This window comes from Heyndrickxia vini (genome assembly GCF_016772275.1).
Lineage (GTDB): Bacteria > Bacillota > Bacilli > Bacillales > Bacillaceae_C > Heyndrickxia > Heyndrickxia vini.
Genome location: NZ_CP065425.1, coordinates 2,190,760 through 2,248,430 on the forward strand (window position 1 = coordinate 2,190,760; position 57,671 = coordinate 2,248,430).

Annotated in this window: 50 protein-coding genes, 3 pseudogenes and 1 other annotated feature (2 of these 54 only partly in view); of the genes and pseudogenes, 9 read left to right on the forward strand and 44 right to left on the reverse strand. The window is 34.6% G+C overall.

Going from position 1 to position 57,671, the window contains the following annotated elements; all coding sequences use genetic code 11:
- The 10 genes and pseudogenes from I5776_RS11060 to I5776_RS11100 all read right to left on the reverse strand — a co-directional run.
- Positions 1-68: the beginning of a hypothetical protein gene (locus tag I5776_RS11060; protein ID WP_213085681.1), read on the reverse strand. 229 nt of this gene lie to the left of the window's left edge; the window shows 68 of its 297 coding nt (coding positions 1-68); the start codon lies at positions 66-68; the stop codon falls past the left edge of the window.
- Positions 69-377: 309 nt separating this feature from the next.
- Positions 378-851 (reverse strand): DinB family protein, encoded by a 474-nt coding sequence (locus I5776_RS11065; protein ID WP_202776474.1) that lies wholly within the window; start codon positions 849-851, stop codon positions 378-380.
- 4 nt (positions 852-855) lie between these two features.
- Positions 856-1,136, reverse strand: a pseudogene (locus tag I5776_RS21800) (NUDIX hydrolase); the annotation flags it as partial.
- 160 nt (positions 1,137-1,296) lie between these two features.
- A pseudogene (locus I5776_RS11070) lies at positions 1,297-1,613 on the reverse strand (SDR family NAD(P)-dependent oxidoreductase); the annotation flags it as partial.
- Between the two features lie 10 nt (positions 1,614-1,623).
- On the reverse strand, positions 1,624-2,325 hold the full coding sequence (locus I5776_RS11075) for a GDSL-type esterase/lipase family protein (protein WP_202776475.1): 702 nt from the start codon (positions 2,323-2,325) through the stop codon (positions 1,624-1,626).
- Positions 2,326-2,327: 2 nt separating this feature from the next.
- Positions 2,328-2,921: a TetR/AcrR family transcriptional regulator gene (locus tag I5776_RS11080; protein ID WP_202776476.1), complete on the reverse strand. Its 594-nt coding sequence runs from the start codon at positions 2,919-2,921 to the stop codon at positions 2,328-2,330.
- 442 nt (positions 2,922-3,363) lie between these two features.
- Positions 3,364-3,885 carry a GNAT family N-acetyltransferase gene (locus tag I5776_RS11085; protein ID WP_425490260.1) on the reverse strand — a complete coding sequence of 174 codons (522 nt, stop codon included), beginning with the start codon at positions 3,883-3,885 and terminating at the stop codon, positions 3,364-3,366.
- A 319-nt stretch (positions 3,886-4,204) separates the two neighbouring features.
- Positions 4,205-4,999, reverse strand: coding sequence for an SDR family NAD(P)-dependent oxidoreductase (locus I5776_RS11090; RefSeq protein WP_202776478.1), 795 nt, complete (start codon positions 4,997-4,999; stop codon positions 4,205-4,207).
- A gap of 17 nt (positions 5,000-5,016) precedes the next feature.
- Positions 5,017-6,033: an AraC family transcriptional regulator gene (locus I5776_RS11095; RefSeq protein WP_202776479.1), complete on the reverse strand. Its 1,017-nt coding sequence runs from the start codon at positions 6,031-6,033 to the stop codon at positions 5,017-5,019.
- Between the two features lie 368 nt (positions 6,034-6,401).
- Positions 6,402-6,983, reverse strand: a complete 582-nt coding sequence (locus tag I5776_RS11100) for an LOG family protein (RefSeq protein WP_202776480.1) — start codon at positions 6,981-6,983, stop codon at positions 6,402-6,404.
- Positions 6,984-7,079: 96 nt separating this feature from the next.
- On the opposite strand from I5776_RS11100, the gene I5776_RS11105 reads away from it, so the two are divergent.
- Complete coding sequence (locus I5776_RS11105) at positions 7,080-7,400, forward strand: MazG nucleotide pyrophosphohydrolase domain-containing protein (RefSeq protein ID WP_202776481.1); 321 nt, start codon at positions 7,080-7,082, stop codon at positions 7,398-7,400.
- A 191-nt stretch (positions 7,401-7,591) separates the two neighbouring features.
- On the opposite strand, the gene I5776_RS11110 is transcribed toward I5776_RS11105, so the two are convergent.
- The 3 genes from I5776_RS11110 to I5776_RS11120 all read right to left on the reverse strand — a co-directional run bounded on the left by I5776_RS11110 (position 7,592) and on the right by I5776_RS11120 (position 10,310).
- Positions 7,592-8,119: a GNAT family N-acetyltransferase gene (locus tag I5776_RS11110; RefSeq protein WP_202776482.1), complete on the reverse strand. Its 528-nt coding sequence runs from the start codon at positions 8,117-8,119 to the stop codon at positions 7,592-7,594.
- A gap of 103 nt (positions 8,120-8,222) precedes the next feature.
- On the reverse strand, positions 8,223-8,762 hold the full coding sequence (locus tag I5776_RS11115; RefSeq protein WP_202776483.1) for a DJ-1/PfpI family protein: 540 nt from the start codon (positions 8,760-8,762) through the stop codon (positions 8,223-8,225).
- 906 nt (positions 8,763-9,668) lie between these two features.
- A complete protein-coding gene (locus tag I5776_RS11120) occupies positions 9,669-10,310 on the reverse strand; it encodes an alpha/beta hydrolase (RefSeq protein WP_202776484.1) in 642 nt (213 codons plus the stop codon).
- Between the two features lie 198 nt (positions 10,311-10,508).
- On the opposite strand from I5776_RS11120, the gene I5776_RS11125 reads away from it, so the two are divergent.
- On the forward strand, positions 10,509-10,985 hold the full coding sequence (locus tag I5776_RS11125) for a GNAT family N-acetyltransferase (RefSeq protein WP_202776485.1): 477 nt from the start codon (positions 10,509-10,511) through the stop codon (positions 10,983-10,985).
- Positions 10,986-11,073: 88 nt separating this feature from the next.
- Here the strand turns inward: I5776_RS11125 and I5776_RS11130 are convergent, their stop codons facing one another.
- Complete coding sequence (locus I5776_RS11130; RefSeq protein ID WP_202776486.1) at positions 11,074-11,643, reverse strand: TetR/AcrR family transcriptional regulator; 570 nt, start codon at positions 11,641-11,643, stop codon at positions 11,074-11,076.
- 3 nt (positions 11,644-11,646) lie between these two features.
- A complete protein-coding gene (locus I5776_RS11135) occupies positions 11,647-12,363 on the reverse strand; it encodes an MBL fold metallo-hydrolase (protein ID WP_202776487.1) in 717 nt (238 codons plus the stop codon).
- A 290-nt stretch (positions 12,364-12,653) separates the two neighbouring features.
- Between I5776_RS11135 and I5776_RS11140 the strand changes: the two genes are divergently transcribed.
- On the forward strand, positions 12,654-13,187 hold the full coding sequence (locus I5776_RS11140; RefSeq protein WP_202776488.1) for a dihydrofolate reductase family protein: 534 nt from the start codon (positions 12,654-12,656) through the stop codon (positions 13,185-13,187).
- A gap of 468 nt (positions 13,188-13,655) precedes the next feature.
- Here I5776_RS11140 and I5776_RS11145 read toward each other — a convergent pair whose 3' ends face one another.
- On the reverse strand, positions 13,656-14,102 hold the full coding sequence (locus tag I5776_RS11145) for a VOC family protein (protein ID WP_202776489.1): 447 nt from the start codon (positions 14,100-14,102) through the stop codon (positions 13,656-13,658).
- A gap of 189 nt (positions 14,103-14,291) precedes the next feature.
- On the opposite strand from I5776_RS11145, the gene I5776_RS11150 reads away from it, so the two are divergent.
- Both I5776_RS11150 and I5776_RS11155 read left to right on the forward strand, forming a co-directional pair.
- The gene (locus I5776_RS11150) at positions 14,292-14,906 is read left to right on the forward strand and encodes a TetR/AcrR family transcriptional regulator (RefSeq protein WP_202780775.1); all 615 of its coding nucleotides are present in this window, start codon (positions 14,292-14,294) and stop codon (positions 14,904-14,906) included.
- Positions 14,907-15,148: 242 nt separating this feature from the next.
- Positions 15,149-15,697 (forward strand): GNAT family N-acetyltransferase, encoded by a 549-nt coding sequence (locus I5776_RS11155; RefSeq protein ID WP_202776490.1) that lies wholly within the window; start codon positions 15,149-15,151, stop codon positions 15,695-15,697.
- A gap of 47 nt (positions 15,698-15,744) precedes the next feature.
- Here the strand turns inward: I5776_RS11155 and I5776_RS11160 are convergent, their stop codons facing one another.
- Positions 15,745-16,299: a histidine phosphatase family protein gene (locus tag I5776_RS11160; RefSeq protein ID WP_202776491.1), complete on the reverse strand. Its 555-nt coding sequence runs from the start codon at positions 16,297-16,299 to the stop codon at positions 15,745-15,747.
- A gap of 15 nt (positions 16,300-16,314) precedes the next feature.
- Complete coding sequence (locus I5776_RS11165) at positions 16,315-17,100, reverse strand: ABC transporter substrate-binding protein (protein ID WP_246483773.1); 786 nt, start codon at positions 17,098-17,100, stop codon at positions 16,315-16,317.
- A 167-nt stretch (positions 17,101-17,267) separates the two neighbouring features.
- Here I5776_RS11165 and I5776_RS11170 point away from each other — a divergent pair, with 167 nt between their 5' ends.
- On the forward strand, positions 17,268-18,173 hold the full coding sequence (locus I5776_RS11170) for a DMT family transporter (RefSeq protein ID WP_202776492.1): 906 nt from the start codon (positions 17,268-17,270) through the stop codon (positions 18,171-18,173).
- Between the two features lie 203 nt (positions 18,174-18,376).
- Positions 18,377-18,589: a hypothetical protein gene (locus I5776_RS11175; RefSeq protein ID WP_202776493.1), complete on the forward strand. Its 213-nt coding sequence runs from the start codon at positions 18,377-18,379 to the stop codon at positions 18,587-18,589.
- Positions 18,590-19,298: 709 nt separating this feature from the next.
- On the opposite strand, the gene sstT is transcribed toward I5776_RS11175, so the two are convergent.
- The 8 genes from sstT to I5776_RS11215 all read right to left on the reverse strand — a co-directional run bounded on the left by sstT (position 19,299) and on the right by I5776_RS11215 (position 31,349).
- Entirely contained in the window at positions 19,299-20,537 is a 1,239-nt protein-coding gene (gene sstT, locus I5776_RS11180) for a serine/threonine transporter SstT (protein ID WP_202776494.1), read from the reverse strand.
- A 256-nt stretch (positions 20,538-20,793) separates the two neighbouring features.
- The gene (locus tag I5776_RS11185) at positions 20,794-21,876 is read right to left on the reverse strand and encodes a DUF1646 family protein (RefSeq protein ID WP_202776495.1); all 1,083 of its coding nucleotides are present in this window, start codon (positions 21,874-21,876) and stop codon (positions 20,794-20,796) included.
- A gap of 250 nt (positions 21,877-22,126) precedes the next feature.
- Positions 22,127-23,917, reverse strand: coding sequence for a BlaR1 family beta-lactam sensor/signal transducer (locus I5776_RS11190; RefSeq protein WP_202776496.1), 1,791 nt, complete (start codon positions 23,915-23,917; stop codon positions 22,127-22,129).
- Complete coding sequence (locus I5776_RS11195; RefSeq protein WP_202776497.1) at positions 23,917-24,306, reverse strand: BlaI/MecI/CopY family transcriptional regulator; 390 nt, start codon at positions 24,304-24,306, stop codon at positions 23,917-23,919. Before I5776_RS11195 ends, I5776_RS11190 begins: the two co-directional genes overlap by 1 nt.
- Before the next feature lie 76 nt (positions 24,307-24,382).
- Positions 24,383-26,410, reverse strand: a complete 2,028-nt coding sequence (pbp4, locus tag I5776_RS11200) for a penicillin-binding protein PBP4(5) (RefSeq protein ID WP_202776498.1) — start codon at positions 26,408-26,410, stop codon at positions 24,383-24,385.
- Positions 26,411-26,497: 87 nt separating this feature from the next.
- The gene (locus I5776_RS11205) at positions 26,498-28,633 is read right to left on the reverse strand and encodes a peptidoglycan D,D-transpeptidase FtsI family protein (RefSeq protein ID WP_202776499.1); all 2,136 of its coding nucleotides are present in this window, start codon (positions 28,631-28,633) and stop codon (positions 26,498-26,500) included.
- A 393-nt stretch (positions 28,634-29,026) separates the two neighbouring features.
- Positions 29,027-30,418, reverse strand: a complete 1,392-nt coding sequence (asnS, locus tag I5776_RS11210; RefSeq protein ID WP_202776500.1) for an asparagine--tRNA ligase — start codon at positions 30,416-30,418, stop codon at positions 29,027-29,029.
- Between the two features lie 54 nt (positions 30,419-30,472).
- Positions 30,473-30,710, reverse strand: a binding site (T-box leader).
- A 501-nt stretch (positions 30,711-31,211) separates the two neighbouring features.
- On the reverse strand, positions 31,212-31,349 hold the full coding sequence (locus tag I5776_RS11215) for a hypothetical protein (protein WP_202776501.1): 138 nt from the start codon (positions 31,347-31,349) through the stop codon (positions 31,212-31,214).
- A gap of 292 nt (positions 31,350-31,641) precedes the next feature.
- On the opposite strand from I5776_RS11215, the gene I5776_RS11220 reads away from it, so the two are divergent.
- Positions 31,642-32,877 (forward strand): multidrug effflux MFS transporter, encoded by a 1,236-nt coding sequence (locus I5776_RS11220; RefSeq protein ID WP_202776502.1) that lies wholly within the window; start codon positions 31,642-31,644, stop codon positions 32,875-32,877.
- Between the two features lie 115 nt (positions 32,878-32,992).
- Here I5776_RS11220 and I5776_RS11225 read toward each other — a convergent pair whose 3' ends face one another.
- From I5776_RS11225 to I5776_RS11280, 13 genes and pseudogenes are all read right to left on the reverse strand, one after another.
- On the reverse strand, positions 32,993-34,036 hold the full coding sequence (locus tag I5776_RS11225; RefSeq protein WP_202776503.1) for an SDR family oxidoreductase: 1,044 nt from the start codon (positions 34,034-34,036) through the stop codon (positions 32,993-32,995).
- A 197-nt stretch (positions 34,037-34,233) separates the two neighbouring features.
- Positions 34,234-34,650, reverse strand: a complete 417-nt coding sequence (locus tag I5776_RS11230; RefSeq protein WP_202776504.1) for a VOC family protein — start codon at positions 34,648-34,650, stop codon at positions 34,234-34,236.
- A gap of 354 nt (positions 34,651-35,004) precedes the next feature.
- Positions 35,005-35,382 (reverse strand): PH domain-containing protein, encoded by a 378-nt coding sequence (locus tag I5776_RS11235; RefSeq protein WP_202776505.1) that lies wholly within the window; start codon positions 35,380-35,382, stop codon positions 35,005-35,007.
- 444 nt (positions 35,383-35,826) lie between these two features.
- On the reverse strand, positions 35,827-36,648 hold the full coding sequence (locus tag I5776_RS11240) for an MBL fold metallo-hydrolase (RefSeq protein ID WP_202776506.1): 822 nt from the start codon (positions 36,646-36,648) through the stop codon (positions 35,827-35,829).
- Positions 36,649-37,362: 714 nt separating this feature from the next.
- Positions 37,363-40,514: pseudogene (locus tag I5776_RS11245) on the reverse strand (DEAD/DEAH box helicase).
- A gap of 814 nt (positions 40,515-41,328) precedes the next feature.
- On the reverse strand, positions 41,329-41,454 hold the full coding sequence (locus I5776_RS21625) for a hypothetical protein (RefSeq protein WP_281397216.1): 126 nt from the start codon (positions 41,452-41,454) through the stop codon (positions 41,329-41,331).
- 245 nt (positions 41,455-41,699) lie between these two features.
- Positions 41,700-42,383, reverse strand: a complete 684-nt coding sequence (locus tag I5776_RS11250; RefSeq protein ID WP_202776507.1) for a DUF2726 domain-containing protein — start codon at positions 42,381-42,383, stop codon at positions 41,700-41,702.
- A gap of 27 nt (positions 42,384-42,410) precedes the next feature.
- Complete coding sequence (locus I5776_RS11255; protein WP_202776508.1) at positions 42,411-43,409, reverse strand: HNH endonuclease; 999 nt, start codon at positions 43,407-43,409, stop codon at positions 42,411-42,413.
- A 17-nt stretch (positions 43,410-43,426) separates the two neighbouring features.
- Positions 43,427-43,747 carry a nucleoside triphosphate pyrophosphohydrolase gene (locus I5776_RS11260; protein ID WP_202776509.1) on the reverse strand — a complete coding sequence of 107 codons (321 nt, stop codon included), beginning with the start codon at positions 43,745-43,747 and terminating at the stop codon, positions 43,427-43,429.
- 327 nt (positions 43,748-44,074) lie between these two features.
- On the reverse strand, positions 44,075-44,602 hold the full coding sequence (locus tag I5776_RS11265) for a hypothetical protein (RefSeq protein ID WP_202776510.1): 528 nt from the start codon (positions 44,600-44,602) through the stop codon (positions 44,075-44,077).
- Positions 44,603-44,636: 34 nt separating this feature from the next.
- The gene (locus I5776_RS11270; RefSeq protein WP_202776511.1) at positions 44,637-44,939 is read right to left on the reverse strand and encodes a PDDEXK family nuclease; all 303 of its coding nucleotides are present in this window, start codon (positions 44,937-44,939) and stop codon (positions 44,637-44,639) included.
- Positions 44,940-45,509: 570 nt separating this feature from the next.
- Positions 45,510-45,791 (reverse strand): hypothetical protein, encoded by a 282-nt coding sequence (locus tag I5776_RS11275; RefSeq protein ID WP_202776512.1) that lies wholly within the window; start codon positions 45,789-45,791, stop codon positions 45,510-45,512.
- Positions 45,792-45,884: 93 nt separating this feature from the next.
- Positions 45,885-47,606 (reverse strand): hypothetical protein, encoded by a 1,722-nt coding sequence (locus tag I5776_RS11280; protein WP_202776513.1) that lies wholly within the window; start codon positions 47,604-47,606, stop codon positions 45,885-45,887.
- Positions 47,607-47,745: 139 nt separating this feature from the next.
- Here I5776_RS11280 and I5776_RS11285 point away from each other — a divergent pair, with 139 nt between their 5' ends.
- Positions 47,746-48,993: a DNA cytosine methyltransferase gene (locus I5776_RS11285; RefSeq protein ID WP_202776514.1), complete on the forward strand. Its 1,248-nt coding sequence runs from the start codon at positions 47,746-47,748 to the stop codon at positions 48,991-48,993.
- 459 nt (positions 48,994-49,452) lie between these two features.
- Here I5776_RS11285 and drmB read toward each other — a convergent pair whose 3' ends face one another.
- From drmB to I5776_RS11310, 5 genes are all read right to left on the reverse strand, one after another.
- Complete coding sequence (gene drmB, locus I5776_RS11290) at positions 49,453-51,357, reverse strand: DUF1998 domain-containing protein (RefSeq protein WP_202776515.1); 1,905 nt, start codon at positions 51,355-51,357, stop codon at positions 49,453-49,455.
- Positions 51,358-54,921, reverse strand: coding sequence for a helicase-related protein (locus I5776_RS11295; RefSeq protein ID WP_202776516.1), 3,564 nt, complete (start codon positions 54,919-54,921; stop codon positions 51,358-51,360).
- 10 nt (positions 54,922-54,931) lie between these two features.
- Positions 54,932-56,443 (reverse strand): DISARM anti-phage system protein DrmE domain-containing protein, encoded by a 1,512-nt coding sequence (locus I5776_RS11300; RefSeq protein WP_202776517.1) that lies wholly within the window; start codon positions 56,441-56,443, stop codon positions 54,932-54,934.
- The gene (locus tag I5776_RS11305; RefSeq protein ID WP_202776518.1) at positions 56,433-57,386 is read right to left on the reverse strand and encodes a hypothetical protein; all 954 of its coding nucleotides are present in this window, start codon (positions 57,384-57,386) and stop codon (positions 56,433-56,435) included. The genes I5776_RS11300 and I5776_RS11305 overlap by 11 nt, the downstream gene beginning before the upstream one ends.
- A gap of 277 nt (positions 57,387-57,663) precedes the next feature.
- Positions 57,664-57,671, reverse strand: the final stretch of a protein-coding gene (locus I5776_RS11310; RefSeq protein ID WP_202776519.1) for a competence protein ComK. Its footprint extends 538 nt past the window's final position; only the last 8 of its 546 coding nucleotides appear in the window; its start codon lies beyond the right edge, outside the window — the gene reads right to left on this strand; its stop codon occupies positions 57,664-57,666.

Below are 57,671 nucleotides of genomic sequence, written 5' to 3' on the forward strand. Positions count from 1 at the left end.
AAAACTGGACTACGATTGTTTAATATCAACGCTGCAATTCCCAGTACAGCAAGGACAAAAGGAAACACGAAGATAGTTTTAATCGAGCGGATCTTCCGGGTTTTCTGTTTTATTCAAAGAATTAATACCAAAATAAGTAAATCTGCAAATATATAGCTTGACACAGAATATCTCCTTCTGATGGTTTATTCCGATTGAAGCATAACACGTATTCAATTACTGTGCCCTTCTTGTTCTAATGTCGTAGCATTTTCCATACTTTTTATCCTTATAAGTGAACTTACTAGGTAGAGATGCCGTGAAAACCGCAATAGGATAAGTACCCGTTTGCGGAAGATCAATATACGTTATCTTGGTTTAAATAATATGACAAATCATTAAGGTTCAAGGAGGTCCGTATCCGGCGGGATATATCCGAGTTGTCTTCCTATTTTTACAATTTGTCCTTTATGGTGAAACTCGTGGGTGCTGGTGTGCGTAAAAAGCCATAATGTTGTATATTCCGCGCTACCACCATCTTTAAAGGATACTTGTACAGAGTGATCCCATTTGCCTCTAAATTCATTTAAAAACTCATGAACCAGGGCATCCGTTTTCCTAAAAACCTCCCGCATTTCCTGTACGTTGTTAACGGACTCCGGTTTTATTACGGGAAGTGATTTTCCTAGAGCACGATTCCCCAACCATACCCGATAACAATCGGCAACATGAACATGTAGACTGCGAATAGAGTCTCCACCAAAGGTTTCAAGATCTTTAACATAATCTGTGGGTGTCAAGGAGTCGCAATAACGAAATAATGAGTCCCTTGTACGTTTAATCCAATCATACTGTCTTTCGAATATATCCATCTTCTCACTCTCCTTGGTTAAGTCTTTCAGGTACTTGATTTATACTAAAAAACTTGGGCATCGTTGTTTCGTACCAACTGCTTTTAAAATTCCGCCATGAATCTTAAGATATTGTAACAGGATAAAATTCATCGCCATTAGGTAATATTACATAATGCTGGTTCCCAGAAAAAACACCAACTAAATCGAGTTTACCAATCTCAATACCTATTACTCTAATATTTCTCTTCTACCAGCTTCCTCAGTAGATTCGCATAATTCGATCAATCCCCCAGGCCCCCCAAAATTCATTAGTTTAACAACTTTTTTAAGTCTATTCTTGTATACGCTTTATTATAAGTAGTCCCATTCTGATTATAAAAAATCGCGGATTTTAAATACGGTTCTGAAATAGCCTCGTAACCATGCTTTTTAATTAGCTTTATCATTTTCGGATTTTCTAATAAATTTTGTTCCTATGGATCCCACGTAAAGTAATTTTAGCTAGTTTTTCGGGAGACGTCTCTTTTGCCTCTTTAATTGTTGGATAATTACTGTCTTATTGATATTGATTGCTTTCGCTGCTTCAAAAATAGGGGTATCATCAAACGTGGGACAAAGTGCACTTACTTTAATACCGAATACTTCTGCTTCATAATGAAGCGAGGGAGTTAAGCCCACAACTGCATGTTTCGTAGTGGCATATGCTGAGGATACCGGAGAAGGTCCTAAACCCGCTGCTGATGCTGTATTTACAATATGGTCGAATCCCTGTTTTTTCATGAGGTTATCGTCATTGAATTGCGTCACGGTTTTTGTATGTCAAAAAACGCTCGATTTCAGATGCATAAGTCTCTGCAACAATTTGTGCACCAGCACTATTTAGATGTATACCATCTAATGTAAGATGAAGACCGCGTTCTTTTGATAGCCTATCAATTCTTGAAGGCTTCCTATAAAAGAGAACATCCATCATTACTCTCATTACTTTTGTGCTGATATAATCCGAACTGCTAACTTTCGAAAGATGGCTTAAAAAAACTGATTGGATATCTAGAAAACTGACATTTGTTTGTTTACTGATGATGGATTGGATAAGATCATTCAATTCCGTGATTTCATTATTAGGAGCATTATCCGTATTTTCGCCAACTAATGCCGGAGTAACTGCAACGACTTTCTTTGATGACCCAAGAACTAGCCCTAAGACTTTCTCGTAACAGTCTTTGAACTCATCATGATCTTTTGCTACTGGCTGTGCTTGAACACTAAGAAGTTTTGAATAAACATCATTTACGCCAATCCAAAGGAAAGATAGATCATAATCTATATCTAACTTTGTTTTTATAAGTCTAGTATATAAACTTTTAACTGACTCTCCCGGTTTGCCAAGGTTAACGAACGTAATGTCCGGAAACTTCTTTTTTAGAATGTTAAAGAAAGAAACACCCGGTCGGCCTTCAGTTAAACTGTCACCAATTAATGCTATTTTCATTTCTATTTCCTCCTCTTAATGGACGCTAAAAAGATGGTAATAGCTTGTTTAAAGAGATGTTCAAGCGTACTCAATTCCTGTGTGTTCGTTAACTGACATAACCCCCCTAACCATGTTCCAACAAGCAAGGTCCACTCATCAATATTTCCACATTCAAATTCACCCTTTTCCACCCCTTCTTGAAGAATGGAACGATAAGAATCCATAGGTATAACCGCTAACTCGTATAATGCGTTAACAGATTCTAAACTTGACGCGGGATTTGAAGCTAGTTCTTGCCCTCCTTTTAATAAAGGAGTTTGGTAATTATAAAGGACATGCATTGCCATGCCATAAAGTTTCTGTGTTGCTGTGGTATAGGATGATTCTTTTGCCATCCATTTTGTATACCAATCTTGCATCGTGTTTTGTGCTAGTAAAACAAACAGCTTTTCTTTGTTTTGAAAATGATAGTAAATGTGTCCTTTGCTATATCCGGAGGCTTTTGAGATGTCTTGTACCGAAGTTTGATTGTAGCCTTTTTGAGAAAATATCAAGGTTGCTTTTTCCATAATGTCACGCTTAGCTTTTTCACTGTTATAACGTCTTTTATCCAAATTCAACTAAAACCCCTTTCTAAGAATTGAACGATCGTTCTAATTTATTATATACCTTTTTCCTACGAAAGGATACATTTGGTAACCCATGTTCATAATATTGCCATTTTTCAACCACTTATTTATGACTGTCAATACAAATAAGCACGCTAATTGCGTGCTTTTAGTTGGTATTATATATGAAATGTATTTACTGTATGATTCGCACTTGAATTTCTCCTTGCTTTCCGAAGAAAATAGCTCTTGGTGTAGCTTTAAAATTTCTTAAGACCACAATCATAGAAAGTCAAAAAAATAAAGGGTGATACATATTAGTCATGTATAATATGTATCACCCTTTTACTTTTTGCCCAACAACCGAGTCCTATTCTGGAATAATTAACTCAGGCAATTCTGGTAAATTACTATATATAGGATCTCTCATTTTCTTATAATCTATGGTTTATTCTTCGCCTAATTCCAATCTCCAATCATTACATCGTATGGGAGTCCCGATGGGGTATTCAAAATCACACTCACCCATAAACAAGAAACCGAGCTTGCGGCAAATAGTATTCGAAGCGGGGTTGATGACTTTAGGGTAAGCATGAATGAATCGATGTTTCTTTTCAGAAGCGGCAGAAGCGATAGCTTTCGCTGTTGCTGCTGTTGCTATCCCTCTTCCTTGAAATGCCGGCAAAACACTCCATCCTGTCTCAAAAACATCTTCTCCTTGCCAAACCATATCCCAATAGCCAACACTGCCAACGACTTCGTTGTTCGGAAGCAAAAGAATCTTAAACATACGACCGGTTCCTTGCCCGGCAATCTCACAATACGTTTTATGGCGAGCAAGGAGTTTTTCCTCAGTCTCAGGACCGCCAAAGTGTACGGTCATTTCCGGCGCATTGAGAAGACGAAGCAAATCAAGGTCATCCTCGTCCCAAGGTACAATCCGTACTTGCGGCGCATTCATTTGTTCCATAACGCTTTCCTCCCCATAGTTTATATGTCCGATCTTTGCCTAGGTTAGGCATCACCATAAATAAAATTGGTAGTTTAATTATATAAAAACACACATTCCTCTACAAACCACGTATTAAAATCCGTTAAAACATTACAACCTGAAGAATATCTTTTCATAAACATCACCCATTTTAGTTTCACATTAACGAAAATGAGTTATTCAATTATATGGCCCGATTGCTGAACAAACAGGGATGGGGATCACCGTTTTACCACAAACTATCGAGCAAGACACTGCTTATAGGTCCGCCTTTTCCAGACGTTACCCCCTTTATAGTCTAAAAAATAGTTGGTACCATCCCCCCATCCATACGGATTGGAGAACCTTTAAATGCCGATGCATAAGGACTACAAACAAATGCAGTTAATCTTCCTATTTCAATTGGCCTAATAAATCGCTGTATTTCAGATTGGGGTAGGTTGGTAGTCATAAATTTCTTCTCTTTTTCTGAAAAAGTAATCTCTTCATTAGGGTACATTCCATCAATTATTTGATGTACATTTTCTGAGAGTGTTGGTCCCGGCATGATCGTGTTAACCGTAACCTCTGTTCCTTTTGTTAATTTAGATAAGCTTTTTGATAATGATAACAGCATTGATTTTGTCATACAATACTGTGGCATTTGTTCCGAAGGCATAATGGCTTCTTCACTCGCGATAAAGATAATCCGTCCAAAACCATTTTTTAACATTTTATGTAAATAAAATTTAGATAATCCGTTTGCCGCAAGAACATTCGTACGGAAGTATTTTTCCCATACTTCATCGTCAACATCGTCATATTGCATAATTTCATAGATACCCATATTGTTAACTAATATATCGATAGTGGGGTATTTTTCAAATAAAGCCTCTCTTTGTTCTTTATTGACTATATCGGCAGTAGCATTCTGGGGAGAAGTATCTGGAAACCCTGCTTTCATTTCATTTACTATTTGTTCTACTTCATTATAATTTCTTCCATTAATTAGAACATTCACGCCTTCCTTGGCAAGTTCTATCGCAATTGCTTTTCCAATACCTTTCGTAGATCCGGTAACTAATGCTGTTTTATTTTTTAACTCCATATCCATCCTACAATTCTCCTATTCTATTCATTTATCAAATTCGCCCCTACATGCTTAGTGCGCCAATTTGAAGGACTCTCCCCCTCCCATATGCGAAAGGCACGATAGAACGAATTTTGGTCTTCATAGCCAACCAGAAAGGCAACTTCTTTAATCTCGAGCGAGGGGTTTGTCAAGTACTCAAGTGCCTGTTCATGGCGGGATTGTGCCAATATGTGATTGAAGCTCGTGCCTTCATCAGTAAGGCGCCGCTGTAAGGTACGATTGCTCATCCCTAACTCACTCGCAACATTCTTAATGTCAGGGCGTCCTCCCGTTAAACTTCGTTTTATAATCCACTTAACCTTTCTGATGAGTGATGTGCTACATTTCTGATCATCCAAAGATTGCTCCAATGCGGGTGTCAGAATCTCTAGTAACTCCGCGTTGTACGTGACAAATGGTAAGTCCAGATCTTTTCGGTATAGTGTCAAACGGTTACCATTCGCACCAATTTTAATATGGCATCCGAAATAAGCTTCGAGTATTTGCACGTCTCCCATCGATTGCGAAAATTCGACGAGACTCGCCGTCAATTGTTGACCTGTGCCCCTGCGGCCAAGCTCTAAAAGAAATGATAGCGTGATTCCAACCAATATCGGAGGAATGGGTTCTTCGGAATCTTGCCATTTCAGTTCGATAATACATTGTTCGCCTTTCTCGGTAATATGTAAGCCTTCAGGTGGGCACAATTGTTTGTATCGTGCCATTCGGTATAGTGCATCTCGGTAGTCACGCGCATGATAAGTCGCTAATACGGAGGGCGGATACTGAGCAGTTTCAAAGATTTTCGGAAGCATGGTAATTCCTTTGGCAATGTCCCCGATGAGATCAGAATATGCATGCCAAATTGCGAAATATTGGGCAGTCGTTACAATTGGTTCATTAATAATGGTAAGTGGCAGTCGTGCTTTCCGAACCACTTCGTAGGAGGCAATCCCTAATTGATCTAATCCTGCCCAAAATCCAACAGGCATTTTAATACGGGTTTGAGAAGTCATTCAATTTGTTCCTCCTTTTGCAATCTACACATTCACTATTTTTGGGCGTTACCTGGGTTCTGCCTTTTTGATGGGACAGCTATTACATTATATCTACCCATCGTTTCTATGTAACTAGCAAAAGGTGACACTTTACTTGCGATTTGCGCCAATTACAGGCAACATCATGATAATCGCCAAACGTTAATTTTTATTAATCAAGTCAATAATATATATTTAATAAAAAATGGGATAGTTGGATTATCGTGTAGAATACACTCCACCAAAATTAATAATTATATATAATGGAAATTCCAAATGAAGAAGTTTAGCTGAAATAACAACAGACCAAGGGCTTGTGACCTTGGTCTGATTATTGGCTTTAAATTTTAAATCTGTTTCTCATTAATGTAGGTTTTTATAGTTGGTGGTTCATACGTTTTAAATTTTTCTAGCAACTGATTCGGTTCAACCTCTACAAGTGCCATTGTACGGTATTTTTCATGTAAAAATTGTTCCTTTACCATATGATTAAACAGTTCAACAAGTGGATCGAAGTAATGATTGATATTTAAAAGGCCACAAGGTTTTTGATGAAGTCCTAATTGAGCCCATGTAAAAATCTCAAAGAATTCTTCTAATGTTCCCGGTCCACCTGGTAACGCGATAAACCCATCTGCAAGCTCTGCCATTTTAGCCTTTCTTTCATGCATAGAATCGACAACGATCAGTTCTGATAATCCTTTATGAGATATTTCCCTCTGTTCTAAAAATCTAGGCATAATTCCAATGACTTGACCACCTTCATCCAATACAGCATCGGCAACTGCTCCCATAACACCAACACTTGCGCCACCATAAACAAGCGAAATATTCCGTTTTGCTAGTTCTTTACCAAGTTTTTTAGCATTTTCGATATAAGTATTTGACGCTCCATTACTGGAACCACAAAATACTGCTATTTTTTTCATTATGACCATCCCCCTAACAAATTCAGCGTTTATATTATACAAAAGTCTGAAAGATTTGTTAAACTTTATGATAGTGAATTGAAGGAGTGAGAAAAAATGGATGTAAGTGAATTTCAACAGTGGGTAAATGATTATTATGAGAATAGAGGTTGGTCCGAGCTAGACATTTTTATTCGGATCGGCTTTTTAGCGGAGGAAACTGGAGAAGTAGCACGGGCAATAAGAGCCCTTGAAATTGGGCGGGATAGACCGGACGAAGTTGCAGAATCGTTTACGAACAATAGAAAGGCTTTAATAGAAGAATTAGGAGATGTATTGGGTAACGTAATTGTAATTGCGAATAAATATAACATTTCTTTAGAAGAAGTGTTTAATTCTCATAAGGAGAAACTCTCAAAGCGTTACTCTCATGAATAAATATAAATTCTACACTTTTTCCGATGATCTTGGAAACTTTCGTCCTCTAGAATATATCTTGGGGACGAAAGTTATAGCTTTTCTGGTTAAGCATTAAATGGCTAAGGAGACTGTGAGGTTGAAATAGTAAATTCATTTTAAGACTGTGAATTTAATCCTCTCATTCAAATAAGCAATAGTTTTATTATAGATTATACCAATTTATACATTAGAATATCATCTACATATAAATCCTTACTAAACTTCACTTCTTTAATTTTGCGACCCTCCTCTATAAATCCTACACTTTTATACAAAGCTATTGCTCTTTGATTAGTTGATAAAACTCCTAAACTTACTTTTTCAATATAAGGATTCTGTTGCGCCCATTTTAAAAGTTTATTAATAAGAAGTTTTCCAATCCCCATATCTCGAAAATCCTTTTTTATCATCGTTGTAAAATAGCCGGTATGGGCAAGTCTTTTCGTATTCTTTGAACGAAATACAATCAAACCAATTACTTCCCCTTCAATTTCCGCCACAATGATTGTTTCTCTCTCATTCTCTAAAATTTTCCGTATCCAATTTCTTTGTTGCTCAGTTGTCTCATCAAATTCCTCTAAAACAGAAATCATAAATTCGTTTTCTGATACGACTTCCTTTTGTATTGTTAAAATGGATTCTGCATCATCTAAATGACCAGTTCTTAAGGAGACTTGGTTATTATTTTTTTTCAACATTTTTGGCCCCTTTATCTATTATATTAGTAATTCAACACGTGGTACTTGATTTCCATTTTAACCAAACTACCTATATAATTTGTATTTAATAAAAACATTAGAATCATTCATGATACCATCCTTCATCGAATTCAAGGTTTAATGCTTTTCCTAAATAAATTCCAAACCGAATAAATCCTCTTCCTCTTGCCGTAATTATATTACCATCTATTACTACAATGTCTTTACAATAATTCTCTTTTTCAAAAACGCCTAACTTATCCATAGCTTCCTCTGTCAGCCCAACAGTAAACTTTTTACCCCTTAAAACACCTGCTTTTGCTAAAAGAAACGGAGAGCTGGAGATACTTGCAATGACAATTTCTTTTGCAGCCATTTGATTAATAAATTCAAACAGTTCATGTTTGTCTATAAGCGTCATAATATCCATACAACCCGGTAACAAAAGACTATCAATTTCTTCGGGATTAACTTCATTGATAGTAGTGTCGGGTACGCAAGATAACCCTGCTTCACCTTTAATAGTTTGTTTGTTCAAGCCAATAGTGACAATTGGTTTATTTGCTTGCATTAAAATAGATAGTGCTACACTTAACTCATATTCACTAAAATGTGGATACAATAAAACAGCTGTTTTTTTCATCATGTCTACACTTCTTTCAATAAATTTTCTGTTGCTTAAAAAGAAATGCTTTTTTGTTAAATCGGGCTATTGCTTTACACTGCAGGTGCTCTATGGATTCTTTCGGTATTGGCGCCTGTCTAGCTCCAGCTCAGAGTAACTAGCGGACTTCCGGTCGGGTTCCCTTCGATATTCATCATTGATTCACCCTTCAAGGCTCATCGTAATTCCTTTAACTCAGTCGTTGCCCTTTAGGTAAATTTGAACTCCAATTTTCATTCTATATTACGCCGGTTTTGATTTTGATAATTGATTGGTCTCTCGCTTTATCTATATCATACACCGGTTTTGATATTGATATTTGACTGGTCTCCTGCTTTATCTATATCATACGCCGGTTTTGATATTGATAATTGATTGGTCTCTCGCTTTATCTATATCATACGCCGGTTTTGATATTGATATTTGACTGGTCTCTTGTTTTATCTATATCATACGCTGGTTTTGATATTGATAATTGATTGGTCTCTCGCTTTATCTATATCATACGCCGGTTTTGATATTGATATTTGACTGATCTCTTGTTTTATCTATATCATACGCCGGTTTTGATATTGATATTTGACTGATCTCTTGTTTTATCTATATCATACGCTGGTTTTGATATTGATATTTGACTGGTCTCCTGCTTTATCTATATCATACGCCGGTTTTGATATTGATATTTGACTGGTCTCCTGCTTTATCTATATCATACGCCGGTTTTGATATTGATATTTGACTGGTCTCCTGCTTTATCTATATCATACGCCGGTTTTGATTTTGATATTTGACTGATCTCTTGTTTTATCAATATCATACGCTGGTTTTGATATAGTTGGGATCAGTCTCTTTAGAATACCATTCGTTTTGTTTCTGGAAATTGCTTTACCAATATACTACTTCCTGAAGCTTTTCCATTACATTCGATAAAGCTACAATCGAATTTGTTGTCTCAAATTCGCCAATATCTAAGGAATGATTTGCGTTTGGGACAACCTCTACCTTTAAGTTTGAGTTTTTTAATTGTTTCATTTGATTCAAATCGAAATGTGGATCTTTATCCCCAATAACTAAGAGGCCTTGATGATCGCTTTTCAAAATTGATTCAAAAATCAAATTGAATTTTAACAGTGGGGTAAATAGAATCATTTTTGACTTTAGAAATTCATCTTTTTTCATGAAGAAATTAGCAATTGGGATGGTTCCAAGTGATTTTCCTAAAAAAATCGTCTCATTGTATTGACCATATTTTAGGACATCCGAAATTACAGGGCTAATATCTTTCATCATAGTTTTAGAGATTTCATCAAGAGGTTGCTTCCATAAATCTCCTCCATAAGAGTAATGGAGATGAACAATATCAATCTTGTTTTGAATCATGGTCATAGTCGAATAATAAAATAAGGGCTTATCATAGGTGTATCCTGAACCTGAAAACATAAAACAAATCGTTTTGCCTCCTAATTCTATATGTGTATAGTTCGTAGTTTGATCATTCGCTTGTACATTCTTTTTAGTCACTTTCATGTTTTCTCCTCCGAACTTTTTATAATATTCTAACACAACTAACCGATCCTACTATAAAAAATCATCCACTCATTAATAGATTGTTATATTAGAAATGAATTTTTAGGGCTGGCATCTGTCAATGAATGACGTGTAATATATATGTAGAGATAGAATCTTGCACAATCTTTAATAAGACCTAATCGAAGGAGAAAGTATATGATTATTCGAGAAATGAAAAAAGAAGATAATGCAAAAATAAAGGAAATAATACAAAATTCATTAGAATCACTTGGGTTAGCGATTCCCGGAACAGCGTATTTTGACCCTCAACTTAACGACCTTCATCACTATTATACGAATGTAAAACATGCGAACTATTGGGTAGTAGAAATGGAAGGTGAAGTCGTTGGCGGAATTGGTATCGCTCCGTTTAACGAACATGACAAAATTTGCGAATTGCAAAAGCTATACTTAAGTCCAAAGACACAAGGTTTAGGCTATGGAAAGAAGCTAATGGAAACAGCTTTGTCATTTGCTTCCAAACATTATGCAAAGTGCTACTTAGAAACACAGCATGAATTAAAAACTGCATGTATTTTATATGAAAAATTCGGATTTACCCTTTTAAAAGAACCGTTATCAGGTTCTGAACATTCTGCTATGGATGCTTGGTATATAAAAGATTTGAATTAATTTCTTGAAATACATACGTAATCTCCCTCCATAACCAAAGAAAATTCCAAACATGGAGGGAAGATTTTTTTAAAACTTTATAAACCATTCATTTTGATTCATTTAACTTTTTTAACCCCGCTATATACGTATCAATTAAAAATTGAAAGCTTTCATTTAAATCTAAATCCATGGCAAAACCGCCTTTTTGCTCAATGGACGCAAAACCATGTAAAATACTGCGAAACCCACGTGTGGCATGAATTGCCTCTACTTCATTTAGCCCATAATGATCTAGTACCCTGACAACTATTTGTACTACATCACTTGATGCACTTTGTATATCATCTGCATCTAAAGAAAGAAAAGTTGCTTCATAAAGACCTGGATTGTTCCGAACAAATGTAATATACGCTTCACCCATTTCTCGAATGGCGTCATCTCCCGCCCTGCCAACTGCTGCACGAGATAAACAGTTTTTTAATTCTTCAATTCCATAAATCGTTAGCTGTTTGCGAAGTCCCGCTAATCCATCGATATGATTATATAAGGATGGTGGGCGAATGGTTAGTTTCTTTGCTAACGTTGCCAATGTAACTGCTTCTAGACCTTCTGCATCGGCAATTTCAATTGCTGCTTGTAAAATTGTTTTCAAATCGAGTCCTATTCTTGGTGACATCTTCTAGATTCCTTTCCCTAGTTTGATTTGTGCTCGTTTAATGGCTTGAGATATTATTTTCTCTGGATTTACAATCATTTTCCCATGTCCAACCGCTAATAAGCTTGGTGAATAGTCTAGTATTTTTATTGCACTCTCAAGAGCAACTTCATGGCTCCATGTTGCAAATGCCGGAAACGGAAAAAATGGTCGAAATTGTCCGGAAACAGCGATACCACCTCTTGTCTGAAGGGCATCACCAACGATTATTGCTTGATTCCTTGTATCTAAAAATGAAAATGAACCTGGTGTGTGACCGGGAGTAGCAATAGAAAGTAATGATCCTATATGATCCCCTTCCTTCAATAACACATCTGCTTTCGTTTTTAACGATTTAGGAACTCCACCTTTAATCGGTTTATCGCCTTCTCCTTCATCTAAACTTCGATCTCCTCGCATTAACCGCTCATCCCTTTCGGAAATATAAACTTTTGCTTCTGGAAGTACTTCTTTTAAAGAATCTAATGCTCCAACATGATCATCATGTGCATGCGTCAAAACAATTCGCGTAATCGGTTTTCCAATCTCCTTCGCAACCTGCAAGATCCCTTTAGCACTAAATGGCAAGGCAGCATCTATAAGGGTTAAACTGCCCTCTTCTTCAACGAAATAACAATTAACAGGAAAGATATTCGGTAAAAAGCTAAGTTGATAAATCGATTTTTCCTTTAAAATTCTCAAGTTGCCATCCCCTTTTTTTAAAACTAATACCGTTAGTTTTATTTTAACTAATGGCATTAGTTTTTGACAAGAGTTTTTTTAATAATGTCTGTATTAAAGATAAATGTTGATATTTGATAGCTATCCAAATCCTGATATAATGAATACAAGAACAAACATTCGGGGTCTAAATTGAGCAAAGAATTGAGTGAACTGTTAAAAGACATTTAAAAAATACAAAACATATTAATGAGTATCTTTAAAATCGTTTACATCCGCCAAAAATTCTTTATTAATTAGAGGAGGATTTTATGAGTAAAAAACGAAAAGTAGTATTATTTATTTCAACAAGTTTAGATGGATATATAGCCACAAAAGAGGAATCTCTTGATTGGCTATTTAAAGTTGAAGGTGATGGAGATAACGGTTATTCTGAATTTTATGAAACAATAGATACTATTTTATTCGGTAAAAAGACTTACGATTGGGTAATGAAACAAGGTATAAAAGAACTTCCATATAAAAACAAAGAATGCTATGTGTTTACAAGGTCTCCTAATGATGATAAAGAAGATGTAAAATTTATTAATGAAGATGCAGTAAATTTCACCAAAAAACTTAAAAATCAAGAAGGTAAAAACATTTGGATTGTTGGAGGAGGAGAATTATTACATTCCTTTTTACGGGAAAAGTTAGTTGATGAACTCATAATAAAAATTGCCCCAACTATACTCGGTAAGGGGATTCCGTTATTTAGAGAAGGAGATTATCAATTAAACCTCACATTAAAAAAAATGCGGAACTTCAATCAATTTGTTGAACTTCACTATGAAATTGAAAAGTAAAGGCACACCGAGGGGTCCTTAGGAACATTCGGATAATCAACGTTAAGTAAATTACAATATTAAAAAGCCTAAATTCTCAGCATCCAAGTGAGAATTTAGGCTTTTTCTTCGTTAAAGCGCCCCGTTGTTGAAGACCATTTTTCATTGATACTGATTAAAAATGAAGATTTACAGCGTTAATAAATTGGCTATATACATGTTTTTATTCAAATAGCACAACTGTAACGTCCTGTAATATCTTGAAAAGTCTTATCGTAGCTATGTTCATATACTAGCCTGTATATGATTGGAACAACAGAAAACAATTTAAACATTGATATGACAACAATTTGATTTTTTCATGTGTTATCAAGCTTTTTTTGGGGGAACGTTATTAATATAAATACAATGATAAAGCAATTTTTCAGTGATAAGGTACATTGGACTTTATTTACGAAATAAAATAGCTGCCAATATTCTCAACAAATACTATTTAGATAGGTCTTTACCTACAATTTGGATTTCAAGTCCCCATGGACTCGTAATATAGAAGAAGCCGATTGGACTAAATACTCTAACTGTTACACCGGGAATATTTTCAAAATAAGTATAGGCTTTTTTTAGGTCCGTTACTGAAATTGCTAAATGAGCTGTACCAATATCTGCTGGTTTTGCTCCAGCGTTTTGTTCAGGGTCAGTCCATTGAACAAGCTCTATTTTCTTTCCACCATATTGGAGAAATGCTGCGCCTTCTACAAATGCTTTTTCATGAACACCGAAGCTTTGTTTTAAACGATCGTCCTCAAACTTCATAGGTGGAGTTTTAAATAATACTTCGAAATTTAAAACTTCAGTAAAAAATGTAACTGCTTCACTAAGATTTGGTACTACGATTCCAGTGTGATCAATCGTTCCTTGGAAAATTTCATTTTTCATTTTTTATTCCCCATTTCTTTAGATTAAATTCATTTACTAAGTTTTGTTATAATTAATAAACAACATGTTGGTTATAACGGAATTATATAGTCGTATGTTTTTCTTTTCTATAATCAAAAATAATCGATGTGTTGGTTACAGGACAGTTTTTCAAAATGTGTTGGGTAAAAATTAAGGAGATATAGGATGGTGAAAGATAACTATACGGATTTACGAATTATCCGAACAAAAGAATCCATTCGAGAAGCACTAGTGGAATTAATAGAGGAAAAAGGGTTTGAAGCAATTACAGTTAAAGATATAACAACAAGAGCAAGAATAAATCGTGGCACATTTTATGCACACTACGAAAATAAATTTGATTTAATAACGAAATTGGAAGATGAGTTTATGCACAATATTGCTCAAATCACAAAACAAAATATTAAAAATGATAGCGATACGGTTGAAGTAGATTTACCGATAATCCTAGAGACTGCAGTTTTTGAATATCTAAATGAAAGGAGCGATTTTCTGAATGCTATATTAGGTCCTAAAGGAAATTTAACATTCCAAACAAGATTGAGAGACTTTATGTTGAAAATCATGTTTGGAGAACAAAGTCCCCTTATAAAAGAAGAGGAACTGCTTGTTTCCAAACACTATTTAGCTGCATATGTTGCATCTGCACATATAGGAGTAATTCAAAAATGGTTAGAAACAGGAAGGAGAGAATCTCCTCAAGAAATAGCACAATTCCTAGCAAATATAACTGTTAATGGTACTTTTAATGCAGCAGGCTTAAATAGCAAGGTTAAAAAATAGGCACTAACATTAATTAAATTAATTTACTCTTTAGGTAACATTTATTATTCACTTTATAACAAATAAAATAATCCAGTTGAGCAGTAGGTGCCGCAAATGGGGAAATTTGAAAAATCGTTTATTTATGTAGTTTATTTCCTAAATACCCTTCTTTGATACGGTATAAGCAAAATGATAGAGTAACAAGGTTTTTCGTAATATTTGTAGAATACCTATTTAATATAAATAAAGGGGGCGCACAAATGGGATATGTTCGTGAGAAATTAATGATTACGACAGATCGACTCGTTCTTAGATTATTTCATCCATCCGATGCGGCAATAGTTGCGACACTTTGCAATAACTATAATATTTATAAAAATACTTTATACTTACCTTATCCCTATCGTTTAAATGATGCATTATCGTGGATAGAACGACATAATGAAAATTTCATGACGGATAAAAATTATGAATTTGCGGTAACAGACAAGGAAACTGGTAAATTATTTGGAGCCATTGCGTTATCAAATAATAAACTTTTTAACCAAGGTGAATTAGCCTACTGGATTGGCGAACAATATTGGGGAAATGGGTATGCGACAGAGTCAGCGCAATCGATTTTACAATTTGCTTTTGAAGAAAAGAAATTGCATAAAGTGTTTGCACGATATTTCTCATCAAACCCTGCCTCAGGAAAAGTGATGGATAAGATTGGGATGAAAAAAGAAGGTATTTTGCGGGAACATGTCATAAAAGACGGGAAGTATCAGGATTTAGTCTATTACGGGATAATTAATGAAAATAATTAATAAAAATCGTAAAACGAAGCGTACTCGAGTTTCACTTCGGATACGCTTCATTTCCATATTTGTTTAATACCTTTAAGTTCCTTTCCAAAAAAAGAGAGCCGATAAATATCTGGCATCGAAAGTTCCTTCCAAAAATTGAAACCATATGACGAATCAAAATAATTAAGGATTAATACCATTAAATTTCCATGTGTGCCAATGACAATATTTTTCCCCTTATATTTTTCTAAAACATTTAATGTTGCCTTCACACCCCTATTTTGGGCGATACGATTCGATTCTCCTCCCTCCCAGTGAAAATCAATATCTTTCCACACCTTCTGTATTGCATCGTCAAAATCATTGACAGGTTTTTCGGACAAAAAACGTTCCTTAAAAGCATCCACTATTTCTATCTCGTTATCAATACAGTTTGCAATCCCTTCAACTGTTTGAATTGCACGTTTATACGGACTTGAAATGACATGATGGATGTCTGCGGTTTTAAGCAATTGAGTTACATGAGATGCATCGCAAAAGCCCCGTTCTGACAGTGGTCTTCCTAACTCGTCAAGTGTAAAAACTGAGTGCGCATGTCTAACAAAATAAAGGTTCGTTACCACAAATATCCCACCTAATTAATTGATAGTTCCAAAAATATTCTTAAAATACCTTGTGGCCTCAAGCATTCTCGGACCATACCAAAACATTTCACCGTCAACTAAAATGGATGGAATGTTTGGAAGAAATTCTGCAAACTCCATTTGATGCTTTTCCTGGAATGGAAAAGGTTCAGAAGCTAGTAATACATAATCTAACTTTGCATGTTGGAAATCTTCGATACTCACACTTGGATATCTTCCGTTATAAGCGGTAAACGGGTTAATAAAGCCCATTCTTTCTAATAGCGAATTAATGTATGTATTTTTTCCGACAACCATATACGGTTTTCTCCAAATAACATAAGCCGCTCGTTTTCCTTTGGCATTTGGAAGGGATTGAAATTGAGATCTTATTGTATTTTCCAATCGGTCGGCTATTTCTGCACGATCGGTAACTGCCCCCACATCATGAATCATCCGATAAGCCTCATTTACTGATTGCACTTCCGCGACAAAAACAGGAAAATGCTTTTCCAATTCTTCAACCATTTCCTTCGTATTTTCTTCCTTTTCGGCAAAAATGAGATCTGGTTTCAACTCATGAATAACATCTAGTTTAACTTTTTTCGTTCCACCTATAATTGCAGCATTCATTACCTGTTCCTTAGGATATAAGCAATATTTTGTCCTTCCGACAATTTCCGTTTCGAGCCGTAATGAATACAACGTATCTGTAATACCTGGACAAAGTGAAATTATTCGTTTTGGCGGATACTCATAATCAATCAATCTATCAAGATGATCTTTCGTTGTTTTTATCAAAATAATATCCCCTTCCTGTTTTGTTGAATACCGTTTATTCTCTTAAGTTATTTTATTAAAAAATTACTTAATTTTCAAAACAAATGAGTTTTCAAGCATGATAGTAGTCAGCCCACCGCTAACGGCGTATAATTTCTATGTATGTAAAAATGCAGGAGGAATTCATCATGGGTGAACTTTCAAAGACGAGATCCGTTCTTTTAATCACATTTCTGGTTTTAGTTTGGGGGTTATGCTGGCCAATTTATAAAATTGCGCTAAATTACACCCCACCTATTCTGTTTTCAGGAATGCGTACTTTATTAGGTGGCTTGCTGCTTCTTCTTATTACCTTTCCTAGATATAAACAAATTCATTTCAAAGAAAATTGGCATATTTATTTAATTTCAACGATTTTTAATGTCATATTATTTTTCGGATTACAGACGGTAGGATTGCAGTATTTACCATCTGGATTATTTTCCGTTATAGTTTATTTCCAACCTGTTTTAGTCGGTTTCCTTGCATGGGTATGGCTAGGTGAAAAAATGTCTGGATTAAAAATCAGCGGCCTTGTTTTAGGTTTTCTTGGTGTAGTAGTCATAAGCTTTAAGAGCTTTAGTGCCCAATTATCAATTGTTGGTGTTGTTTTAGCTCTTATTACGGCAATCAGCTGGGCAATTGGTACGGTATTTTTGAAAAAAGCGGGGACGAAAGTGGATGCTCTTTGGCTAGTAACGATTCAGTGTGTTATAGGTGGTCTGGTCATGACAGGCGTAGGTATAGAACAAGAAAGCTTTGCAGCGATCCAATGGTCAGTACCTTATTTATCAGGACTAGTATACGGAGCCATATTCGGTATTCCTTTAGCGTGGCTAACTTATTTTACCCTTGTACGGTCCGGAGAAGCGAGCAAGGTGGCAACATATACTTTTCTTGTTCCACTTATCGCACTTGTGGTTGGAACCATTTTTCTACACGAGCCAGTTACAATTTATTTGATTATTGGTCTGATCCTAATTGTCTTAAGTATTTATTGTGTGAATCATACACCAAAGGTACAGCATGTTCAAAGCGTTAGTAAAAATATGTAGAAGGAATTTCTATGATTTTAGTGGACACGAGTTCCGTTGATATTCACTATAAAATGGGCAATTTCCTTATGTACGTGGACATAGGTTCCTTTATTTCAATGAAAATCAGTGATTTCCGTGTGTTTTTTTGTAAATAACGTATCTTGTGTCCTCACACCCCTTAAATTTAATAGAAATAAAGGATTCACTGTCCTCTTTCGATTGTGGTAAAATCAAACAATCGATTATATGAGGTGATCCGTTTGGTTGTAAATGTCGTTATCATCCTAATTTTGGCTTTAGCTGTTTTCGCTTCAATTGCTGCGTGGATAAATACGCATACTATTTTAAAAGATTTATCGGAAATAAAGGATCAGTTAGGTATTCAAGAAAAACGGAAACCTTCCTTTTTAGATAATGATCTGGATAATGACTAAATAAATATATCTATTAAGCCTGAAATCCTTAAAGTGTAGAAAGACCTCAATAATGGAGGATAGTGAACGCTTCCATTATTGAGGTCTCAATTTCCTACTTTCTTTTTATCCTTATCCTGCCTTCTAAGACGTTTAAACCACTGGTGATCTAAAGGAATAAGTTATTAATGTAACTCGAATAGAATTACGATATTTGGGGAAAGATCGAATAGATGTGAGAAATCATAGACGGAGAATTTCCGGCTAATGTGTATAGAGCAGGCTTAAGAAGCAGAAATAAACGGAGGTATTCCGGTTAACTTCTTTAAATAAGACAAAATCCAATGAATTTTATAAAATAACCGGAAAAGCTTCCCTTATTTTTAAGGAAATATGGGTATTTCCCAACTTAATCGGAATTCCTCCGCTTATTTTCAAACAAAGTGAAATCAACATTCAGTTTTAACAACCAAACTGATAATCCGTTACATTGATAGGGAAATGACAATTTCAGCATAGTAATTACATCTATTTAAGCAATTCAATTATTAGATAGAGAAATCCATTCGCAAGTTCTGATTTATTGTGCGATTCTAAATGCTAATTCTTTCAAAACATTTATACAGCAATAAAAATAGGGTGCGAAAAATCACTTCGATTTCGTACCCTATTTACATTATTCTTTATTGTTTTGCGTCTATAAAGAAAACCTGTTATTTTAGTTTGTCTTTTATGATACCTTTTGAACGTGCATTTCATTACCTTCTAAACGATTCTTCCTCATTTCAGCTGTGGCCGTGAAAAGAACATCTGTTGATGAGTTAAGTGCTGTTTCACAAGAATCTTGTAAAACCCCGACAATAAAGCCTACACCAACAACCGTCATAGCTACATCATTAGGGATTCCAAAAAGACTGCAAGCGAGTGGAATTAATAATAATGAACCACCAGCTACACCTGATGCACCACAAGCACAAACAGCAGATAGAACACTAAGAATAATAGCTGTCGGAATGTCGACTTGGATGTTTAATGTATGAACCGCAGCAAGTGTTAACACAGATATTGTTACTGCTGCACCCGCCATATTGATTGTCGCACCTAGCGGAATCGATACGGAATACGTATCCTTGTCTAAACCTAGTTTATCGCATAATTTCATATTAACCGGAATGTTTGCTGCTGAGCTGCGTGTAAAAAATGCAGTAATCCCACTTTCCTTGATACATGTTAGCACAAGTGGATATGGGTTTTGACGAATACAAACATAAACGATGATAGGATTAACAACTAGCGCTACGAAAATCATGCAACCTAGTAATACAGCAAGTAATTTTCCGTAACCGAGCAATGATTCAAGTCCATTTGTAGTAATTGATTCAATTACTAACCCCATAATTCCAAATGGCGCAAATTTTATTACCCATGTAACAATTTTTGAAACGGCATCCGATACATTGGAAATCATTGTTTTCGTCGCAGCCGGGGCATTTTTTAAAGCTACCCCAAGAAGGATCGCCCACGATAATATACCAATATAGTTCGCATTATATATTGCCTTAACAGGATTATCGACAATATTCAAAAGTAAAGTTTTTAAAACATCCACAACACCGCCCGGGGCTGTCAACTCTGCATTCCCGGTAGCTAGTTTCAAGCTTACTGGAAAAATAAAACTTACAATAACTGCAGTAAGTCCTGCTAAAAAGGTTCCTAAAAGATAGAGAACGATAATCGATTTCATATTCGTTTTTTGTCCACTCTTATGTTGTGCGATGGCAGACATAACTAAGAATAAGACCAATATTGGTGCGATTGCTTTTAAAGCCCCTACAAATAAAGAGCCTAGAATAACAAAAGGCTTGGCTACACTTGGGAGGGTGATTGCTAATATAATCCCAATAATTAAACCGACGATGATTTGTTTAACCAAACTTATTTGATTCCATTTTTTTACTAGATTTTTCATTATGTATACCCCCCTGTTGTAAATTGACTAACAGTCTTACATTCCTTTTTTAGAATTAGTGCAGTACGATTCTCTTTCTTTATAAAACTATTATTTTCTAATTAATAATATTGTAATGAATATTTAGATATATTACAATAACTTTATTATTTTTCCCAAAAAATTTAGTTTATCTTTATAGCATGACATAAAAAATGAACGCTGAAGATAAATATCAGCGTTCACCTAACTTTCATTTTTAAATGAAATATTCCATCTAACTTACAATAAGAATAATTACAAAATAAATAACCATGGCAACGAATCCTACAGGTACAGCAAAACGTGCATATTGTAAACTCGTTATTTTAAGCTTTCCAGCCGAAATGATATTCGGAATATTCCCTGGGATAAGCATTCCACCACTAATGATCAAACCTAATAATAATGCCTGAATTGTTGATGGACTCATGGCCGGGCTTACTTCTGCAGCCGCCAATGTAGCATTATCCAAAATCGCTGAAATAATATTAATCCAGTACATAATGAATGGATGCAAGTCCAGTAGATATTTTTCGATAAACGGTTGAAAACCTGCGCCTAGCAATGTTAAAGCCATGACAAACAAATATATTTTTAAGCTACGAATTATGATTTCTGCATAGGATTCTTTTTGAGATGATATCATTTTTTCAATGTCTTGATTATCATTCGTTACGCTAGCATCTGATGTTGATGCAACTTCATTTTGTGCCAAAATGGCGGCTGACTCCTCGCGTGATTTAACCATGAATGCCGCAAGTGCGCCAAAAGCAACAACACCTGGGATCACATATACGCCAATTGATTTCAATAAATAAAAGAAGCTTTCATCCAGTTTACTTACAACAATCGTGGAAAGCGGTTCTCCGATCGGAGTAAGAACGGCCCCCATACCAATTGCAAAACATGCCAATACTACTAGGCGAATTTCTGATTTTCTATCAATCTTTAACACACTTACAACAGCCACAAGAATAATTGCAGCAATAATAGCAGTAATCACACTTGAAATTAATCCAAGGACAATGACGAATAAGGCAATAAACAATCGATATGGCATTGCTTTACTAATTCCTAAAATTCCCTTTTCAATCGGCCCTTGGAACCAACGAAACAATAAACCTGCAACAAGAACGGCTAATGTAATATTAATCGGATGGACCAACGCTTCTTTCACAAGATTCCAATCCAATGCTTGACTCACTAAAACGGACAGAACCCCCATAATAAATAAGAACACTTCTAAATTTCTTTCCACCACATGAGTAAATGGCAGCAATAGCACAAGCAATAAGATAATGGATAAACCAATAATCATTAAGCAAATTCCTCCCCTTTTATCTATTGATTACTTCAAAATAATATAAAAAAGCCTGTCACTAAGGGACATACGTATCCCTTGGTGACAGGCTCCTCCAATAAAGTAAATGGTATTTAATTGTTGTGTTTTAAATGTGAAATTTTATCAACTATTAATAGTATATCATATAACAGTTATTTATACAAGTTTAGTCCGTAACAATATTCAGATTAATAGAAAAACAGACACATATTACGTGATAAGGCTATTAGAAAATATTTTTATGATGTAATATTTGCCTCGCGATATTTGCAGCGTTCTTTCCATTCGCTTTGCCAGTTTTATTTTGAATATTGATGGCAAAATAATAACTATGGTTGTCTTTCTTTACGAAGCCAATAAACCAGCCATTTACTTCTTTCCCATTAATTGTACCAGTTCCAGTTTTTCCATATAACTGAGCATGCTTTTGTTCATCTATGAAAATAGCATGATTAACCGCACGAATATTTTCATCTTTAAAATCCAGTCTATCTTCTTCTAACGCTTGTAATAATTGTACTTGTTCAATTGGTGAAATTTTTAGCGATGATTCCATCCAATACTGATCCAGATTTCCTGACAGGTTTTCATTCCCATATTTTAATTTATGAAAATAGTTTTGTAGCTTCTTCTTTCCAACCCTTTGATCAAGATGTTGGAAATACCAATTAACTGAATGTTCCATCGCTGTTGATAAATTTTGATTTGTATTCCATTCTTTAAATGGGTAAACCGTTCCATCCCAAATCTGTTCATTCCTTTTAGTAGAAATTGCATTTGTTTCTAAAGCGAATAAGGCAGAATAAATTTTATACGTGCTGTCGGGAGAAACCCTCTGTTCACTCATTTCACGATTATATATTTGATATTGTTTTTTGGTAGCATCATATAGAACAAAGCTACCATTATAACCATTAAAATAAGCACTCAAGTCTTCATAAATAGCGTTTTTCTCATTAAAATGATACACATCATCTGAACTAGCGATGGCAGAAGTCAGCGAAGTAAAAAATAACACAAAAATCGCTAATAGCGCATAAATGACTTTGCCTTTCCATTTCAGAAGTTGGGACTCCCTTGTGTAGGTAGCAATGCTCTGAATTCGTTGTTTAAGTTGTTCTTTTGTCCCACCCATTCCAGTGGAGAACTGTTTATATGCTCGATTATATTTTTTATCCGCAAAATGAATAATCGTATAACCGTATTCGGTATATCCACTTTCGTCCAATAGATTCAGAACGGAGGCATCACAGGCCAGTTCCCGGTCGATTCGCATTTTCTTGACAGCAAACCATACTAATGGGTTAAACCAATAAATAATTTGAAGCAGCCACATTAAGTAATTGACAAATACATCTTTACTTTTTTGATGGCTTAGCTCGTGTAAGAAAACATATTTTAGTTTACTTAATGAGAATTCTTCTTGCGATTTTTTCGGTAAAAATATATACGGCTTCCATAATCCAAGTGTAATCGGAGAGGTAATGAATGAAGTTTCTTGTAAAATTACTGTTCTTTTTACACCTACAATCTCTTTGCACACTTCTAACAGTTCATTTATTTTTTCATCATTTATAGTGGTAGCTGACTTTTTTATTTGTCTAATTTGATAGTTTGCATAAATGGCTACTCCAATGAAAAAAATCATTCCGATAACCCAAATTACTAAAAAGAAATGATGAAAAAATTCTGGTGTAGTCCTGTTTACGGATACAGAGAAATCATGCAACAAATCGTGACTGGGTGTTTGTGAAACATCTGAACCATTGAAGCTGCCATGTTCTCCTGTTGGATCTTTCTTTATGAATAGTACGCTTTTCATATATTGAAGTATTTCTCCAAATCTTAAAAAATCCCATGGAATCATGAAAGTAATAAGAGGGGCAAAAAGAAAATACCAAATTTTATAATGGGTTTGCTGGGATAAATGTTTGTTGTATACTTTCTTGATTAGCAAAATCGTTAAAATAAGAAGGGATACAACAATCGTACTTAATAAAAAACGGATTACATCCATCATTTATCCCCTTCTTTCATATCCCTCTCAGATAAGATGTTCTTTAGTTCAGATATATCATCCTTTGACAGCTGATCATTTTCAATAAAATTTAATACCATTGAGTTTAACGTGCCACCAAAAAACTGTTTCAGGAACAATTTACTTTTTTGCTCGACATATTCGTTCTCTTTAACAAGCGATGTATAAATAAAGACTCTGCCATCTTTTTTTGTTTGTAAAGCTTTTTTCCTTACTAGACGGACGAGCATGGTTTGAATCGTATTCGGTTTCCACTCAATATTTTTAGATACTTTCTCCACGATCTCAGGAGTAGAAATCGGCTCATATTTCCAAACTACCTTCATAACTTCATATTCGGCTTCTGATATTTGTGGAATTTCCTTCATTATGACCCTCCTACTTTTACATCTGTAGTATTTATTATAGCAGGTTAAGTCAAATGGTTAAAGCGTCACTTAGTTTTTAAAAGTAACCATATAACTCATCAATGAATGATTTATTTAACTGGGTAGCTGAACTGCCTTTTGAATAATGTTCTATGAATGAAAGCAGAAGAAACTGATCATTCCCTGTATCGAAAGCGAGTAAAAAGCTATTCTCTTCCCCTTTCTCCCCTTGCTGCATTTTTAATTCTGCTGTACCCGTTTTTGCAGCTAATTGATGCTGTTGATTATAAAGGAGATGGGCTGTTCCATTTGGGTCACTTACTACTGCTTCCAAAAACTTCTTCATTTCATTCGCTGTTGAAGGAGTTATGGCTGCTTTAGTTTTTAACACAGTTTTATCATCTAGCAATCGCGGATAAACGATTTTTCCTTCGTTTTGAAAAATGGAGTACATGGCTGCTTGCTGAATCGGTGAAATCAATAATTCACCTTGTCCATATCCTGTATCAGCAAGAAGGATGTCTGAATTAAATTTCTTTTGATTTGAGATTTGCGCCGGATTCATTGCGATTGGTAAATCTAATTCCTCACCAAAGATAAACTTATTCAACCCATTTCGAAACGTTTTTTCCCCCATTTCTAACGCCTCTTGAGCAAAATAAATATTATCAGAATAAATAAGTGCTTTTCTCATATCAACATTTTGTACATCGGATACACGGGTAACGGAATACCCTCCCCATGATTCATCCTTTTTCCAACTTAAACCATTTATTGTTCTAAGCTTATCTGGATATGTCACATTCGCATCCAGCCCAATACTAGCGGTAATCGTTTTAAAGGTTGAACCCGGCGCATAAGCGAGAGCAAATCTTGAAAGAAATGGTTTGTTCTCATCCTTCGCATATTTATCATATTCCTTTTGGGAAATGCCACGAACCATTTTATTTGGATCATATGAAGGAGAACTTACTACAGCATAAAGGCCGCCTTCTTTCGGATTCATGACTACGGTTGAACCCGGCTTTTCTTTCAAATGATTGTATGCTTCCCTTTGGATATAAGAATCAATAGTTAGTTTAATATCCTTTCCATCTATTTTTTCAATCCGTTGAATTTTTTGTTTGATTTCGTCATTCTCATCAACGATCACGATTTCCCCGCCATCTTTGCCTCGTAGCTCCTTATCAAACGCCCTTTCTAACCCGGCTTTTCCTATCATATCTCCTTCTTTTAACTCAGAATTTTTATCTATATCTTCCTTTGTTACTTTTCCGATATAACCAATTAAATGTGCCGCCGCTTCCTTTAAAGGATAATATCGCATGTTAGTATTTTGATAGGAGACCCCAGGAATGATTTCCGCTTTATTGGATGCGATAATTTTAAGGGGTACAAATAAATCATCTTTTACCCATCCTTGATTTAACTTTTTTTGAATCTCGTCTTTAGGTATATCTAATTGTTGACTAATGTTTTTCAGCCTCTTTGCTTTTTCATTCCCCTGAAGTAAATCTTTAGGTACAATGCCTGCTTCCTTAAATTGCTCATTCGCAGCTAACCCATTTCCTGAACGATCCTTAATTACGCCACGTTCTGCCTTCCATTCATGAAAGGCTACCTTATCTTTCCCCTCCATTTGAGGAAAAATTAATGAAGGTTTCCATTTTACCAAATAATGATTATCTGTTTTGATCAACTTAGCATGATAATTGATTTTTTCTACTCTTCCTAATGGTGTTGTAAAACTTAATTGATAAGTTAACTCTTGCTCACCGTTATCAATTTTTTTTAATTCAATATTGGAAGCATGGATATCATGGATATTGATTCCATTAAATATTTGATTATATTTATTTTTCACTTCGTCCAACGTATATCCTATTGAATCATACGATTCTTTTTCCAGGGCTTCACCTAATTTATCATACTTTTTCTCCTCCAAAATTTGAATAAACGTATCTGCAGCCTCCTGTACTCGGTTACTATCAGTATTACTCATAATCATAATTAGACTTATACACATAATGCCAACTATAGGGACTAATATTAATATGAAATAGGGTTTGATTCTCTTTTTTTTAATTTCTGCTCTACTTTTCATTGGTTTAACCCCTCTTTTCCTTTCACTTGAATACTACAAATGTAGTAGTTTGTGCAATAATTATTCTGGGTCAGTAGCAGTTTCCTGTTATTTGTTATTAACAGTTGGCTGGTTCCATTCCTCTTTTTCTCGTTTTTCCTTTAATTCAAAATAAGCTTTAAACACATCATTCGCTATTTCTAAATTGACATGTGATTGGTCTGTTCGTAACCAAGGGAGAATAACTGAAACAGCGATTTCAGGATGATCGTATGGCGCATATCCACCAAATGTAATATTCCAAAGCATCAGTCCCGGACTATGTGGTAACGGACCATTATATAATGCTTGTGCCGTCCCTGTCTTACCAGCAATTTTATATTCTTTATTTTTTATTCCATAGCCTGTGCCAAGCGGATCATTCACGACTTGCTTAAAGCCGAGTTGAACGCGTTTAATCCACTCATCCTTCATGTCAATTTTATTGAGTACCTTTGGTTTAATTTCCTGGATAACAGGTCCCATCTCAGTTGACTCGTTGTTAGGCTCACGAACTTCTTTAGCGATATGCGGCTGAATTCGATAGCCTCCATTCGCAATAGTTGATATATATTGGACAATTTGCAATGGAGTATATGTATCATACTGCCCAATCGCATAGTCTAAAACTTTCCCCGATTCAGGAGGTATTTGATCGCCACCAAATCCTATTTGTTCACCGGGTAAATCAATTCCTGTTTTAACTCCTAATCCAAATTGAGAAAAGTTTTTCCTGAATGCTTCAATGGCAGCTACTTTATTAATACTTAATGGTCCATTAGGAATATAGGTTTGCTGCCCACCTAATTTCATTGCGGTTAGGAACATGTATACGTTCGATGATCTTTTCAATGCATATAAATCATTGATCGGACCAAATCCAGTCGTATTCCAAGACTTTTTCACTTTCGTCCCTAAAAATTTTATTGGTCGATCGTTTAGTACAGCACCCGGAACGATAGTACCTGTTTGATAGCCCGTTAATACCGTAGCCCCCTTCACTACAGACCCCATCTCATAAGAAGTCGTAATATTCCCTAACGCATAATCATTCACTTCGGTTTTACCGGTTTTTTTATTATTCACATACTGTTTTCCTGCCATGGAGAGAATTTCTCCAGTGTACGGATTCATCGCAGTAACAAACGCCCGATCGAGATACGGTTCACCCATTCGTTCATGACCTAATTTTTCTTTAATAATCTTTTCGACTTTACGCTGTAAATCGATATCAATTGAAAGGATTAAATCATCGCCCCTTTTTCCTTCTTGAACGACTTCTGACTCTAATACATTTCCATTTTTATCAGTTATATTTTTCACTTTTTCTTTTTGACTTTGTAGAACGTCTTCATATTGATATTCAATATAGCTTTTCCCTACACGATCATTTCTGCTATAACCTTTTGCTAAATAATAATCTACAGAATCTCTCGGCAGGCCTTCTTTAGAAGAGGAAACTTTACCAATGACTGATCCTAAGATTTCGTTTCCTTCCTTATCTTTATATTGATTATAACGATCCCAATCTGTCGTTGTATCCACTCCGGGTAACGATTCTAGATTTTCGCTCACGAATGCAAATTCCTTAGCCGATGCATCCTTTTTTATGATTTGCGGTGTTAAAGGATATCCGCCGACCATTTCACGATAAATTGCCAATACCTCTAACTCTTGTTTAGTAAAGGACTTCAATTCTTTACTAGAAATCCGTTCTAGTGTTAGCTGATAAATTTTTTTATCGAAGTCTTTATCATTTTTAAGTTTGGCCCTATCAGCTGCAGTTATTTTTGCTTCTGCTTCATTTGGATGCTTTAGTATCCAGAAATCTTTTTTATCTCTTTCTGTTATTGCCTTTAAATCCTCATTAGAATCCTTTTTAATAATTGATGCAAGCTTTTCTGCAATTTTCAGCATTTCCTCTGCCTTCATGTTTTGCGGTCTGGTGTACGTTATCGCATTAGACGGCTTATTCCCCACGATTAGCTTCCCATTCCGATCTAAAATTTTACCACGAGGCAAAGAAATTTTTACGGTTACATTTTCTTTTCTATCGACTTCTCTCTTATAATCCTCGCCATATACAATTTGCACAATTCCAAGCTTAAGAATAAGCAGTGAGAACAGCAAAAAGACAATCAAAAATATGATATTTATTCGGAAGGAGGAAACAAGCGTCTTTTTCTTCTCATTTATTTTCTTCAATTTGCACCCTCCTTTTTTAAAATTTTCACATGATATTTTAATGAAGAAACAAAACCTGGATTAGCACATTAGTTCTTCCTAATCATAGACACGTTTAATTTTTTGTCTTTTCTAAGTACTACATTTGTAGTATTTAAAACAAAAAATGACCAAATAAAATCCATTAACTGCTATTATTAATTGAGTTTTCTTGTTGTAACTAAATATTTCCATCACTTTATAATTACTTTTACTATTTGCTAAATTCTCTTCATCCTAATCCAACTTTTACACTTGTAGTATTTACTATACCATGTAATTTCAAATGATAAAAGTACTTTATTCTAAGAAATATTTTTGATGATCATTTTAAAAAAATAGGATGCCGCAGCATCCTATTTTTCACATATTTAATTAAAAGTCAGCATTTCCTGGTGTACGTGGGAATGGGATGACATCGCGGATGTTCTTCATACCTGTTAAATACATGACAAGTCGTTCAAACCCAATTCCATAGCCTGAATGCTTTGTACCACCGTATTTTCTAAGTTCGAGATACCACCAGTAATCTTCTTCAGACATACCAAGTTCTTTAATTTTATTTGCAAGGACCTCTTCTCTTTCCTCACGTTGGCTACCCCCGATTAACTCGCCAATACCAGGAACCAACAGGTCAGTTGCTGCTACTGTCTTGCCATCTTCATTCGCTCTCATATAAAATGCCTTAATTTCTTTTGGATAGTCGGTTACGAAGACAGGACGCTCATAAATTTCCTCGCTAAGATAACGTTCATGTTCCGTTTGCAAATCCGTTCCCCATTCAACTGGGTAGTCAAATTTCTTACCAGAGTTCTTTAATATATCAACAGCTTCAGTATAAGTAACCCTTCCAAAATCGGATTCTAAAGCATTTTTCAATCTCTCAATTAGCGTTTTATCAATAAAGCTATTAAAGAACGCCATTTCTTCAGGTGCATGTTCAAAAACGTATTGAATAACATACTTGACCATTTCTTCTCCGAGGTCCATGATATCTGGTAATTCAGCAAAAGCAACTTCCGGCTCGATCATCCAGAATTCTGCGGCATGTCGTGCCGTATTAGAATTTTCTGCTCTAAATGTTGGACCAAATGTATAAACATTACGGAAAGCAAGAGCAAAGGTTTCTGCATTTAATTGGCCGCTGACGGTTAAGTTGGATTCTTTGCCGAAGAAATCTGCACTGTCATCCACTTTGCCATCTTCATTTTTTGGAAGCTGCTGCAAATCCATTGATGTTACACGGAACATCTCCCCGGCTCCTTCTGTATCGCTTCCGGTAATAATCGGTGTATGTACATATACAAATCCTTTATCTTGAAAGAACTTATGAATGGCATACGATGCAAGAGATCTTACTCTGAAAACGGCAGAGAAGGTATTAGCTCTCGGACGTAAATGAGCGATTGTTCTTAAATATTCAAGGGAATGTCTCTTTTTTTGTAACGGATAAGCTGGATCCGATAATCCTTCCACAACAATTTTTGTCGCTTTAATTTCAAATGGCTGTTTCATTTCAGGAGTTGGAACAAATTCACCTTCTACTAAAACGGAAGAGCTAATAGGCAACTTCGTAATTTCTTTGAAGTTATCAAGGGTATCCTCGAAAACGACTTGTACACTCTTAAAGAATGTTCCGTCGTTTAACTCCATAAAACCAATGGTTTTAGAATCGCGAAGAGTACGAATCCAACCGGAAATTTGCACTGTTTGGTCGTTAAATTTTTCTTGATTTCTGTATAAATCTTTTACTACAGTCTTTATCATAATTAGCCTCCATATGGTAATTTTTCACAATAAAAAAAGCCTTCTATCCCATAAAAAAGGGACGAAAGGCTAACTTCCGCGGTACCACCCAAATTGTCATCATATGACCAACTTTAAAGCTTCTATTGCTTATCCAGTCCATAACGTGCTGGTAACGTCTAAGCCTACTTAAGCTATCCCTTTCGGTTAGAACTCAAAGGTGTTCTTCATTCATGCTTCATCACCAGGCTTCCACCGTCCCTGGCTCTCTATCGAATATAGCAAAAACTACTGTCCTTTTCATCGATTTAAAAATATGTAATTTTAAAAATGACTTATTATTGTAATAATCTATCACAAAACATAATCCTTTGTCTAGTTGCCCAAAGATATATACTGAAATCTTTATTGGTCAAACGACGTAACTATACGGATCTATAATAAGCAGAAATTGATAAACAGGATAGAGCAATAGACAAAATCGTTAATTTAACAAGATCTGAATTGGGTAAAAGTATCTATAGTGGGGATGACCGCTGGTGTACAATTTATCAGCGGTCAAAAAGCTGCTCCACAAGAAGTGCGATGGCAGAAATCCTTCTCCAAATTGTTAGTTTTACCCTCTTATGAATACGCGTTATTATACATAGTTAAGTGCCTTACGAAGCAAGTTCCATAGACATGCATTCCGAAGATACTTATTTGATGGGTAATTCTTGATAAACCTAAAAATGTCATTTTACCGTTTTCGTTTAACCATCCTTCTATGTATAATTGATCGAATGATAAGCTTTCTAGATATCAATTATTTCTGCTATTGCTTTTTTATCGGCGTTACTACTGCAAATAAACTATCTGTTGGATCAGATACATTAACTTCAATGATCTTATATCCGTTTGTTCCATTTTTGCTTTCGTTGTTCTTAGATGTTTTTAATTGAATGTTTCCCATTTCCTTATCTCCTCCATATAAAATTACTCACAGTAGGCAGTATATGATGAAGTTCAAAATATGTTCCATTATTTTTCTACAATTTATCATCCATTTTATTTTGCAAATAAATAAGGCTGTCCGAAATCATTTTAATGTTTACCCGCAAATAAAATCAGGTTATAATGAAAATTACGTAATTTCGGATATCGAAATGATTTTTAGCCAAGTTAAACGGGGTACTGATAAAAACGGTTGGAACAATCGGAACGAACACATCTGAAATACTAATTTAATTGAAAGGGAGAAAAAATTGAATACAAATACACCTAGTGGAAAAAAACGAATACAACTGGCTATCCTTTTAGGATCACTCGGACTTTTAGGCCCTTTTACAATCGATACGTATTTACCATCCTTCCCTACTATTGTAGAAGATTTTGATACAACTGCTTCACTTGTTCAAATTAGTTTAACGGCTTGTTTATTAGGACTGGGGCTCGGACAATTGTTTATTGGTCCATTGAGTGATGTAAAGGGCCGTCGAAAACCTTTGTTATTTTTTCTATGTTTATACTTATTAGCTTCGTTAACCTGTTCATTTGCACCTAACATTTACTTCCTTATTGCGGCGCGTTTTATCCAAGGCTTCTCTGCAGCTGGCGGTCTTGTCGTCTCTCGAGCAGTCGTAAGAGACTTGTTTAGCGGAAAGGAACTGACTAAATTTTTTACGTTAATGGTATTAGTCGGTAATCTTGGTCCAATCGTTGCACCGGTTGCTGGAGGGATCATCCTTTCTTTTACAAAGTGGAATGGTGTTTTTATCGTTTTGGCTTGTATTGGCGCAATATTAATTTTCACAGTTTCATTGAAACTTAAAGAATCGTTGCCAGTGGAAAAACGTGTACCTAGTAACCTTCCTCAGCTTATGGGCAATTTTGGTTCATTATTTAAGGATCGCGAATTCATGGGGTATGCATTCACACAAGGATTTACGACTGCTGGAATTTTCGCCTATGTATCTGGTATTCCATTTGTCTATCAAAATATTTACCATGTCACACCTCAACAGTTCAGTCTATTATTTGGCGTGAATGGCTTAGCATTAATTATTGGAAGTCAGTCGGTTGGTCGCTTTACGTACACCATTCCTGAGCGGACATTTTTAAAGATAGGGTTAGCAATCTCTAACGTATCGGGTTTATTCTTACTCATTGCCCTTCTTTTAAAAGCACCACTAATCGCTGTTGCAGTTCCGATTTTCTTTTTCGTTTTATCGATTAGTATCATCGGAACGACATCTTTTACATTGGCTATTGAGTCACAAGGACATATTGCGGGCAGTGCCTCTGCATTACTCGGATTATTGCCATTTGTACTTGGCTCCTTATCGGCTCCGTTAGTTGGTATCGCTGGTTCGTATACGGGTGTACCAATGGGAGTTACGATTTTTGGTTCCAGTCTTCTAGCTTTTCTTTCCTATTTTGTTTTGGTTCGGAGAGGTTCGATTGGGGTCCAGAGGGCAAAATCTACGAAAACAAGTTTCTAGGCTCTATTTAGTAGTTTGAGATAATTCTTTAGATAAAAATCGGCTCTTTCCTTAACGAAACGAAAGAGCCGATTTTCTTTTCATTATTTTCCTTGGCTTGTTGGAAAACGGATACTCATAAAGTCTCCTTTTTCACGTTTTGAAACCAAGTCTCAAGCAGCTTCTGCTCTCTTTCACGTGGTATCCCCGCTTTTCGTTCTGTATCCCGTCTCGTCTTCTCCCATTGATATACATCAAAAATAGTATCTTCAAGTGGTCTGAAGGAAAGACCGGCGTTAACAGCTTTTTCTATACTGATGAAAGAACTGCCTTTCCAAGGTTCAGTTTCACCTTCTAAAGGGAAATGTTCAGGAATCCATAACGGCATCTCCGTCCATGGCTGTACATTATGCTCATGTATAAATTGTTCTTCTGCCCACACAAATTCAGCATCACTGTTTGTGATAACTTTACAAGTGTTCAAAAGCTCTTCGAATGTCAATTCTTCATTCGGTCCTGTTACATTAAACGTCCCTGCTTCTCTTTTTTCAGCCATATTGAAAACCCATGTTGCTACATCCTTTATGTCAATCAATTGAACAGGTCGATCCGGACGTCCCGGCACCAATACTTTTCCACCTTGCGCTACACGCTTAACCCAGTAAGGGAGCCGATCTGTATAGTCGAACGGTCCAACAAGCAATCCGGCTCTTACATGCAAAACTCGTCCTGGCCAATGTTTCTCTGCCTCTTCTTCACATAAGACTTTCAATGCGCCGTAATACTCATAAGGAGATAGTGCCCCATCCTCAACTTCTTTCAGTTTATCCGATGGCATGGATTGTAAATGATAATCTTCCGTAATATGCGGCGGAATCCAATCTTTATAAACAGAGATGCTGGAGATATACGTATAATGTTCCATACTATCCCCTAGTACAGCTGCTACTTTTTTCATTTGATGAGGAGCGAATCCGCATGTATCCATGACAACATCCCATTTACGGTTTCCCAAAAGCGATACATCTCTGTCTCTATCTCCAATTATGTGCTCCACTTCAGGAAAAATCTCATTATTCGTCCCACGATTAAATAAAGTGATTTCGTGCCCTCTCTTTAATCCTTCTTCAACCAATGCTCTGCCTAAAAAACGAGTACCTCCTAATATAAGGACCTTCATATTTTTCCCCCATTCACTTTATGAACTTCGTAAAAAACCTTTCGATATAAATAACGATTTTTCATAGTTAAAAGTTACGCAGCGTACGAAATCTAGCTAAAAAACAAAACCTTACAATGACACCAGGCTGAGAATTAATTGAAAGAAACCTGTAGTGGAACTAGTCATTCGTGAAAAGAGAATGCCGATTGTTAGTGTTACGCTTTTTTGGTTGAATCTAGAACATCTAAATAATGCTGATTGTACATAATGCCAAGAATATTCCCAAAGGGATCCACTACAGAAGCAGTGATAAACCCCTTTCCACGCTCAGTGGGTGCCTCGTACTCTTCCGCACCCATCGACATCAATTTATTGAAGGTTCCTATCACATCATCAACGTGCCAATACACTATGACACCGGCAGGGCCCGTCTTAGCACTATTGGGCGCGTAGGTACGATCAATAAGCCCTAATTCGTGCTGATAATCGCCGAGGCGAAACTCAACATATCCCGGTCGTTCGAAGTAAGGTTCGATGCCCAATAGCTTGGCGTACCACTTCTTTGCAGCTGCTAGATCATCCGTCCAAAAACTAACTGTGGTAAGTCCACGTAATGTCTGTATATCGTTCATAACCAATCTCCTCCTCTAAGTTTAGTAATTTGACTAAGTTACATCTTCATATAAACTTCGATTTACCTATGATGAATCCCTTCAGATATTATAGAAAATAGCCCGATTACGAACAAAAGCAGACCAACGTTAAAATTGGAAGAACTTAGATTGATTGTAGGGAAAATTCCGAAGTTTTCTTGTCGATAAGAACTAGACAGACGTAGACACTTTATGTAACAAAGTTATTCACAATGTGTAAAATTTATAATTTCTTACACGAGGAAAAAGACGCAATTCCATTTCTAGAATTGCGTCTTTGATTTAACAATAAAACAAGGCATATTTTAAAAAACAACGTTTCTCAAAATTTCATTAGCTACAAACGGAAACTAATAATTTCTGAATATCATATATTGCTTTATCTTTTTTGAATTGTTTTGATATAGCCGGTAACTGTGCGCCCGATATCCATATTTTTAATTCAGCATCAAGATCAAAATGACCAGCTGTCTCTACACTAAAATGCGATATGGATTTGTATGGAATCGAATGAAAATCAACTTTTTTACCTGTGATCCCCTGTTTATCTATTAATAATAAGCGTTTATTTGTAAATACAATTAAATCTCTAACTAGTTTAAATGCAACATCCACTTCTTCACCATTCGCCAAAAATTGACCTACTTCTTTAGTAACTTCTCCTTTATCCATAGTTGATGCATTACCTAATAATCCACTTAATAAACCCATAAAAAGTCCCCCCTAAAAAAAAATATATATAATAATTTACGGACTAAATACTCATTAATTCTTAAAAAATAAGACATGCAAATGCATAGACGTGAAAAGAACGCACGCTTTCCTTTCGGACAAAGCCCCCTGGTATGGCAGCACTACTCTGCGGCTCATAAGCCCCATCCCATTAATCAATTTGTTTGGCAATGTCAACGACCTTCAGAAGTGAAAGCTTCATTCTACAAAATAAGAGAGTGCCGTGAATAGATAAGAAATCGTCATCTCCAATACAGGATAAATCAGCATCTCTGCAACGAGACACATTTGGTCCAATAATTAGATAGAGCAATAAGCATTCTTACCATTTTTTTAATCTAAGCATCATGATATATAAACCACCCCATCGGATCGGCTGTCGTCAGCCAAACTGTTAATTTCCAATTGGGTTTACAGATATTATTAAGATGTCTTTTGATATTCTTCCAGCACAGAATTAATAATATGAAGGGAATTCCATTCACCAAAGGAAAAACGAATAATGGGATATTTTCTAGGGAACAGAATTTCATTAATTTGCTTTGATGTCTTGCCCTCATCATACAGATCTAAAATTTTTCCCTGCAGGTCTAGAAGGTACTCCAGCTTTCGCTTTAAGGCAGATCGGCCATCATTCAAGTAACCGGCATGGCAGCAAAAAACATCAGTAAAATCATAAGTTAGTACTTTTTGCAAAGAATTGATAATGTCCGGAATGCTTTCCTCCCGCAAGACTACCTTTGTCTTCTCCTGGCAATATAAATCGCCAGTAAAAAGCTGACCGGTCTCACTATTTAAAAATGCCAGGTGATCTTGAGAGTGCCCCGGGGTCTTGATCACTTTCCATGAGGCATTTGCAGAAGAAAACGAATCTCCAATTGATTCTGCCCGAAACGGCCGGCGTCTTCCCCAATATAATTGGCGATATAATGGATAATCCGGCTCCTTCGCGCAATATTCAATCATCATGTCATTCATCAAAAGCGGAACTTGAAGCTCTTTCTGCAATAAAGCGGCACAACCGGTATGATCCTCATGATAATGCGTCATCACAATTTGCTGAACTTCTAGTTGTTTAAAAAATGGGATAAACTCCTTCTCCAATGACTTTGCCCCTGTATCAATCAGTACGCCATCGAGGGAAAAACAATGGACATTTAGTTTTACACCTTGAAACGCGATGGATCCGTTGCCTATCTGCACTCCATTTACCGATTCTTGGGTAAAGTTTTTTTTAAACAGCATAGGTTCATCTCCCTCTAATCGTCCTTTTTTCATGGTAACACAAAATGAATACTCATTCATTGTTTTTTTTAAAACTCTTCTTAACTAAACATTTCGAAGGGTTTCATACTCCCAAAAGGGGCAGAGATGTCACCCTCTACCAAAAAGCTGTCGTTTAGGTAGCGTTCGACTTGAAGAACTCATTGTTATTGAGATTTTATGGGTATATTATCCGGCTATGGAAGGATAGAGTCAATTAAAATTCGGATGTTTGCATAGGGGTCTTTATTTCTATTGAGGTATAATTAATTATAGATATATGGAAAAATTTAATCACATTCGCTTCTTATTTCACGGTTAATTTCCAAATTCAGTTATTTAATAGATCCAATTAACGTTTTTTGCAGCAATTAAAAACTTAATCACTTACATTTTAAAATTCAGTATATTATAATTAATATAAGAAGTACGGTGGCTAAAGGTAAGTGTAATCCTTCACCTATTTAGCGTACAGGGAGGGTTACTTTTCTTTCATTATCATGACAATCAAAGTGGCAAAGCTGATCATCAATACCAGCGCCTCGAAGATGTCATTGGCAATACCTCCTTTCTTTCTGTAACATGGTCACGTGACAAGAAACGGAACAGGCGCCACCGCCCTTCCTGCTTATTTAGCTATAAATATACAACCATAGATACACATAAGAAACGTATGTTCTTATCGAAATCTATCAATTATAAAATATTTTTATTGGCCCTCGGTACCAAATACGAAGGCATTTCCTCTCTCAATCTCCATATAAAACTCATCGGCTTATTATCCATATGTTTCACATAATCGGCGGTTCCTAAAAATACAAATGGCGAGGTATATCCATTTTCTTTCTTATACTCTCTTACGAATAAAGCAATTTGATGATTTCTTTCGCGATGCTGGATATATCGTTTAGCTGTTTCACTAGTTTCCGATACTCGACTTTGTGTTTGCCAATGAAATAATCGCTCATTTATCGCGTAATCATCATAGAGAGTTGATGGAGAAAATTCTTTGTCTGATTTATTCAATGTTATAAAGAAAATATCGACGTTTTTATCCTTAAAATGTTTTACTCCTTCTCGAAAAGCTGGTGATTTCACCTCATTATAATAATCAAATGCAGCCATTATCTGCGAAGTTGTATACCTACAATGTACCTGTAATGGGCAAGAAAATGAAAAATCATTTTGGATCTCCATCGTCTCAATAGACTGATATAAATATTCGAGAATCGCAATAATCTCTGTTTTAAACGCAGGAACAGAAATTATTTTATGAATTCCCTCCTCAATGGATGATAGTCCTTCTTTTTCAGGAAAACCCTTATAAAAAGTATAATAAAGCATAGATAACATTATTTTTTCTTTATCATCGCTAACTTTTCCTTCCTTCACATAGGAAAGCATAAAACGAATTAATGTAGGCGAATTTATATGGAATAAGGAGGGAAGTCGACTTGTAATCATTTTTTCATTTTCACAATCGAATTCGGTGCTAATTCCGGCCTCTACGAGCATTCTACTAAAACTCCGATCACTGTTTTTACCATAAAAATTATATAATGATAGATGATAATGGTGAAGAAAGTTTGCTAAAGTTAGCGGTTTACCGGTGTCCTCCTCAAAATACTTCATCTTCGCGATAAGATTGCTTTTTGTATTTGCACTGCTTTTAATATTCCGCAAAATATAATCACTTGCTTGCTTTTCTAACTGGATAAAACAGCCTTTAGGCAAATTAAAAAATCCATTCTCTACATAATACTGAACAGAATGTTTTGTTTTTCCGAGAAGGGCTTTAAATTTTTCCTCAAAGTTATAGTTTTTATGGGCTTGGCCAACGAAATCTAATACGGTTAAACATTCCTTCTCTTCATGAATCCTTAACCCAAGTCCAAGCTGCTGTAAGAAGACAGTTAAGCTTTCGGTTGGTCGCAGGAATAGAATTGTATTTACTTCGGGAATATCAATTCCTTCATTGTAAAGATCTACTACAAATATAAATTTGATTTCCCCAATAACAAGTCTGTCCTTTGCGTCTTGTCTAATTTTCGCATTAACATTTCCATACAATGCAACAGAGGGAATACCCGCTGCATTAAAAAAATCAGCCATGTACTTCGCATGCTCTATCGAAACACAGAAGCCAAGACCTTTTACTTGGTCAATATCTGTCACATATTTATAAACACTTTTTACGATGTTATTGCTTCTTAATGAATTAGAAGTGTAGACATTTTCCAATTCTTTAATTTCATATCCCTTTCTGCTCCACTTTAATTTAGATAAATCAACAACATCACTAACGCAAAAATATTGGAATGGACTTAATAGTTTTTGATTAATAGCCTCAGTTAATCTCATTTCCGCAGCAATCGTTTCATCAAAATACGATAAAATATTTTTACCGTCCATTCGTTCTGGTGTTGCGGTAAGCCCTAATAATATTTTAGGTTGATAGTGATCTAATAATTTTTGATAAGAATCCGCTGCAGCATGATGAAACTCATCAATTATGATAAAATCATAAAAATCACTCGTTGTATGTTCATATAATCTTTTACTATTAAAGCTTTGGATACTAACGAATAAATGGTCCAATGATCCAGGTTCATAATTCCCCACTAACAGATCACCGAAATTAAAGTCCTTTAAAATCGCACGAAAAGTATCTAAACTTTGTTTTAATATTTCCTCACGATGTGCAACAAATAAAAGCTTTGCTTGTTGACGATGTTCCCGTTTAAAACGGCGGTAATCAAAGGCGGAAATAACCGTTTTTCCGACTCCGGTAGCAGCCACTAATAAGTTTTTCATCCTGCCATAAATATCCCGTTCTACTTGCAGCTTCTCTAATATCTCCTTCTGATAAAAATAAGGCTGAATATCAAAGGCAAAATGAATCAAGTTTTCATTCTGAGATTTGGATTTTGACAATGCTTTTGTTAACTGTTGGAGGTCTTCTTCACTAGAAGGATCAAATGTTCTAAACTCACTATCATTCCAATAGCTCTCGAAAGTAGCTTCAAACTTTTTGATAATATCAAATGAATCTTTCTCGGTTACTTTTAAGTTCCATTCCAATCCGGAAGTTAAGGCCGGGTTTGTCAGGTTGGATGAACCTATGTAAGCAGTGCTAAAACCAGTTTCTCTTTTAAAAGATAAGCTTTTGCATGAAGTCGTGTTCTTTCCACATCATAGGAAATCTTCACTTTCGTATTTGGTAGACTGCTTAGTTCTTGAATCGCTTTAAGATCGGTAGCTTCCATATAGGATGTTGTAATAACCCGAAGCTTTCCACCTTTATCTGTAAAATTTTTTAACTCTTCAATCATACATCTCAATCCGCTCCATTTTATAAAAGAAACAAGCATATCAATAGAATCGGAACTAACGATCTCCTTCTTCAATTCGCCAAGCATATTCGGCTCATAATTAGATCCAGTAAATAAGGAACTTTGAGATATAGATGTAACCGGGCGAATCACAGGAGTTTTTTGAATACTTGCAGTCGAATTGATTCGGGAGTAAATAGATGTTAATACTTCTGCCTCTTCTTCAATTTTCAATGCATTGAATTCTTGATCACCTAGATTCTCGCTTAAAATCGTTATAATTTCATTACATAGATTGATTTGATTTAACAATGCAACTTTATCATCATTTTCATTATCTCTTACGAATTTCAAAGCTCTTCTCGTTACATGAGAAATATAGCTTGAAAGCATTTTCCTAGCTTCTTCGACATCCAACTTTTCCTTACCTATCTCGAATGTTTGATTAGGAATTTGTTCAAGTTCCGTTTTTAATTTGTGCGTGATGATTTCTTCGTATATGCCTTGTTTGAGCACCTTTGAGGTCACCTCTTAAATTATGAATATATCATTTAATCTAACCATACTTTTTGTATATATTTAAAATAACAGAAAATATTGTAAATGTTAAATTGAAGAGTTAATGGCCGAAATTATCTTTAGTTGTTCATGATCATTAATTTGTTACATAGCTATATTAATATTACTTCATCCCTTTCATTTTAATATTTCGTATATTATAATAAGTATAAGAATACAATAAAAATGACCGATGATGTTCTAGCATCAACGGTCAAATAGCTACTCCGCAAGAAGTGTGGTGGCTAAATCGTAAAGAGTAACCCTCCCTTCACCTATTAGCGCAGGGAGGGTTACTTTTCTTTCATTATTAGGAATATCAAAGATGCGAAACTGATCATTAAAACCAGTGCCTCGAAGATTGTCATCGGCAACACCTCCTTTCTTGCTGTGACCTGGTCACGTGACAAGAAACGGAAAACGGTGCCACCGCCCTTCCTGCTTATGTAGTTATATTAATAATATTACACCGCCCACATCAAAAACATATGTTCTTATACAATTTTTTCATCTTTTCCAAAGACAACATTCAAGTAATGGATTGATAACTATCGTACAATTTCAAAGATCAGAAGCAGAACCGTTGTATGTTGATTATTCAAATAGATTTGTAGTAACAAGTTATTCTAATACTTTCTTTTTACGATCGAGTATATTACAATTACTATAAGCATAATTTAAAAAGAACGCCGATGTTCGAGCATCAGCGTTCAATTAGCTACTCCGCAAGAAGCGCGGTGGCTAAAAAGTGAAAGAGTAACCCTCACCCTATTTAGCCGTCAGGGAGGGTTACTTTTCTTTCATAATCAAGACAATCAATGATGCGAAACTGATCATCAAAACCAGTGCCTCGAAGATTGTCATCGGCAACACCTCCTTTCTTGCTGTGACCGGTCACATGGCAAGAAACGGGAAACAGGTGCCACCGCCCTCCCTGCTTATGTAGCTAAATTAATAATATCACAATCCCCATATCAGAAACATATGTTCTTATACAATTTTTTCATCTTAATACAAATCCTCTACTAACTATATGTCCATTGCTCTCAAATCCAAAATATGTATAATGAATTTTATCCCTTTATAGGTGATTCGCTCTCAATTTCATTGGGAAATATAAATGATCTTTAATAATTTCCCATACTAGTCAATGTCAATCGTCTCCCTACATTTAGGATAATTTACGCACCCATAAAACTGTTTTCCTTTATTTTTTCCGCTTTTTGCTGTACGTAAAACAAAGGGAGATTTACATTTTGGACATTTAGGCACTTCATTAGTATCTTCCAATTTTCCTAGACTGGTAGTTCCTCTTATAGTTGAAACAAATTGTTCATAGTTAACAATAGACTGTACCTTTTCTTGTACTTCTGAAATTGTATAAGCCTTTTTATTTGAAAATCGAATTAGCTTTAAGCCGGCTTCTTCATATAATCGATTAACAAATTCATCTCTTTTTATACGATCATCCCTAGCGTGGGACGTATCGTCTAGTTCAATTCCACATACGGGTTTCATCGATTGTGCAGAACAAATTAAGAAATCTACGTGTTTTTTACTAATTTTATTAAAATACGTTTGATGTTTACTTCTATCTTTTTCCGTTACAAAGAAGATGTCTTTCAAAGACACTTTGGGGCATATTGCGTATTGATTCGGAATTACTTGCGTTAATATTTTATAGAATGATAATTCTGACGGAGACAAAAAGTCGTCTCTAATGCCATAGGGAAATGCATCTAACGTATTGGTAGTTGTTTTACCACCTAAATTTATTCCAAACAACTGAAATAAATAACCTAGGCATCCCGGGTTGTTATTCGTCATGGATCAATCTCCTTTATACGTGACCAATTAATTAATTCGCTTATTCGGAATCCAAATATCCGTGTATCCGTTATCAATTGAGTATTGATAAAGTTGCTGCAATTTGTTAGCTGTATAAACTTGCATATCCTCTCTCAATTGAAACGAAGAAATGGTTAAAAAATGATCATTACGATCAATAAGAGCGTGTAAATAATCGGTATCTGCTAGTTTATCACTTTTAGAAAGGTTGCAACTGCTGCAGGATAGAACTAAATTCCATAATTGATCCGCTTGGACAAAGCTCCATGGAATAAAATGATCCACATGGACTCCATCCTTCTTTTTGATAGCTTTCCCGCAGTAAAAACATTTCCCATTATAAAAAGATTCCAGAACAGAATAAAACTGATCTAACGATGATCGTTTCGATACATTTTCCACTTTTAATAAAAGCTTTGTTGTATCCCCTTTTTCATTAAACTTTTCAAGAAACAATGCTAAATGATAATTCGTTAAGTAGGTTAATACTCTTTGGAAACGTTGCATAAAGGAATAAAATGAACCATTTAGTTTAACAAACTCTTTTTTATTATCAAAATCATAAATTGTACCATTTGTATCACCGTAAATAGCACCCATCACATTTAATTTACAACGTTTCTTCACTTTAGAAATAATATGTAGCTGAAGTTCACTTGAAAGTTTATCAAATACAAGTGTATTTGGTATTTGTTGCTTCGCTTGTGCCTCAAGTAAAATATGTTGGACTTCTGATTTCTTCCCTATCATATTAATTTGATTAAGATCATGATGAATAACAAGGTTCCAATATATTTTTGCAAAACTACTAAACAATTGATCATAGCTTAGTTCAAGGCTTGCATTCACGTTATATAAGTTTTCAATTATTGATTTGATAAGGACAAATTTATATGTAGTTGAATTCTTGGATTTAGGTGAAAAAATATAATTAAAACAGCTCCAAATATCTTTATCTGTTAGATACGATGATTGCATTTCACCTATTTGTAATTTATGACTCATAGCTCACCTTTTTATTTTTATTCTACTTCAATTAAGAAGATCTTTTCCGAAAATCCTCCTCTTTCTTTTGCCTTTTGTAAACGAATTTCCTCGACTTGTTCAATAGTTGCACCATGATATTTAGATAAAGCATGAATAACTTCCAAAAGATCGGCTAATTCTTCTATTGCTTCTTCATTGAATTCAGCATTCATGTACTCCTCTAATTCTTCTAGGCTTTTCTTCTTAAGCTCTTTAAAATATTCATTGTGTGCAAGCACTCTAGTAGAGCATTGTTTTCCAGTGTTTTCGATAATTTCAGGGATATGATCACGGACTAGTTTGTTATAGATAGGCATTTTTAACCTCCAGAAAAATTAGATAGTAATTGTTTGTACATGGAATGCTAATATAGAATTTTTTTAATAAGATAAGATAAAAGAAAAGTCCTAATAAGGACTATTTCTCCAAATATATTGCTAGATTTGCCTTTAGTTTTTGAATAAACTCATAAAATTCAATAAAAATTTCGAAATACTATTATCCTCGTTCTTCCAATGGAAGATTTGTATCCAATTGTAATCTAACAACTAATCTCAGCCAATCTTTATTCTTCAAACCTTCACTTAATTATATCGGATTTCCCAAGTTTCTTTTAATTCATTAAAGTAATTTTCCGCAATATTTTAAATTGTTTTTGTTCCTTCTAGGACGTTGGATTCCAATGAAATTGCAGAAGTGCCATCATTTTTATAACTAAAAACATAATTCCAAGGTATACCTAAAAATTTGTGACCTTTAAAATAATTTCTCTGCCCTCCGTATCTACCAGAGTAGTTCGTTTGAGCGATAATTGATTCCTCAACAGCTTTAAGAAATTCAATGACTTCCTGGTCACCTTGAATGGTCCTTTTCTGTTTTTCCGCTTGCTTCCTTACATAATAGTTTTCTAATTTATATGGTGAAATAATTTGCTTTGTATCAACGATTAAATCATCGTTTAATTTAAAAGGTGTAATCGATACACATTTAATATCAATATTGTTTTCAAAAAGCCATGTACGTACAGATAAGATTCTCTTATCGAATTCCTTCCCAACAATAATAATTCGTTGAATACCATTTAGCGTTGCATTAAGTTCATCCTCATCTTCCGCTTCTAAAAATTCCAATAATGATTCTTTTGGATTTAAATTTTCATGGTGTATCTCCACATATTATGTAAAAATATCCAATATATCTTGTGGACTAAGTCTGGCACAATAGGATGCATATTTTAACGCTTTGGAAATCTACGTTGCTACCAGAGGTGTCTCTTTTTACTTCGATAATCACGACATTGCCATCTCTATCAAGAGCAAGTAAATCTAGTCCTTCATTTACTTCGAATTTATCATATTCATGTCCAATAATTAATAGATCCTCACCAAGTATCTCAGGGCTTTTTCGAATCCATTCTTCAATATGTTGTCGTTCTTTTATATCATTGTCCGTAAAAGTTGTTTCAGATATTTCTATAAGCTTATTTTCTGTAGTTTCCAATCGATACAAAATTGCTACACTCCTTTGTTAATAATCATTTTGTATGATACTTAAATCCGTTTTATCGAAGTAATATAAGATGAGACTATTGGTTTCACTATATTTAATATAATTTCTTAATTTGTCCATTTATCAGAATTTAATATCAATAACTTGGAACGTCTTTTTGAAAAAGAAATAAAGCCTGTTATCAACATGATTTTCCCACTAGAAATAGCGAAAAAAAAACATTATAAGGTGGTGTTCGCATTTCGTTAAAATCGTGGTTCTGTTAAATAAGCAAATAATTAGTTCATGATTCTTCCTTCTATGATGCTCACATTGAAGTTTATAAAAAAGCAATGCCAACGATAGTCACTTGTGTCCCCTAAATTGTTTTTTACAATTCACCACATGACTCTAAAATCAATTTCGGAGTGGCTTGGACTTGCGATAATCAAATAATTATCATTAAAATTTTTAAATACGTAAAGTCCATTTTTCTTACCCACAATTCGCTAATTCTTCCAATGCATCCTGATTATTTGATAACCTCCGTGAATTAGTTCTACTCTTCTAAACCTTCTTGCTCTTTATTAGTTATAGTGAATTAAGGTAGTTTTTATAATGATTCAGTGCATTACTGTACATCCTATTTCCTCGGGTATCTTTAACTATAAATTTAGGAATAGAAAGATATTTTAGTTTTAATGTCTCTAACACTATAGGGTCAATAATGTTATACAAACTTCCGTCTATAACATTATATTCTATTAATTCTTTAGAAATAGTTTCTATTGCATTAGCATACTTTAAAATTGTTGATTCTGCTAAACTCGTATTTTCAGTTAACCACATAGTATAACGTTCTTTTCTATTCAATAGTAATCACTCTCTTTCGATGATTGATTTCAATATTTATCATTATAATTATTTATTTAATAAATACATTTTTCGTTTTTGTTTTCATCTATATTAACTAAGCTGATATTCGGACGTTAGTTTAATTGAAGACCATCCATGTTTTTGTCCTTTACTAAATTTCACACGAAGGTTAATTGATTCAAGATTTTTATGCCAAGAAAGAGTATTTTGAATTGCTGTAGGGGCTTTGGTGTAGACCTTTACCTCATCTTCTATTCTTGAATATTCTTTACAATAACTTACATTCTCATCATAGTATGTAACCGCCATCATGGCTTTACCAAGGAGATTTTCAATCCCCCTTTTTAATTGCTCCTGTGTAGCTATTTTTAAATATTCTCCAAGCTCTGCAGCAAGAATTTCTAAACTCTCCTTATGATTAATTTCCCCGGTTAGGAACTTTGTTTTTACTTCATTGACTGCCTGTTCCATAGATCCAACATTGAAGTAAATTGGTCCTAGGATTGTTCCTATTCCTGGATTCTTAGTAGTAATTTTATTGCTCTTTTTAGCAAGAGCTTTTAACGATATATTTTCTATTACGTATTCTTTATCAATCAATAAAATTAATTGTAGATCGCCAGTATCAAGTCGATCGTAAACGTAGTTTTCTGGAATTAACTCAATACTTTCTATTTTAAAAGTGTAATATTTTTGATGAAGCCTTTCACTTATAACGGAAATTATAGTTGATGTAGAACAATAAAGTTTTTTTAAAACATCTGGCTTAACTCGTGAATAATACTTACTTAATAACTCTACACATTCATCGGTTTCAACCTGAGTAACATTGGGAAATTCTTTTAGAAAATAGTAATATGTTAAAGCTTCGTGACACTTCCCAATTGCATTGCTACTATTCGTTGTTTGAAAATATTGATGTGAATTAAGTAAATCTGACATTTTTTCAATTGTTAAATAGTTTATCGATGCTATTTCAAACTCCTCTGGAAATTTTTCATAACTTGCTGCAAGTTTAATAGAAGAAATAGGACTACTTTCGAATTTAAATCTTAGTGTTAAAGCTACTTCTCCATATTTAATTCCAACCGTATTTTTTCCTGACTTATAAATTTGAATATCATTAAATTGAGGAGTTCCCGGGTTAAATTGTTCAACATAAACTTCATTTTCTGCTTTACCATAACTAGTTACTATATTAACGTCCTTTGTCATAAAAAAAACATTATATGCGTAAAAAAAGCTTTCACTTTTTTTGTTGTAAAAATCTGTTAGTAAGGCAAAGCACGATTCTCTTAGTCTGTATAAAAATGTTTCTCTAAATGAATTAATTTCATCCGTAAATTTTGGAAAGTACCCTGATACTAGCTTTTTTAACTCCTTTTTATCTTTTACATAATGTTCCCCTAATTTTATCTTAACAAGGTTAGATAGATAGTCTATATACTCTTTTTCAAATACCTGATTAAATATTTCTTGTAAAGTATTAGATAAAAAATATTTAGAAAAGAAACTTTTTGCTCCCGGATTTTTCGGTTGAATTCTCCCCCCTTTTTTAATCAAAAAAAGATTAACCGATATTTTTTTATTTTTACCAATATACAATACTAAGTCATTAGAATGATCGGGAATATCTGTTTCGAATTTAGAAATTACAGACTCAATATTCGGAAACATATTTGTTATAAAATTTACAGTTTGACTAACTATTAAAGGTAAAGAATTCATTGGCTCTTTTTTTATGTATTGTTGTAAAGCATTATAAACCGATTTTACGTGGTTATCTCCCATTAACTTAGGGTTCTTTTTCATAAATTTCACCTCTGTTTTATTATAACTTACATAACAATTTCTGTTAATTAATGTTTATAAGATAGAAAAAACTGGCCTTGTCCTAATAGAGATGATAGAATAGTATTAGATTATTATTTCTTGGGAGGTATGAACAAAAGTGAAAATTGAAGAAAGAGGACGCGCTAAATACCGCCCTTTAAAAGATTATGATACCAAAAAGATAAAACAACTTTTACTTGATAAAATAAATGAGGAAGAAGAAACAATACAAAATATAAAAACTGATAATCAACTCCCCATACTTGATTATCGTGAGGATAAAATAAATATAATAAGCTTGTTTTCCGGATGTGGAGGTTTAGACTTAGGAGTTGAATTAGCTGGATTAATTGCATCGATTGGAGAAGAAAAAGCACTTGAGGCTTTTGAAGATCAAGAATGGTTTAATTCCATTAGAAAAGAGAGTATCTTTCATACTATCTATACAAACGATCTTTTCAAAGAAGCAAACGAATCCTACAAATTAAATTTTCCTCCAGTATTTCAACAACAACTTGATATACGTCAGGTAAAGGAATTTCCAAAAGCTGATCTTGTACTCGGAGGATTTCCTTGCCCTGGTTTTAGTGAGGCTGGTCCAAGGTTAATAGATGATAAAAGAAATTTCTTATATATTCATTTTATTAGATGTCTTTTACAGTCTAAACCTTTTGCATTTATTGCGGAAAACGTAAAGGGTATGCTGACTTTAGGCAAAGGAGAAGTAATAAAGCAAATTGTGCAGGATTTTGCTTCAGCAGGCTATAATGTAAAATTTAAGTTGGTAAATGCAAGAGATTATGGTGTACCTCAATCAAGGGAAAGGGTTTTTATTGTTGGTATTCGTGATGATTTAGATTTCGAATATAAACATCCTGTCCCCACACACGGAAAAGGAAAATTGCCTTATGTAACATTAAAGGATGCTATCGGAGATCTAGAATCAGATCCAGGTGAATGGTTTGAAGGTGGATTTTCGCCAATATACCTATCACGTAATAGAAAGAAAAAATGGAGTGATCAAAGTTTTACTATTCAAGCATCTGGTAGGCAAGCCCCACTTCATCCAAGTGGACCCGAAATGAAAAAGCTAGGACCAGATAATTGGGTACTTCCCGGAGATATATCCTTACATCGCCGCTTTTCTGTAAAGGAAATTGCAAGAATACAAACCTTTCCAGATTGGTTTGTATTTTCAGACGGAGGAAATATGAATGTCCAAAAAAACAATAGATTAGACAAGCAATATAAACAAATCGGAAATGCTGTACCTGTTAGTTTAGCTACTGCAATGGGATTACCATTAGCTAAATGGGCAAAAGATAACATCTATTTAATTAGACAAGATTCTTTAATTTTAAAATGAAAATATATCCTTTTGGTCTTACCACTAAGGTAAGGGTTTTTTATCAAATTTCTTCTAACCTTTTGAGACACAAGTAAAGTAATATAGACACTAATTAGCCCGTTAGTAATTAACTAACCACTAAAAGGATGGCTTGAAAAAAGTACAGAACTTTATTCATTGCCAACATTTCACTAACTAATGAAATAGAGGAACTCATGAAATTAATTTAAAATGAGAGTATAATAAAAATTTCAGCCCGTAACTATCCAATTATACGGTTTACTTTTCTAGAATTATTATTTAAATTTTTTCCTTTGTAAAATCCCTTGAACATTCTTCATCGGTCACTTGCAAAAGAGCTGGACATTTTAAATCTAGCAAATGCACTAGCAAAAATCATTTTTTGCTAGTGCATTTTTGATTAAAATATTATTCTTAACTCCTTAAGTTAATCAAAATTCGAAACCACTAAGCATATTAAGAAAAAGCTATAATTTTTTCTTCATTTTTTATTCCAAAGTAACCTATCTTCTCATCAATAAGTAAGCTTCTATCTAAATATAAATTCCAATATTCACAAGACGTTTCCGGAATATGCGAACAGTTATAACAAGCTGCACCGTTTAAATTATTAACACCTTGTCCTTGAGTCTTTCCAAGCTCTGTACAAACTGGGTCGGAACTGCACCATTTTGCATTATTTATAGCCTTGTCTAAAAGATGGAAAAACTTCTCTTGTAATCCCAAGCGTACAAGCCCGCCTAAGGTGCCCTCCGAATCTCCCGCAGAAATATAGATTAAAACACCTGTCTGTCCCTCATCTAAGTAAAGCCTTTCCCTAATCGCCGCACGATTATAACCACAGATATTTGCAAGTTCATCAATTATAAAGTGAGAGAGTGTGTGCAACATTATATTCCTTGGTCTGAGAATAGTATCATCTCGATGTTCTATATGACCTACTCGTTGAAGATAATGTTGGAAATAATTCATTACCTCTTGAGACTCCCATTCACCGAGTTTTTTGGAATTCAATTGTAAAAAGATACCCTCGCCATATACCTCATTTACAGGAAGCCATTTTTCGATAATACCATCATAATCCCTATAAAGGGAAGGATAGTAACTACTGTAGTCATTACCATTTGTGTTTTTATAATCTTTCCGATCGAAGCCATATAAAGCAGTTGTTTCTTTCAATTTTAGTACTCTTGAAATACGTTCTAAATATGAGTTATAATAATTCTTGTTGTTTTCTGGACTATCTTCATAAATCCATTCGGGTTTAACTTTTAGTTCTTTTGAATTTACTGCAGACGTTAGCTTTTCAAATTCTTTTTGTTTAATCAATAGACCTGGTTTTTCTAGCTCCTCGTCCGTGTATTCAAATTCTTCCCTAGCTTCTACATACATCAGAGCTTCTTGAATATCCTGATCAGTTATCTCTTCCTTCAACTCAAATCTAAGATTTGTTCTTATAAACTGAATTTTTTTCTCTATATCTTCTAAAAAAGCCAGATTTGTTCGCAATAAATACTTAGCTGGAGATTGAATTTTTGATACAATCAGATCGACATTCTCGCTATAATTTCCTGGTATTGCTAGAGCGCTAATTTTTTTTGCCATATAAACGCTAATAGAGTTTCTTAAAATTGCCACTGGCACGGCGGAACATTCTTCTTTTTCTTCTCCACACCATGGACGTTCACCTTCACAAGTGTATTTTTGAGATCCTATTTTATTTAAGGTATCTCCTAAAACGCTTGTTTTCTTTTCACCATCATATGAAGATGTAACCCCTTGTAACCCACGGCTCTTTGTACATCCTTCACATTCAATTCTCCAGGAGTCAAGCGTTGTACCCCCACTCATACGTATTCTTAAATTGCCTTGACAAGTAGTATTTTCATCACCATGTACCCACTTACGCCAAGGGAAATCAGATAAATGACCATTCTCACAAACTACGACAAAAGGAACTTGTTTATAATATTTTTTTGTTTTACATTTTGGACAATCTAAGTATACTGAGGTTTGATCAAGCTCTAATTCTCTTAATGACTTACACGAACTACAATAATGCCATCTTGGAAAGCGCATTAAAGGCATGACTAGCCCACTGTTTGGAATAACTTCCATAGCATTTCTTGATATCTTTCTAAATTCTGGCGGAGTGTAAAATTTATCTACCTTTAAGATTGATTTTAGACGCGGCTCATTTACCGCAAACTCTTCAATATTTTTTGCTTTATTTCCTTTAGAATCTCTAAACCAGAGATCTAAAGAGCCTACAACAGCTGTTTCACCTTCAGGGCTAATTACTAATGCACCTGGTCCTTCTGTTCCGACCAGTTTAGAGCGTCTCATCGGTAAATATCGCATTTAATCATCGTCCTCCCAGACAAATTCGTCTTCCTCTTTTTCTATTAAAACAATAGAACCTCTACTTTCAACATCTACACTTCTCAACGTATTAATTACAGGAATACTGCCAGCATATTTTTCACCGTCACTTAAATTTCCAGCTTGATACATCAAACCACGTTCTGTATCAGAAACTCGCCAAGTTTCATAGCGTCCTTGTAAAATTCCATCTATGAACGCCTTAAAGCTATCTTTCCATACATCCAATTGATCAAAATCGATTAATTCTACTCGGTTTTTAAATCTTTTGCGAAAAGAATTGAAACGGTCATCTTTTATAACTCGTTTTAACTCTTTACTTGTAGGATAGTTTGCTATTTGCATATCCATCCGTTGACGTAAGAATCCGATTAGCACGCTTGTCAACCCTCGCTCTAGGGAAGCCGTAGAGAAAGGCGTTAAACTTGTTGTTTCTACCTGTGCATAAAGTCTTTGATGATATTCATTAAAGTGTTCAAAATGGGATTTATCGCGCGAGTTTTGATTAGAATATACTGTTATAATTAAACCCGGTCTCTCGTTAGGTCTTCGCCCTACCCGACCGCTTACTTGAATATATTGGGCTGTCATTTTAGGCTGGCTGACGATGCCCATTATTGATAAACGGTCAATATCGACGCCTACTTCAATAATATTTGAGGCTAAACATGACGTAAGAGCCTTTGTGCGTCCTTTACTATCTTTTGTAGTATAAGGAACATTCAGGTCATCTATAGTTTTAGAGATTTCGTTACTTTGTTTTCGGGACGTTAATTCTAATGGTGCCCCTAAAAATCTCCTATTACTAAATCCTTCTCTCTTAACTAACGCATCAATATACGTTGGAATATCGCTATTAAATAAATTTAATCCGGCCCCTAAATCTTTTAAGCTATTATAAAATGAAAGCAGTGTCCAAAATGGATCCCTATCATCTTCATGCAAGCTCTCCACTTTCTGTAAAATAGCTGAATACGTCATTACTTGTGCCATCAAAATACGCACCCTTGATGTAAAAACACCTACATACTTTCGACCGGGCTTTGGTTCCCCACTCTCATCAAAGGCCACTTTGGAAAAGAACGAATCATCAATGTCGACACCTGGGCTTGGGAACAGTCTTGCGTTTGTTCGTCCAAATAGGCATTTAGCTTGTTCCTCAAACTCTTTAATAGTTGCTGTTGCCGAAATAATTTTAGGCTTAACTGGTACCCTCCCACGATCGTCAATGCATAATTCCTCTATTAATACTTCATAAAGACCTGCAAGCGTCCCCAATGGTCCTGAAATTAAATGTAGTTCGTCCTGAACAATAATTTGTGGTGGTGATACAACTCGCACCCCCATTTCATTTAAGCCAAATAACTTTCTAGCTTCAGGTTGCCATGTTAATTGAACAAACTTATCGATTGTCCCAATTAAAAAAGTCGGTTGTTTTTCATAAATTGTATCATCTACGAAATAGACGGGAATTTCATCATGGAAATTACATTGTTCATCCGGGCATGCCACTATTAAGTTGTTATTTTTATTTTTAAATCCAATTACCTTGATCTCGTTGCGATTTGCACCTTTTCCCTGCACTTGTACCTTTCCTATTTGACAACCACACCAAGGGCATCTTGTTACTACGAGATTCTCAGGACCTTTTGACTTACTCATAGCATTTACTAGTCTTAACGCTTCTTTATTGGTATTAGGTGAAGTTTTTGATCCTACCCAAATTCCAATAGAATAAGGTACACGACCGAGGTCCTTTTCATTTTCTCGACGTACATATTCCATTGCACATATTAGTCTAGATGCACGCTGGAACTGGTCAGCTGTTAACAAACGTAAAGTATAACGCATTATAATATCTACACCAGCATCAGTAGGATCTATCAAGCGTCGGTAAAACATTTGAAATGCTGCAACGCCTAAATATGCCTCCGTTTTTCCGCCTCCAGTAGGGAACCAGATTAAATCAACTATTTCACGGTCTAAGGAATCCTTTTCTACTAAAGATTGGATTGATAATAAGAAAAAAGCGATTTGGAAAGCGCGCCAGCTATTATCACACGAGCTTAAATCGCTCATACTTCTTGTTGAATCGGCAAATGTTTTTTCGAATACTAGTTCTAATCCATTATCTCGTTTTTCAAAGTAAGCTTTACGTGGTATTTTACCATTAATTTGTTGTAATAAAATCGCTTGGTTAGCCATTTTGAATGCTGTGAGTACCTTAGGATTTTTCAATAATTCTAGTCCTTTTTTTATCCTGGTTAAGCTTTCCTTACAAAATTTCAAATTAGTTACTGCAGCTTTTTTTAATTCTTTTTGCAGGCTTTGTGTTTCTTCCTCGCGCTCAGCAATCCAATCTTTATAGCCTGTCACTAAAGGATGCAAAATTTGAAATAACTCATCATAGTTTTTCACATTCATTAAGGCTTGCATTTCGATTCTCAAATTTACTTCTTTGCCCTCAATATTCAACGTGACATCCGGAGTCATGCTCTCCGTTTCATATCTTGGAATAAATGTAGAATTAATTTCTGATATGTTTTTAGCGTATTGATTCCAAGTAACTGAACAGTAATGACCAATTGAGTAATTAGATTTGTATCTGAATAATAGCTCGTTATTCCACTCATTTTCAGTTAAATCTAAATTACGCTGGAAAACCTTTGGGTAATTTAAAAAGCTTCCTGTAGGAGCAGTAATAGTTAAATGAGATTGAAACACTGTAAACTCGTTTAAATTATGTCTTGCAGGAGGCTCTGATACATTTAAAACAGTCACTGTTAATAACGTATATTCCTCTTTTGCACGATATTGAATGTGTAATTTTAAGCTGATTCTTTCGATTCTATTTTTTGTGTTGTCATAAATATGAAAGGGAAATTGCTTTACACTAATACCTTTATTAAGATTAAATTCCGATAGTTTAATCTCTTTTTCGGCGAAAACAGATGTACGCAACCACCAGTATTCATCAAATTTGTAATGTTTTTCTTTGCCATTGTTTTCATCTTTGTGAATAATGTCTGCATAGATTTTATGTTTTTCATATATCCCACCTTTAAACTTAACTGTAAATGCTTTTGTATCCCTAGATAAGCAAAATGTCATTCCCATACTTGAAGGCATTGAATCTTTTTGTTGAATTTTAGGTGCAGCATCGTCTAAACCTGACTCCTCGTCTATTTCTTCTGCATTTAAGTTATCTAAGTGATCATAAAACTCTGCTTGTTGCTCATCGTTAATCACGTCAATTACTAGCTCGTCTTCTTCAGGCTCATTGTTTTCAAGGATCATAGGGTATAGCATACCGGCAGCATACCTTCGAGAAGGGGTATCTCTTTGGATAACTTCCTCCTTTAAAGTTGCCTTATTCCAATAATAATTAGTATTTAAGTCATCAAAATTATAAAATGTCGTATTGCCAATAACGTTTAAAGGTTTTGTAGCATTTTGAATGTTACTAGGACCTACAATTTCTTGTTCAATGGCATCAATAATTTGTTCACGATTATATAAAGATATTTCTAACTTTTTATCCACGTTCTACACCTCAACCTTTTATAATCTTCAAAGTTTCATTTTCTGGGGTAAAATATGTTTGCTTCGAAATTCTTTTTATTTCTACAATATTAAAAAATGCTCCTTTAAACTCTTTTGATCCAAATTTATAAAATCCGTTCTCATTGATCACATTTTCTAGATCCTTATCCAACTCATCCATCAAGGATTGGGAAATATGATGACCGGCTGAAATATGTGCGCTAAGAATTTCAGTAGCTGCATTTAATATTTCTTTTACCTCCTCCGTATCAAACTTAAAAGCTAGTAATAACTCATTTAAACAAGAAGGCTTAATAGAATGAATACTCATCCAATTTTTAATATTATTTTCTTTAGCAACCGAGATTCTATAACGCTGCATTAAAATCTTAGAAACCCTCTCAATCCCTTTCTTTTGCACATTGAGACGTAACCTTTTCTTCCATTTTTCTAGACTCTCTCGATATTTATCGGCGGTAATGCCCATAAGATTATCTGCCTCTTCTCTAACTAAATTTGAAGCATTTTGCTCTCGGAAAATTAATAAATCACCTGTATATAAATCATTAATTTTCTCTTGAGTTACCTTTAGGGAATCTCTATCGATGACATTTACTTTTTGTCTAAGAGGCAAGAAAATATAATTGTCGTGGGATATAGTTACTAATTTAACCTCTACTTTTTCTTCTAGAGGAATATTTTGAATGTTTTCAAACTGGCTAATTAATGCTTTTTCTGATTTTTTTATTATTCCTTTCGTAAAGGTTTCTTTAAAATCTAAGCCGGAAAATCCTTTATCAAAGGTAATATTTTTATAGATTGTATTTATTAGATGGCTATGATTAATTAAGTCCAAAAAACTTTTCCTTTTTGCCAATCGATTTTCGAAACAAGAATATCCTACAAATATAGTTTGATTTGCATAAAATACTGTAGAAAACTTGCTATCAAAATAACTGGGAGTCCCTAAAAATATAACTACATCTGCAAAAACTCCTAAATCCAAGAATTCTTTATCTGTAATTGCTCTATACATGGTGCCATTAATTTCAATATATTCACTTGATAATTTTTTCTTAGTTAAAAAATAGGTGTTTTTCCAAGAAAGGTGCTTCTCTTTAATTAATTTCAACAATGCGTCAATATAGGCATTATTTTGCTGTTTCCGTAATACCATTATCAAATCTACAATAGGTTGTATATTTTTTTTGAATAAGTCTGTATAAATTCGTTTCTTTGTTAAAGTAAAGTACTTCACGATTATGTCATTATTCTCTTTAAAGTAGGTCCTATAGCTTTGTACAGTGCCAACTACTTTGCGACATACTTTAATGAATGCCTCAGTTTCTTCTAACAGAAGTTGATCATGTTCATAATACTCCATAACTTCTTCCTTCAGTTCTTTCAAAGAATACATTAACTTCCCTATGTGATCTTCTTCAATCCTTACAAATTCTATCTTCACTGGCGAGGAAAATAATTTATTTGCTAGATCCAAATTTGCTCTTCTATTACCATGCAAAGATTTCGACTCCCTTTGGTATTTCAATTTGATTGTTATTCATGAATTCCAAAATATCTTTATTTAAGCATTGACCTTTATCCATCAAAAACTCTTGTTCAATTTTGAATTGAAGATCTTCAATTTTTTCATTTGATTCATGCAGGTCAGCGATAAAAATACATTTTTGTTGCTTAAATTGATCCATCATCCTAAGTGACCTGCTACTACCGACAAATATTATCGTTGATTCATTCGGAAGAAGTGAAAGTTGATTTTGTTGAATAAATGAAAAATTTTTAAAAGTGCCTTCTGTGCCATCATACAACAGTTCGTCTAATAGCATGTATCCTTCATTAATTTCTAGCTCAATTACAGATATATTATCTATCCATTCTTTCTTATTAGCGTATAAGTATGTTTTTGGGATATTTTGCATCATTAACAAATTAAGATTGTACTCAGAATATAAATTCTTTAATTTAATATTATTAGTTATATTCTCTACATTGTTTACTCTTCTTTTATTTCTAACTTCAGTTACTTCATTGTCGTAAATTCTTATATAATCAAACCATCTCGTTTCCGGTATATAGTTAATACAGTTTGTTCGATCTTTTACCACTATGGCTTTCGTATCTGTATTTGGAATTTTGCTAACTTCTAAAACAGAATGCGCTACCCAATCATTACCACTTTTATAAAGGATTCTTTGACCTTTTTTTAAACTAAGATACTTCCTTAATAATGTTTCTTTAGATACGTTCCTGAAATCGTAATCAATAGCTCCAAATACAAAAAAATAAGAGAACAGTAAATTAGAAGGCAAGGATATAAATAATTTAATAGGTTGTTTGGTTTGTTTTACAAAGTTAGCCAATTCTATACTAAATTTCATCCAGTCTTCTAGGTGTACAAATTCATTTGAAAAATTCCTATATTTCAAGCTATTTAGTGGCATCATCATCATTTCACCTTCAATTTAAATTAAATTCAAGCTGTCTAATAAATCATTTCTAAAAACCTGATAATTAGTCATCTATATAACTCACTTGAAAAATCATATTGTCAAATTTAAATAATTATGAACTTCTTAAATACACAATCCTATGTAATTTGTAATTTCCCCCAATTACCCTTTAACTTCTTTTTTTGTTTCGATAAAGTCAATATTAAATTTAATTATGAGAGTTATACAAGAAGAGCCAGCTAACAATTTAGCTGAACCTTCTTGTTTTTATTTAGTCCA

What these genes read in the sequence shown, in the direction of transcription:
- I5776_RS11065 (WP_202776474.1), bottom strand. Translation starts at nt 851, where the DNA reads ATGGATATATTCGAAAGACAGTATGATTGGATTAAACGTACAAGGGAC.
- I5776_RS11075 (WP_202776475.1), bottom strand. Translation starts at nt 2,325, where the DNA reads ATGAAAATAGCATTAATTGGTGACAGTTTAACTGAAGGCCGACCGGGT.
- I5776_RS11085 (WP_425490260.1), bottom strand. Translation starts at nt 3,885, where the DNA reads ATGGAACAAATGAATGCGCCGCAAGTACGGATTGTACCTTGGGACGAG.
- I5776_RS11090 (WP_202776478.1), bottom strand. Translation starts at nt 4,999, where the DNA reads ATGGATATGGAGTTAAAAAATAAAACAGCATTAGTTACCGGATCTACG.
- I5776_RS11095 (WP_202776479.1), bottom strand. Translation starts at nt 6,033, where the DNA reads ATGACTTCTCAAACCCGTATTAAAATGCCTGTTGGATTTTGGGCAGGA.
- I5776_RS11100 (WP_202776480.1), bottom strand. Translation starts at nt 6,983, where the DNA reads ATGAAAAAAATAGCAGTATTTTGTGGTTCCAGTAATGGAGCGTCAAAT.
- I5776_RS11105 (WP_202776481.1), top strand. Translation starts at nt 7,080, where the DNA reads ATGGATGTAAGTGAATTTCAACAGTGGGTAAATGATTATTATGAGAAT.
- I5776_RS11110 (WP_202776482.1), bottom strand. Translation starts at nt 8,119, where the DNA reads ATGTTGAAAAAAAATAATAACCAAGTCTCCTTAAGAACTGGTCATTTA.
- I5776_RS11115 (WP_202776483.1), bottom strand. Translation starts at nt 8,762, where the DNA reads ATGAAAAAAACAGCTGTTTTATTGTATCCACATTTTAGTGAATATGAG.
- I5776_RS11120 (WP_202776484.1), bottom strand. Translation starts at nt 10,310, where the DNA reads ATGAAAGTGACTAAAAAGAATGTACAAGCGAATGATCAAACTACGAAC.
- I5776_RS11125 (WP_202776485.1), top strand. Translation starts at nt 10,509, where the DNA reads ATGATTATTCGAGAAATGAAAAAAGAAGATAATGCAAAAATAAAGGAA.
- I5776_RS11130 (WP_202776486.1), bottom strand. Translation starts at nt 11,643, where the DNA reads ATGTCACCAAGAATAGGACTCGATTTGAAAACAATTTTACAAGCAGCA.
- I5776_RS11140 (WP_202776488.1), top strand. Translation starts at nt 12,654, where the DNA reads ATGAGTAAAAAACGAAAAGTAGTATTATTTATTTCAACAAGTTTAGAT.
- I5776_RS11145 (WP_202776489.1), bottom strand. Translation starts at nt 14,102, where the DNA reads ATGAAAAATGAAATTTTCCAAGGAACGATTGATCACACTGGAATCGTA.
- I5776_RS11155 (WP_202776490.1), top strand. Translation starts at nt 15,149, where the DNA reads ATGGGATATGTTCGTGAGAAATTAATGATTACGACAGATCGACTCGTT.
- I5776_RS11170 (WP_202776492.1), top strand. Translation starts at nt 17,268, where the DNA reads ATGGGTGAACTTTCAAAGACGAGATCCGTTCTTTTAATCACATTTCTG.
- sstT (WP_202776494.1), bottom strand. Translation starts at nt 20,537, where the DNA reads ATGAAAAATCTAGTAAAAAAATGGAATCAAATAAGTTTGGTTAAACAA.
- I5776_RS11185 (WP_202776495.1), bottom strand. Translation starts at nt 21,876, where the DNA reads ATGATTATTGGTTTATCCATTATCTTATTGCTTGTGCTATTGCTGCCA.
- I5776_RS11190 (WP_202776496.1), bottom strand. Translation starts at nt 23,917, where the DNA reads ATGGATGTAATCCGTTTTTTATTAAGTACGATTGTTGTATCCCTTCTT.
- I5776_RS11195 (WP_202776497.1), bottom strand. Translation starts at nt 24,306, where the DNA reads ATGAAGGAAATTCCACAAATATCAGAAGCCGAATATGAAGTTATGAAG.
- pbp4 (WP_202776498.1), bottom strand. Translation starts at nt 26,410, where the DNA reads ATGAAAAGTAGAGCAGAAATTAAAAAAAAGAGAATCAAACCCTATTTC.
- asnS (WP_202776500.1), bottom strand. Translation starts at nt 30,418, where the DNA reads ATGATAAAGACTGTAGTAAAAGATTTATACAGAAATCAAGAAAAATTT.
- I5776_RS11215 (WP_202776501.1), bottom strand. Translation starts at nt 31,349, where the DNA reads ATGGGAAACATTCAATTAAAAACATCTAAGAACAACGAAAGCAAAAAT.
- I5776_RS11225 (WP_202776503.1), bottom strand. Translation starts at nt 34,036, where the DNA reads ATGAAGGTCCTTATATTAGGAGGTACTCGTTTTTTAGGCAGAGCATTG.
- I5776_RS11230 (WP_202776504.1), bottom strand. Translation starts at nt 34,650, where the DNA reads ATGAACGATATACAGACATTACGTGGACTTACCACAGTTAGTTTTTGG.
- I5776_RS11235 (WP_202776505.1), bottom strand. Translation starts at nt 35,382, where the DNA reads ATGGGTTTATTAAGTGGATTATTAGGTAATGCATCAACTATGGATAAA.
- I5776_RS11240 (WP_202776506.1), bottom strand. Translation starts at nt 36,648, where the DNA reads ATGCTGTTTAAAAAAAACTTTACCCAAGAATCGGTAAATGGAGTGCAG.
- I5776_RS11250 (WP_202776507.1), bottom strand. Translation starts at nt 42,383, where the DNA reads ATGACGAATAACAACCCGGGATGCCTAGGTTATTTATTTCAGTTGTTT.
- I5776_RS11255 (WP_202776508.1), bottom strand. Translation starts at nt 43,409, where the DNA reads ATGAGTCATAAATTACAAATAGGTGAAATGCAATCATCGTATCTAACA.
- I5776_RS11260 (WP_202776509.1), bottom strand. Translation starts at nt 43,747, where the DNA reads ATGCCTATCTATAACAAACTAGTCCGTGATCATATCCCTGAAATTATC.
- I5776_RS11280 (WP_202776513.1), bottom strand. Translation starts at nt 47,606, where the DNA reads ATGAAAAAGAACCCTAAGTTAATGGGAGATAACCACGTAAAATCGGTT.
- drmB (WP_202776515.1), bottom strand. Translation starts at nt 51,357, where the DNA reads ATGCGATATTTACCGATGAGACGCTCTAAACTGGTCGGAACAGAAGGA.
- I5776_RS11305 (WP_202776518.1), bottom strand. Translation starts at nt 57,386, where the DNA reads ATGATGCCACTAAATAGCTTGAAATATAGGAATTTTTCAAATGAATTT.